Annotated in this window: 42 protein-coding genes and 3 pseudogenes; 16 read left to right on the top strand and 29 right to left on the bottom strand. The window is 73.4% G+C overall.

Annotated features, from left to right (window positions below; translation table 11 throughout):
• Nucleotides 1–117: 117 nt before the first annotated feature.
• Nucleotides 118–681 (bottom strand): annotated as a pseudogene (locus tag QWU11_RS45250) (aldo/keto reductase); the annotation flags it as partial.
• A 106-nt stretch (nt 682–787) separates the two neighbouring features.
• Here QWU11_RS45250 and QWU11_RS45245 point away from each other — a divergent pair.
• Nucleotides 788–1,249: a hypothetical protein gene (locus QWU11_RS45245; RefSeq protein WP_290120793.1), complete on the top strand. Its 462-nt coding sequence runs from the start codon at nt 788–790 to the stop codon at nt 1,247–1,249.
• A gap of 26 nt (nt 1,250–1,275) precedes the next feature.
• Here QWU11_RS45245 and QWU11_RS45240 read toward each other — a convergent pair whose 3' ends face one another.
• Both QWU11_RS45240 and QWU11_RS45235 read right to left on the bottom strand, forming a co-directional pair.
• Complete coding sequence (locus QWU11_RS45240; protein ID WP_290120792.1) at nt 1,276–1,416, bottom strand: hypothetical protein; 141 nt, start codon at nt 1,414–1,416, stop codon at nt 1,276–1,278.
• A gap of 376 nt (nt 1,417–1,792) precedes the next feature.
• Nucleotides 1,793–2,200, bottom strand: coding sequence for a DUF3761 domain-containing protein (locus QWU11_RS45235; protein ID WP_290120791.1), 408 nt, complete (start codon nt 2,198–2,200; stop codon nt 1,793–1,795).
• A 234-nt stretch (nt 2,201–2,434) separates the two neighbouring features.
• Here QWU11_RS45235 and QWU11_RS45230 point away from each other — a divergent pair, with 234 nt between their 5' ends.
• Complete coding sequence (locus QWU11_RS45230; RefSeq protein ID WP_290120790.1) at nt 2,435–3,103, top strand: alpha/beta family hydrolase; 669 nt, start codon at nt 2,435–2,437, stop codon at nt 3,101–3,103.
• On the opposite strand, the gene QWU11_RS45225 is transcribed toward QWU11_RS45230, so the two are convergent.
• Nucleotides 3,100–3,984 carry an aminoglycoside phosphotransferase family protein gene (locus QWU11_RS45225; RefSeq protein ID WP_290120789.1) on the bottom strand — a complete coding sequence of 295 codons (885 nt, stop codon included), beginning with the start codon at nt 3,982–3,984 and terminating at the stop codon, nt 3,100–3,102. The two genes, QWU11_RS45230 and QWU11_RS45225, sit on opposite strands and share 4 nt — an antisense overlap.
• A gap of 184 nt (nt 3,985–4,168) precedes the next feature.
• Here QWU11_RS45225 and QWU11_RS45220 point away from each other — a divergent pair, with 184 nt between their 5' ends.
• From QWU11_RS45220 to QWU11_RS45210, 3 genes are read left to right on the top strand one after another with little or no spacing between them, the layout of a single operon-like run.
• Nucleotides 4,169–6,829: a methyltransferase domain-containing protein gene (locus QWU11_RS45220; RefSeq protein ID WP_290120788.1), complete on the top strand. Its 2,661-nt coding sequence runs from the start codon at nt 4,169–4,171 to the stop codon at nt 6,827–6,829.
• Entirely contained in the window at nt 6,829–8,394 is a 1,566-nt protein-coding gene (locus QWU11_RS45215) for a glycosyltransferase family 39 protein (protein WP_290120787.1), read from the top strand. The genes QWU11_RS45220 and QWU11_RS45215 overlap by 1 nt, the downstream gene beginning before the upstream one ends.
• Before the next feature lie 58 nt (nt 8,395–8,452).
• The gene (locus QWU11_RS45210) at nt 8,453–8,908 is read left to right on the top strand and encodes a DUF1203 domain-containing protein (protein ID WP_290120786.1); all 456 of its coding nucleotides are present in this window, start codon (nt 8,453–8,455) and stop codon (nt 8,906–8,908) included.
• Here QWU11_RS45210 and QWU11_RS45205 read toward each other — a convergent pair.
• Nucleotides 8,898–9,932, bottom strand: a complete 1,035-nt coding sequence (locus tag QWU11_RS45205) for a hypothetical protein (protein ID WP_290120785.1) — start codon at nt 9,930–9,932, stop codon at nt 8,898–8,900. The two genes, QWU11_RS45210 and QWU11_RS45205, sit on opposite strands and share 11 nt — an antisense overlap.
• A gap of 141 nt (nt 9,933–10,073) precedes the next feature.
• On the opposite strand from QWU11_RS45205, the gene QWU11_RS45200 reads away from it, so the two are divergent.
• A complete protein-coding gene (locus QWU11_RS45200) occupies nt 10,074–12,119 on the top strand; it encodes a phosphocholine-specific phospholipase C (protein WP_290120784.1) in 2,046 nt (681 codons plus the stop codon).
• 11 nt (nt 12,120–12,130) lie between these two features.
• Here the strand turns inward: QWU11_RS45200 and QWU11_RS45195 are convergent, their stop codons facing one another.
• Entirely contained in the window at nt 12,131–13,375 is a 1,245-nt protein-coding gene (locus QWU11_RS45195) for a SpoIIE family protein phosphatase (RefSeq protein ID WP_290120783.1), read from the bottom strand.
• Nucleotides 13,376–13,434: 59 nt separating this feature from the next.
• Nucleotides 13,435–14,259, bottom strand: coding sequence for an SAM-dependent methyltransferase (locus tag QWU11_RS45190; RefSeq protein ID WP_290120782.1), 825 nt, complete (start codon nt 14,257–14,259; stop codon nt 13,435–13,437).
• A gap of 239 nt (nt 14,260–14,498) precedes the next feature.
• Here QWU11_RS45190 and QWU11_RS45185 point away from each other — a divergent pair, with 239 nt between their 5' ends.
• Entirely contained in the window at nt 14,499–15,308 is an 810-nt protein-coding gene (locus QWU11_RS45185; protein ID WP_290120781.1) for an alpha/beta hydrolase, read from the top strand.
• A gap of 178 nt (nt 15,309–15,486) precedes the next feature.
• Nucleotides 15,487–16,266, top strand: coding sequence for a putative protein N(5)-glutamine methyltransferase (locus tag QWU11_RS45180; RefSeq protein WP_290120780.1), 780 nt, complete (start codon nt 15,487–15,489; stop codon nt 16,264–16,266).
• Here the strand turns inward: QWU11_RS45180 and QWU11_RS45175 are convergent.
• Nucleotides 16,247–17,599: an FAD-binding oxidoreductase gene (locus QWU11_RS45175; RefSeq protein WP_290120779.1), complete on the bottom strand. Its 1,353-nt coding sequence runs from the start codon at nt 17,597–17,599 to the stop codon at nt 16,247–16,249. The genes QWU11_RS45180 and QWU11_RS45175 overlap by 20 nt on opposite strands.
• Nucleotides 17,600–17,646: 47 nt before the next feature.
• Between QWU11_RS45175 and QWU11_RS45170 the strand changes: the two genes are divergently transcribed.
• A complete protein-coding gene (locus QWU11_RS45170) occupies nt 17,647–19,062 on the top strand; it encodes a PLP-dependent aminotransferase family protein (protein WP_290120778.1) in 1,416 nt (471 codons plus the stop codon).
• A 5-nt stretch (nt 19,063–19,067) separates the two neighbouring features.
• Here the strand turns inward: QWU11_RS45170 and QWU11_RS45165 are convergent, their stop codons facing one another.
• The gene (locus QWU11_RS45165; RefSeq protein WP_290120777.1) at nt 19,068–19,445 is read right to left on the bottom strand and encodes a VOC family protein; all 378 of its coding nucleotides are present in this window, start codon (nt 19,443–19,445) and stop codon (nt 19,068–19,070) included.
• Nucleotides 19,446–19,526: 81 nt separating this feature from the next.
• Nucleotides 19,527–20,966 carry an MFS transporter gene (locus QWU11_RS45160; protein WP_290120776.1) on the bottom strand — a complete coding sequence of 480 codons (1,440 nt, stop codon included), beginning with the start codon at nt 20,964–20,966 and terminating at the stop codon, nt 19,527–19,529.
• Nucleotides 20,967–21,111: 145 nt separating this feature from the next.
• Between QWU11_RS45160 and QWU11_RS45155 the strand changes: the two genes are divergently transcribed.
• The 5 genes from QWU11_RS45155 (at nt 21,112) to QWU11_RS45135 (ending at nt 24,789) form a co-directional block, all read left to right on the top strand.
• Nucleotides 21,112–21,549: a MarR family winged helix-turn-helix transcriptional regulator gene (locus QWU11_RS45155; RefSeq protein ID WP_290120775.1), complete on the top strand. Its 438-nt coding sequence runs from the start codon at nt 21,112–21,114 to the stop codon at nt 21,547–21,549.
• Between the two features lie 44 nt (nt 21,550–21,593).
• Entirely contained in the window at nt 21,594–22,172 is a 579-nt protein-coding gene (locus tag QWU11_RS45150; protein ID WP_290120774.1) for a helix-turn-helix domain-containing protein, read from the top strand.
• Entirely contained in the window at nt 22,172–23,395 is a 1,224-nt protein-coding gene (locus tag QWU11_RS45145) for an MFS transporter (protein ID WP_290120773.1), read from the top strand. Before QWU11_RS45150 ends, QWU11_RS45145 begins: the two co-directional genes overlap by 1 nt.
• Nucleotides 23,388–24,338: a non-homologous end-joining DNA ligase gene (ligD, locus tag QWU11_RS45140; protein ID WP_290120772.1), complete on the top strand. Its 951-nt coding sequence runs from the start codon at nt 23,388–23,390 to the stop codon at nt 24,336–24,338. The genes QWU11_RS45145 and ligD overlap by 8 nt, the downstream gene beginning before the upstream one ends.
• A gap of 142 nt (nt 24,339–24,480) precedes the next feature.
• Nucleotides 24,481–24,789, top strand: a complete 309-nt coding sequence (locus QWU11_RS45135; RefSeq protein WP_290120771.1) for an STAS domain-containing protein — start codon at nt 24,481–24,483, stop codon at nt 24,787–24,789.
• Here QWU11_RS45135 and QWU11_RS45130 read toward each other — a convergent pair.
• The 19 genes and pseudogenes from QWU11_RS45130 to QWU11_RS45040 form a co-directional block, all read right to left on the bottom strand.
• Complete coding sequence (locus tag QWU11_RS45130) at nt 24,685–25,449, bottom strand: GntR family transcriptional regulator (protein WP_290120770.1); 765 nt, start codon at nt 25,447–25,449, stop codon at nt 24,685–24,687. The two genes, QWU11_RS45135 and QWU11_RS45130, sit on opposite strands and share 105 nt — an antisense overlap.
• Nucleotides 25,446–27,635, bottom strand: coding sequence for a penicillin acylase family protein (locus QWU11_RS45125; RefSeq protein WP_290120769.1), 2,190 nt, complete (start codon nt 27,633–27,635; stop codon nt 25,446–25,448). The genes QWU11_RS45130 and QWU11_RS45125 overlap by 4 nt, the downstream gene beginning before the upstream one ends.
• Nucleotides 27,632–28,600: an oligopeptide/dipeptide ABC transporter ATP-binding protein gene (locus tag QWU11_RS45120; protein ID WP_290120768.1), complete on the bottom strand. Its 969-nt coding sequence runs from the start codon at nt 28,598–28,600 to the stop codon at nt 27,632–27,634. The genes QWU11_RS45125 and QWU11_RS45120 overlap by 4 nt, the downstream gene beginning before the upstream one ends.
• Nucleotides 28,597–29,553, bottom strand: a complete 957-nt coding sequence (locus QWU11_RS45115; RefSeq protein ID WP_290120767.1) for an ABC transporter ATP-binding protein — start codon at nt 29,551–29,553, stop codon at nt 28,597–28,599. The genes QWU11_RS45120 and QWU11_RS45115 overlap by 4 nt, the downstream gene beginning before the upstream one ends.
• The gene (locus QWU11_RS45110) at nt 29,546–30,391 is read right to left on the bottom strand and encodes a polysaccharide deacetylase family protein (RefSeq protein WP_290120766.1); all 846 of its coding nucleotides are present in this window, start codon (nt 30,389–30,391) and stop codon (nt 29,546–29,548) included. Before QWU11_RS45110 ends, QWU11_RS45115 begins: the two co-directional genes overlap by 8 nt.
• Complete coding sequence (locus QWU11_RS45105; RefSeq protein WP_290120765.1) at nt 30,388–31,167, bottom strand: SDR family oxidoreductase; 780 nt, start codon at nt 31,165–31,167, stop codon at nt 30,388–30,390. The genes QWU11_RS45110 and QWU11_RS45105 overlap by 4 nt, the downstream gene beginning before the upstream one ends.
• Nucleotides 31,164–32,009, bottom strand: coding sequence for an ABC transporter permease (locus QWU11_RS45100; protein ID WP_290120764.1), 846 nt, complete (start codon nt 32,007–32,009; stop codon nt 31,164–31,166). The genes QWU11_RS45105 and QWU11_RS45100 overlap by 4 nt, the downstream gene beginning before the upstream one ends.
• Nucleotides 32,006–32,980, bottom strand: a complete 975-nt coding sequence (locus QWU11_RS45095) for an ABC transporter permease (protein WP_290120763.1) — start codon at nt 32,978–32,980, stop codon at nt 32,006–32,008. Before QWU11_RS45095 ends, QWU11_RS45100 begins: the two co-directional genes overlap by 4 nt.
• The gene (locus QWU11_RS45090; protein WP_290120762.1) at nt 32,977–34,500 is read right to left on the bottom strand and encodes an ABC transporter substrate-binding protein; all 1,524 of its coding nucleotides are present in this window, start codon (nt 34,498–34,500) and stop codon (nt 32,977–32,979) included. The genes QWU11_RS45095 and QWU11_RS45090 overlap by 4 nt, the downstream gene beginning before the upstream one ends.
• 5 nt (nt 34,501–34,505) lie before the next feature.
• Nucleotides 34,506–35,738 (bottom strand): threonine synthase, encoded by a 1,233-nt coding sequence (locus tag QWU11_RS45085; protein WP_290120761.1) that lies wholly within the window; start codon nt 35,736–35,738, stop codon nt 34,506–34,508.
• Between the two features lie 716 nt (nt 35,739–36,454).
• Nucleotides 36,455–36,844: pseudogene (locus tag QWU11_RS45080) on the bottom strand (hypothetical protein); the annotation flags it as partial.
• A 73-nt stretch (nt 36,845–36,917) separates the two neighbouring features.
• Nucleotides 36,918–37,448: pseudogene (locus QWU11_RS47585) on the bottom strand (pyridoxal-phosphate dependent enzyme); the annotation flags it as partial.
• A gap of 15 nt (nt 37,449–37,463) precedes the next feature.
• The gene (locus QWU11_RS45070) at nt 37,464–38,747 is read right to left on the bottom strand and encodes an acetyl-CoA hydrolase/transferase C-terminal domain-containing protein (RefSeq protein ID WP_290120759.1); all 1,284 of its coding nucleotides are present in this window, start codon (nt 38,745–38,747) and stop codon (nt 37,464–37,466) included.
• A complete protein-coding gene (locus QWU11_RS45065) occupies nt 38,744–39,598 on the bottom strand; it encodes a hypothetical protein (RefSeq protein WP_290120758.1) in 855 nt (284 codons plus the stop codon). Before QWU11_RS45065 ends, QWU11_RS45070 begins: the two co-directional genes overlap by 4 nt.
• A gap of 19 nt (nt 39,599–39,617) precedes the next feature.
• Nucleotides 39,618–40,718, bottom strand: a complete 1,101-nt coding sequence (locus tag QWU11_RS45060; protein ID WP_290120757.1) for a glycosyltransferase family 4 protein — start codon at nt 40,716–40,718, stop codon at nt 39,618–39,620.
• Nucleotides 40,715–41,059 carry a hypothetical protein gene (locus tag QWU11_RS45055; RefSeq protein ID WP_290120756.1) on the bottom strand — a complete coding sequence of 115 codons (345 nt, stop codon included), beginning with the start codon at nt 41,057–41,059 and terminating at the stop codon, nt 40,715–40,717. The genes QWU11_RS45060 and QWU11_RS45055 overlap by 4 nt, the downstream gene beginning before the upstream one ends.
• Nucleotides 41,056–41,592 carry a hypothetical protein gene (locus QWU11_RS45050; RefSeq protein WP_290120755.1) on the bottom strand — a complete coding sequence of 179 codons (537 nt, stop codon included), beginning with the start codon at nt 41,590–41,592 and terminating at the stop codon, nt 41,056–41,058. The genes QWU11_RS45055 and QWU11_RS45050 overlap by 4 nt, the downstream gene beginning before the upstream one ends.
• 205 nt (nt 41,593–41,797) lie before the next feature.
• Entirely contained in the window at nt 41,798–43,000 is a 1,203-nt protein-coding gene (locus QWU11_RS45045) for a glycosyltransferase (protein ID WP_290120754.1), read from the bottom strand.
• Complete coding sequence (locus QWU11_RS45040) at nt 42,997–43,974, bottom strand: NAD-dependent epimerase/dehydratase family protein (RefSeq protein WP_290120753.1); 978 nt, start codon at nt 43,972–43,974, stop codon at nt 42,997–42,999. The genes QWU11_RS45045 and QWU11_RS45040 overlap by 4 nt, the downstream gene beginning before the upstream one ends.
• A 126-nt stretch (nt 43,975–44,100) precedes the next feature.
• Here QWU11_RS45040 and QWU11_RS45035 point away from each other — a divergent pair, with 126 nt between their 5' ends.
• Together QWU11_RS45035 and QWU11_RS45030 are read left to right on the top strand one after the other, a co-directional pair.
• Nucleotides 44,101–45,996, top strand: coding sequence for a hypothetical protein (locus tag QWU11_RS45035; RefSeq protein ID WP_290120752.1), 1,896 nt, complete (start codon nt 44,101–44,103; stop codon nt 45,994–45,996).
• Nucleotides 45,997–46,092: 96 nt separating this feature from the next.
• Nucleotides 46,093–47,556, top strand: coding sequence for an MFS transporter (locus QWU11_RS45030; RefSeq protein ID WP_290120751.1), 1,464 nt, complete (start codon nt 46,093–46,095; stop codon nt 47,554–47,556).
• Nucleotides 47,557–47,754 lie beyond the last annotated feature (198 nt).

The following is a 47,754-nucleotide window of genomic DNA, read 5'->3' as shown; positions in this document are numbered from 1 at the left end:
CATCCATGATTACCCAGTCAAGATCGGAACCCAAACCATAAAAACGATCTTCGGGGCGAGTGTCACTCTCAGTGATCTATGCGACTCTCAGTTGGAGTTGCATGAAGTGAAGTACTTGTTGTAGTGGCTCTGCATCGAGACGAACGGCGTCCAGCCCTCTCTCCGGGCGGTGAACTGCGCCTTGGCGAACTGCCAGGCGTACATGCTGGAGGCGCCCAGGTAGCGCGCCTTGCCGGCCCGTACGACGTCGTGGAGGGCGGCCATGGTCTCCTCGACCGGCGTCTCGCCGTCCCAGCGGTGGACCTGGTAGAGGTCGACGTAGTCGGTGCCCAGGCGGCGCAGGGAGGCGTCGATGGCGGCCAGGATGTGCTTGCGCGACAGGCCGCGGTCGTTGGGCCCCTCGCCGGTCGGGTAGTAGACCTTGGTCGCCAGCACGTAGTCCTCGCGGCTGCCGAAGATCCGGGACAGCAGCCGTCCGGTGACCCGCTCCCCCGCTCCGCGGGAGTAGATGTCGGCGGTGTCGAAGAAGTTCACCCCGGCCTCCGCCGCGCGGCGGACGATCGGCTCGGCCGCCGCCTCGTCCAGCTGCCACGCCCGGTGCGCGGGGTCGCCGAAGCTCATCATGCCCAGGCAGATCCGCGACACCTGCAACCCCGATGACCCGAGCCGCGTGTAGTCCATGACGTCCTCCCGCCGCGAAGTCTGGTCCCCGGCGGGGCCGGCGGATAAGGGCGGATCGACGGCCCTCGCCCTCGCCCGCCTTCGGATCGATGGTTTCCTGTTCCGCGTGAGTTATGAGCTGAACGCGGTGATCGGTGACGCCGGCCTGCTGCGGGTACGCGCCGGGGAGCCGGCCAGGCTGGGCGCGCTGGAGGGCGGGCTGGCGGTCATGCCGATGACGAGCGCGCTGTTCGACGCGCTCACCGACGGGTCGGCGGCCGGCCTCGGGTTCTGGCGCCTGCCGGGCGGCTTCGACCGGGTGCTGGCGGGGTGGTCCGCCGACGGCCCTCTCGCGTATGTGGAGGCCGAGTACTTCGGCGGGACCGGCACCCAGCGGCCGGCGGTGTGGGCCGGAGGGGAGCTGGCGTTCGGCCCGCTCGGCGTGGCGGAGGGCGAGCCGTTCCCGCCGGCCGGGAGCCCGATCTCCCAGGCACTGCGCCGCCTGGGAGTCGAACGGGGCGACGCGGTGGACGAGTTCGCCGCGGCGGGCCTGTACCGGCACCGCCACGGCGCGGCCTGGATCAGCTGACCGCTTGCCCGCGGCGCCGGGGGAGGTCAGGCGGCCGGCACTCCGCCGCTGCCGGCGGCCACCGCCCAGACGCCCGGCTCGATCTCGTCCGACCGCGTGCGCGTCGCGGTGCTCAGTTCCTCCGGCCGGCGCGCGCTCGGCGACCAGCGGACCACCGTGAGATCCACGCCCCCCACGGTCGCGTCGCCAGGTCCGCCTCGTCACGAGCCGGCCGAGCCTCCGTCAGAGGTCACCTTCACGATGGCCCACGCTCCGCACCACCGGGGGCGCCCGGTGCCCGTTCCTGGATGATCGCCTCTATCGGGACCCGCGGCGCCCCGGAACCGGGCGCTCGGCGACCTCGATCCTGGACGGCGACTGCGGCGATCGGCGGAGCTCCCGCTCCCAGCGCGAACGCCGGCCACGCGTCATCGAGCGAGGAGTGCATCACCCCCGCCGGCCACCGCGTGCCGGGCGGGCGGACCATGTGGAACAGCGCATCGTGGCCCGCCCGCACCGTGAGAACCGTTACGACCCCTGCCGTCGCCTCCCCGTGGACGACCGTCAGTGGAAGAAGACCAGCACGCCGCCGTGGTGGGAGCACGCGCCCTGGTGGTGGGCCGCGTAGGAGTACGTGCCGTCGCGGCACTCCGCCGTCGCGCCCGCCGGATGCGCCGGGGCCTTCGGCGCGCGGTGGACGGGCCGGTGCGGCACCGTACGGCGTGGCGCCGCCCGGCGAACCGGCTTCTTCTTCGGTGCCGCGTGCCGTGCCGGAGCACTCGGCCGTACCGCCGGCGCCGTCTCGGTCGGCGTGTCGGACGGCAGGACGGTCGGCGTGTCCGGCGGCGCCGCCGACCCGCTGTCGAGGACGCTCGGCGTCGCCACGCCGCCGGCGTTCTCCTCCGGGACCGGTCCGCACGCCGTCAGCAGAACGCACGCGGCCAGAACCGTCGCTAACGTCTTTCCCCGCATCACCCTCACCCCGTTCGATCGACTGACTGATCGACGTACGGACGACGGCGCGGGTTGGCGAAAGCCCAGGTTAATGGCCGGTGACGGACAAAAGAGAAACGTCCGACTCCGCTACCACGAAGAATACGTCCGGGTATCCACGTGGCCACGTTTCGTGATCAGCCCTCCGGGGAGGGGCCGCGGCCTCAGGCGGGCGTAGCGTCACCAGTAGAGGCCTGGTTCGGAGGTGGGGTCATGAAGGTCGTCGAAGAGAGCCTGCACATCCCGGTCGCGGACGTCGTCCTGGAGGTCGACGTTGTCATCCCCGACCGGCCCCGCGGGGTGGTCCTGTTCGCGCACGGCAGCGGAAGCGGCCGTCACAGCCCGCGGGGCCGGCGCGTCGCGGCCGAGCTGAGCGACGCCGGGCTGGCCACGGTCCTGGCCGACCTGCTCACCCCGGCCGAGGAGCACCGGGACGAGATGCGGTTCGCCGTCGGGCTCCTGGCCGCGCGGGTCACGGCGCTGACCGACTGGCTGGCGATGTACTCCCGTACGCGGGGGCTCGGCATCGGCTACTTCGGCGCCAGTACGGGCGCGGCGGCCTCGCTCGTCGCCGCCGCCGAGCGCCCCGGCACCGCGCAGGCGGTCGTGTCGCGGGGCGGCCGGCCGGATCTCGCCGGGGAGCACCTCCAGCGGGTCTACCAGCCCACGCTGCTGATCGTCGGCGGGGACGACGCGGGCGTCGTCGACCTCAACTGCGAGGCGCTGCGGCGGCTCCCTGCCGAGGCGCGGCTGGAGATCGTGCCGGGCGCGACGCACCTGTTCGAGGAGCCCGGCGCGATGGAGCGGGTGGCCGACCAGGCCAGAGACTGGTTCCTGCTCCACCTGCGCCCGGTCGCCCACCCCGCCGGCCAGTACACCTAGAGTTCGGACAGCGCGATGGCGGTCCAGTGCTCGAAGCGGCCGTACCGGTCGGCGATCGTCTGGGTGTGCGGGGGCGGCAGGTCCAAGATGGCGTCGGCCGCGTCCGTCAGGTCCCAGTACGGATGGCGCATGTCCCGGCCGACCACCTCGCGGTAGACGGACTGGAAGCGGCCCGCCACGTCCACGCCGTACTCGATCGCCAGGTTGAGGCGCATCCGGGCCAGGTCGACGCCGTAGGGCCCGCGGCTGCCGGTGCTCCAGTCGACGATGCCGGTCAGCCGGTCGCCGGTCCAGATCGTCTGGCCCGGGTGGAAGTCGCGGTGGATGAAGCCGGACGGGGTCTCCGGCGCCGGGCCCGACAGCGCCTCGAAGACGCGCTCCCACAGCTCCGAGCTGCCCGACCACGAGGGCGGGCGGCGCTCCCCGTTCACCGTCTTGTCGTAATACGGCGCGTACGGTGGCAGCGCGGTGTCCAGCGGCACCTCGTGGATGCGCGCGAGCGCCTGCGCCAGCGCGATCAGGTAGCCGTCCATGTCCCACGGGCGTCCGGCGGGGCGGCCCGGCAGGCGGGTGATCAGGAGGGCCGGCACGTCGCAGATCCGGCCGTGCGGGTCGGCGGCGAGCAGCCGCGGCGCGGGGACCTCGGTGTCGTCGAGGAGCTCGAGCACGGCGGCCTCGTTGGCCGGAACGTACCAAGGGTCCGTGCGCAGCCGTCCGGTGTCGTGGAAGCGGCGTACGACGAGCCTGCGCGGCGGGTCGCCCGCGTCGATGGCGTGCAGCGTCGTCGAGCCGACCCCCATCGAACGGATCGAGGAGATACGGCCGGCGACCACGTCGCGTACCCAGCCGAGCACCGTCTCGGGCGGATGCGGAGATGCCATCTACCGGGCGGAGGCGAGATCGGCGGAACGCACCGACGTGGTGGTCACGATCGGCGCACCCGAACCGCGCACGTTCATGCGAACACCTTCTTCTCCGTCGATACTCCGGCGTCTCCTGCTGGACACCGTCCGTTCGCCGAGCACGGCTAGCGTCGCTGCGCCGCATCCGACGACAAGAGGCTCAATGGCTAATTCCGATCGCATCTCCGAGGTCTACAAGGGCGAGATCTGGGCTGAAAGTACTCAGCAGGTCGCTCGTGATCGTATCCACTGGCTGGTAGGGCAGGCCACTGGAGACGTTCTCGACATCGGATGCTCCCAGGGCATCGCCTCGATTCTGTGCGCGCGGCGCGGCCTGAACGTCGTCGGCATCGACATTCAGGCCGATCGTGTCGAGTACGCGCTCGGCGAGCGCGACGCCGAGCCGGAGGACGTGCGGCGACGGCTCGACTTCCGGCTCGCCGACGGAAACGCGCTGGACTTCCCCGACGCGTCGTTCGACACCGTCATCATGGGGGAGATCGTCGAGCACTCCCCCGACGCCTCGCCGCTGCTGGCCGAAGCCGCCCGCGTGTTGCGGCCCCAGGGCGTGCTGGTGCTGACGACGCCGTTCGGGCTGAGCCGTCACCACGACCACTACGCGACGTTCTACGTGGACTCGCTCGTACGCCTGCTCGCGCCGTACTTCACGGTGGAGAGCCTGGACGTCGTCGACCGCTACCTGCGGGCGTGCTCGCGGCCGGGCCCGATGGCCGACCCGGACCGGCTGGTCGTCGAGTCGCAGCCGCTCATGGAGCGCGCGCTGGTCGCCATCCAGAACTCCATGCAGGACGAGAAGGAGAAGATGCGGCGCTACGACGTCGCGATCGCGCGGTACGAGCAGGTCAACGCGCGGATGAAGAACCTCGAGGCCCGTCTCGCGCACCAGTCCTACCGCACCGACTACGTCACCTGGCAGCTCAAGTCGGCCAAGAGCCGCAAGTGGTGGCGGCTCGGCGAGGCGCTGTGGAGCGCCAAGCGCCCGGCTCAGGCGCTGAAGCTGCCCAAGAACGTCGCCACCGCGCTCAAGCCCGCGCCGCGCCTGGAGGAGCCCAAGCCGGAGACGACGGCGGGTTCGCCCGACCTGTCCGGCCACTACACCGCCATCCCCATTCCCGAGGTGGCCATCCCCGACGGGCCGGTGGCGCGCGACACCAAGGTCGCGGTGATCCTCGACGTCTTCTCCACCGACGCCTTCCGGTACGAATGGGAGCAGATCACGTTCGGGCCGGAGGACTGGCGCGAGGTGCTCGAACGTGAACGGCCGGCGATGCTGTTCGCCGAGTCGGCCTGGCACGGCAACAAGGGCCGCTGGGCGACCATGATGAGCGCGGCCGGCGCGCCCAAGCAGCCGGTGCGCGACCTGGTCGCCTGGTGCAAGGAGCAGGGCATCCCGACGGTCTTCTGGAACAAGGAGGACCCGCCGAACTTCGACCGTTTCATCGAGACGGCCAAGCTGTTCGACCACGTGTTCACCGTGGACGCCGACTGCATCCCGCGCTACGTCGAGGCCGTGGGCCACGACCGGGTCGCGCTGCTGCCGTTCGGCGCGCAGCCGCGCATCCACAACCCGGTCGCGGTGCCGGGCGGGCGCAAGCACGAGGTGGCGTTCGCCGGGACGTACCACGCCAAGAAGTACCCCGAGCGCGCCGCGCAGATGCAGACGATCCTCGGCCCGGCGCGCGAGTTCGACCTGCACATCTACAGCCGCATCTCCGACGACCCGGACTTCGCGTTCCCGGCGGAGTACACCGACTTCATCGTCGGGTCGCTGCCGTACGAGCGGATGCTCGCGGCGTACAAGGCGTACAAGATCTTCCTGAACGTCAACTCGGTGACCGAGTCGCCGACGATGTGCGCCCGCCGCGTCTTCGAGCTGTCCGCCTGTGGCACGCCGGTCGTCTCGGGGCACTCGCGGGCGCTGGAGCGGGTCTTCGGCGATCTCGTACGCCTGTCGTCGGCGCCCGAGCAGACCACCGAGGCGCTCGTGGAGCTGATGAAGGACGCCGACCTGCGCGACCGTGTCGGGCACCTGGCCATGCGGGAGGTCTTCTCCAAGCACCTGTACGGCCACCGGGCCGACAGCGTGCTGTCGGCCGCCGGCGTGTCCGCCCCCCGGCGCGAGCGCTCGATCTCGGTGATCCTGCCGACCAATCGGCCCGACCAGGTCGACCACGCGATCGCCCAGGTCGCCGCGCAGGACCACCGTCCCCTGCAGCTCGTGCTCGTGCTGCACGGCATCCCCGCGGACGGTGTGGAGGCACGGGCGCGCGCGGCCGGGATCGAGGACGTCGTCGTCCTGTCCGCCGACTCCTCCCTCACCCTCGGCGCCATCCTCAACCTCGGCATCGACGCCGCCGACGGCGCGTACCTCGCCAAGATGGACGACGACAACCTCTACGGGACTCACTACCTGAGCGACCTGGCGTACGCCTTCGACTACACGACGGCGGGCCTGGTCGGGAAGGGCGCGCACTACTGCGAGATGCGCACGCACGGCGTCACGCTGCTGCGCTTCCCGCACCTGGAGCACACCGAGGCCGAGCTCATCCAGGGCGGCACGATCCTGGCCGACGGCGACGTGCTGCGGAAGCTGCGCTTCGCCGACCTGCCGCGCGCGATCGACAGCGACCTGCTGCGGCGGGCGCAGGGCGAGGGCGTCGGCATCCACTCCGGCGACCGCTTCAACTTCGTGTCCGTGCGCGGCGACCGTGAGGCGCACACCTGGAAGGTGAGCGACGCGGAGCTGATGCGGCACGGGCGCGTGGCGTTCCACGGACCGGCCGGGGAGCACGTGCTGTTCTGATGCTGGACACCGTCTCCGAGCCGGCCACCTCACCGAGGCAGGCCCCCGCGTGGCGGCCCGCGGTCATCCTGGGCGCCGTCCTGACGCTGCTGTACGGCGTGCTGCTGCTGCGTGACCTGTCGGTACCGCAGCCGGTCGACCACAGCCGCTACATGGACGCCGCGCGGTCGTTCCCGTCGCCGCCGAAGGACCCGATCTTCGACCACCAGTACCTCCGCATCGGCCTGACCGGGCCGACGGCGGTGGCGATGAAGGTCTTCGGGTACTCCGAGGTCACCTACCACGCGTTCCCGGTGGCGGCGGCGCTGCTGCTGTTCGCCTCGGTGTACGCGATCGGCGTCCTGTGGTTCGGCCGTCTCGTCGGCGCACTGTCGGCGGGGGTGCTCGGCTGCGCCGGGATCGTGGTCGTGGCCGGCACCGAGCTGCTGCCCGACCTGCCGGCCACCGCGCTGTTCACCGCCGCCGTCGCGCTGACGATCGCGGTACGGGAGGACCTGCTGCCCTGGCGGCGCCTCTGGCTCGTCGTCATCGGCGTGCTCATGGGCTGGAGCTACCTGACGCGCGAGTTCATCGTGTTCGTCTGGCCGCTGGTCCCGGTGCTGCTGTGGCGGCGGGCCGGCCGCTGGGAGTGGCTCTGGGGGTTCGTGCCGGTGGCGCTCACCGGGATCGGCGAGACCGCGCTCAACGCCCACCTGTACGGCGATCCGCTGAAGCGGCTGCACGCCGGGTCCGGCCTCGGTGACCTGCCCTCGCGCCCGGAGGTCGCGGCGACCTTCCACGACCTGCCGCTCTGGGTGTACCTCTGGCGGCTTCCGCAGCAGCTCGCCCGCCTCGCCGAGGGGCCGGGCCTGCTCCTGCTGCTCGCGCTGACGCTCGCCACCGGGGCGTTCGTGGTTTTCCGCCGGGCGCGCGGCACGGCGACGCTCCCCGAACGCCGCGCGGGCGTGTTCGCGCTGTGGGTCATGCTGCTGTGGGTGCCGCTCACGCTGGCGGGCGGCGTGCTCGACCCCGGCCGTCCGAAGCTGCGGCTCCAGCTGTTGCGCTACTGGTACCCGCTGTTCCCGGCGCTCGTGCTCGGCGGCGTCGCCGCGCTGTGGCTGGCGGCTCGCGCCCTGCGCCTGCCGGACCGGCGGCGCGCCGTCGCGGCCACGGCGGTCGTCTCCTGCGTCGCGGTCGCCACCGCGTCGCTCGCCGTCGCCGGCCGGCCCGGCATGCCGGGCTGGGCCGGCTCGGACCGCGTGCGGTCGGACGCGCTGCCGGAGTTCCGCTCGTGGCTGGCGCGGTCGGACGCGCGGACGGTGTGGGTGGACACGAAGCTGTTCCGCATCCTGCCCATCTACTTCGTCACCTCGACCGGCCACCGGATCTGGCACGGCCACATGCGCCCGATGCTGTCCTCGGGCCAGCCACCGGCGGGCGACTACGTGGTGGCCTACAGCGTCGGCAGCGACGCCTGCCCGCGCTGCGGCGACACGGCGCGCGCCGTCCTTCCCTCGGTACCGCCGGCCTGGCGGCCCGTGATGACCAGCCACGACCACCTCCTGCGCGTCTGGCGCGTCGCCTGAGAAACGTCATGTCGGATTCCCGCCAGCGTGACGTGTCCCGGACCGGAAGCCTGGATCCATGACCTCCACGTTCCGGATCCACGCCCTGCCCGCCGCACTGCTCGCCGACGTACGGGCCGGCGCGTACGACAGGCCCGTCGAGCACAGGGTCGCCGACGGCGGCGAGCCCCTGCGCTGCTGCCTGCGGAACGCCCGGCCCGGCGAGGAGGCGCTGCTGTTCGGGTACGAGCCGCCGCTGCCCGACAGCCCCTACCGCGAGACCGGCGCCGTGTACGCGCACGCCGGTCCGTGCGCGGGGCCGGACGCGGACGACGTCTACCCCGCGGACTGGCGTGGACGCCCGCAGGTGCTGCGCGCCTACGACCGGCGCGGCTGGATCCACGACGCGACGCGGTCGCACGACGGCTCCGACCCCGAAGGGGTCGTCGCCGCGATGCTGGCCGACCCCGAGGTCACCGTGATCCACAGCCGCAACGTCGAGTGGGGCTGTTACATGTTCGCCGTCACCCGCTGATCTCCGCGTACGGCGGGCGGCACCGGATCGCCGTCACGTCGCCGCGCAGCGCGCAGGACCCGGCGGCGTACGGGACGAGCAGCGTGTCGCCGGCGCTCACCTCGACCGGGTCGCCGTGCTCCGCCTCCAGCGTGCCGGCCCCGGTGAGCACCACGACGACCGCGAACGCCGGGTCCAGGACGCTGACCGGATCCGGCCGCAGGCGCTCGGCGGCGAAGAAGGCGTCGGCGAGCTCGGGGAACAGCCGGTCCACGCCGGGCCGTACGCCCCGGCCCGCGCGCCGTGCCCGGCGCAGGTCCTCGATCCGCGCGGTGTCCCAGGAGGTGCGGTCGACGCAGGTGAGCGCCTGGTCGAAGCCGAGGCCGAGGTGGCCGTCGGCTTCGCCGTCGACGGCGAAGCCCTCCCACTCCAGCAGCACGGAGTAGTCGGTCGGCTCCTGGACCTCCACGAGGAGGATGTCCGAGCCGATCGCGTGCGGGACGCCCGCCGGGCACAGGACGGCGTCTCCGGCGCGTACGGGGACGCGGTTCGTCGCGGCCAGCATGTCCGCCACCCGCTGCCCGTCCACCCACGCGGCGAGCTCGCCCGCGCCGACGTCCCGGTCGAACCCGAGGTGGACGGCGGCGTCCGGCGCGGCCTCGACGACGATCCACGCCTCGGTCTTGCCGTACGGCGCGGCCAGGTGCGTACGGGCGAAGTCGCGGTTCGGGTGGACGTGCAGAGGCAGGCGCTCGCCGGCGTCGAGGAGCTTGACCAGGATCGCCGGGTCCGCGCCGTGCCGGGCGACGTGCTCGGGGCCGAGCCAGCGCTCGGGGTCCTCGGCGATGGCCGCCGCGAGCAGCGCGCCGCCGGGCAGCGTGGTCAGCCCGCCGGGCGCGGCGCCGCTCCGCGCCGTCACCGACCCGATCCAGTCCTCCGGGTGGTACGGGTCGCCGGAGGGGGCGGTGCCGCGGAACCGGTCGATCCGGCCGGCACCGCGGTAGAACGAGCGCGGCATGTTGGCCGCGAGCATGAGGGGGCGCACGCGTCCCATCCTCCTCCCGCTCGTTAAGCGATCAAGGTTGGCCCAGGCTTTCCCGCGCGTTTCCTCCCGCGCCTCGAGTCGTTGTCGGCCAGCTGAGACCACTGTCGTGGCCCACCGAGCGACCCCCTGAGGCAGGCTGTCATGACCGGCATCAACCGGCGCAGATTCATGCAACTCGCGGGCGGTACCGCCGCCGCGTCCGCCCTCTCCACCAGCATCGCCCGCGCCGCCGAGATCCCGGCGAACCGGCGTACCGGCACCCTGCGCGACGTCGAGCACGTCGTCGTCCTGATGCAGGAGAACCGTTCCTTCGACCACTACTTCGGCACGCTGCGGGGCGTACGCGGCTTCGGCGACCCGCACCCGGTGACGCTGCCCAGCGGCAGGCCGGTCTGGTACCAGTCCGACGGGACCAGGGACGTGCTGCCCTTCCGGCCGGAGGTGGACGACCTCGGCCTGGTGTTCCTGCAGGACCTGGACCACAGCTGGAACGGCGGGCACCTCGCGCTGAACCAGGGCCGGTACGACAAGTGGATCCCGGCCAAGACCGCCACGACGATGGCCTACTTCACCCGCAAGGACATCCCGTTCCACTACGCGCTCGCCGACGCGTTCACCGTCTGCGACGCCTACCACTGCTCACTCCTTGGGCCGACCGACCCGAACCGCTACTACATGTGGAGCGGCTACACCGGAAACGACGGCAGGGGCGGCGGGCCGGTCCTCGGCAACGACGAGCTCGGCTACTCCTGGACCACCTACCCCGAGCGCCTGCAGAAGGCCGGGGTCTCCTGGAAGATCTACCAGGACGCCGGCGAGGGCCTGGACTCCACCGGCTCCTGGGGCTGGACCAACGACGCCTACATCGGCAACTACGGGGACAACTCGCTGCTGTACTTCGACCAGTACCGGAACGCGAAGCCGGGCGACCCGCTCTACGACCGGGCCCGTACGGGCACCGACGCCAAGGGCGGGCAGGACTACTTCGCGATCCTCAAGGCCGACGTGGCCGCGGGGAGACTGCCCCAGGTCTCCTGGATCGTGGCGCCCGAGGCGTTCTCCGAGCACCCGAACTGGCCGGCCAACTACGGCGCCTGGTACATCTCCCAGATCCTCGACACGCTGACCGCCGACCCGGACCTGTGGAGCAAGACGGCGCTGTTCATCTGCTACGACGAGAACGACGGCTTCTTCGACCACGTCGTCCCGCCGTACGCTCCGTCCGCGCCGGGCCGCTCGACCGTGGAGGTGACCGGCGAGATCTTCAGCCCGCCGGCCGGTGACGGGAACGCCGCCGGGCCGTACGGGCTGGGCCAGCGGGTGCCGATGTTCGTCGTCTCGCCGTGGAGCAAGGGCGGCTGGGTCGACTCCCGGGTACTGGACCACACCTCGATCATCCGGTTCCTGGAGCGGCGTTTCGGCGTGCACGAGCCGAACATCTCGCCGTGGCGGCGCGAGGTGTGCGGCGACCTGACGACGGCGTTCGACTTCGGGCGCACCGCCACGGCGATGCCGTCCCTGCCCGGCACCGGCGGCTACACACCGCCGGACCACGACCGGCACGACGACTACGTGCCCAAGCCTCCGGCCAGGCCGGCGCTCCCCCGGCAGGAGCCCGGCGTACGGCCCGCCCGGCCGCTGCCGTACGACCTGGCCGCGGACGTCCGGCTGACCGCGAGCGGCCTGCGGCTCGACCTGGCCAACCACGGTCAGGCCGGGGCGGCGTTCCACGTCACGTCGTCGAGCCGCCCGGACGGCCCGTGGACGTACACGGTCTCGGCGGGCCGGCGGCTGTCGGACACGCTGACCGCGCCGGGGGCCTACGCGTTCACGCTGCACGGCCCGAACGGCTTCCTGCGGCGTTTCGCGGGCGCGGGCGGGCGGACGGGCCCCGAGGTGACGGCACGCCACGACGGCTCGGCGGAGAAGGTCCGGCTCGTGCTGTCGAACGGGAGCGCGAAGGCGGTGCGGCTGACGGTCGAGGACGCATGCGACCACGGGCGGCCGGCGTCGTACCGCCTCCGCCCGGGCGCGAGCGTGACGCACAGCGTGCCGACGCGCCGCAGCCACGGCTGGTACGACGTGTCGGTCTCCTCCGACCAGGACGACGGTTTCTCGCGCCGCCTGGCCGGCCATGTGGAAACGGGCCGCCCGAGCACGAGCGACCCGGCCCTCGGCGCCCGCTGAGGCGTCTTCGGTCAGAGCCTGAGGACGACGAGGGCGATGTCGTCCTCACCGCCGCCGGAGACGCCGAGTTCGGCCAGGACCACGTCGGCGAGTGCTTCCGGGGGCAGCGTGCCGTGCCCGGACAGGGCGCCGGTGAGGCGGTTCAGGCCCTCGTCGATGTCCTCGCCCCGGCGTTCGACGAGGCCGTCCGTGTACAGCGCGAGGGTGGCCCCGGGCTCGTACTCCACGCGAGCCTGGGGGTGCCCGTCGGGGCACGATCGGACTCCCAGGGGCGGGTCGGTGGCGCCGTCCAGCAGGACGCACCGGCCGCCCGGGTGCACGAGCACCGGCGGCGGGTGGCCCGCGCAGCTGTAGAGGATGGTGCGACCCGGGCGGTCGATCACGGTCTGGACGACCGTGGTGGCCAGGGCGCCCTCGACCGAGCACGCGTAGCGGCCGAGCACCTCCAGCGCGCCCGCCGGGCCGTCGGCGGCGCGGATCGCGGCGCTCAGGGCGCTGCGCAGCTGGCCCATCACCCCGGCGGCGCGCAGGCCGTGGCCGACCACGTCGCCCACCGCCGCGGCGAGCCGGTCTCCGCCCAGGTCCACCAGCTCGAACCAATCGCCGCAGATGTTCAGCGAGCCCGCCGGCAGGTAGCGGACGGCCACGTCGGCGTACGGCGTCGCGGAGTCCGGCTGGAGCATGGTCCGCTGGAGGGTCAGGGCGACCTCGCGCTCGCGGGCGTGGGCCAGCCGCAGCCGCTCGTTGAGCACCTGGAGCTCCTTGGCGCGGGCGTACAGCTCGGCCTCCATCTCCTGCCGCCGCTCGTACGGGTGGTCGCCGCCCGGCCGGTGCCGCCGCTCGCCCCGGATGAAACCGGTCACGTCCTCGACCCGGTGGATGACCAGCGCCGGCCGCTCGTCCGTTCCGGGGATCGGCGTGTTGATCGGGCTCCAGTAACGCTCCTCGAAGACGCCCGGCCGGTCCGGCACCGGGATGTCGTACTTCTGCGGCGCCATGACGTCCTGCTCGCCGGTGGCGAGCGCGCGTGCCACGGAGGCGCGCAGGTTGCGCATGCCGTCGGCGGCGGGGTCGGCCGGGTTCGCCGGGAAGGCCTCGATGAGGGGCCGGCCGATCAGCTCGGCCCGTTCGCGGCCGGTGACCCGGAGGTACGCGCGGTTGACGTCGGTGATGACGAGGTCCGCGGTGAGGATCAGGCAGGGGCTCGGCGTGACCGCGAACAGCGCGGCATAGTCGATGTCCGGCGGATCAGCCATGGACGGCCCCATGGCCTCATCCTAGAGGCCATCAGCCGTTGACCTGCACAGACGCACTCTCAGGGCTTACGGCCGACCGCGGCGACGGCGAGGCGGAGCACCGGGTGCTCCTCGGCGGAGTCCTCGGAACCGTCGGGGCGCCAGTCCGGGACGCGTACGAGCCCGGGTTCGATCAGGTCGAGGCCGGCGAGGAAGGAGCCGACCTGCTCGGGAGTGCGGAAGAAACCCCGGCCCATGCCCTGGCGCATCGCGGCCTCGGCGGCCTTCTCACCGGGTGTGCCGGCCTCGACGAGGTGGTGCAGGAAGACGTGGCTGCCGGACGGGAGGGCGGCGACCAGCCGGGCGATGATGCCGGCGGGGTCCTCCTCGTCGCTGACGTAGTGGACGATGCCACAGAGGAGTAACCCGATCGGCCGGTCGAAGTCGATCTCGGCGCGGAGCACCGGGTCGCCGAGAAGGCGGCCGGGGTCGAGCAGGTCGCTGTCGAGGACGGACACCCCGACGCTGCCGGCCAGCAGGGCGCGGGCGTGAGCGAGCACGATCGGGTCGTTGTCCACGTAGACCACGCGCGTCTCGGGCGCGATCTCCCGGGCTACCTCGTGCACGTTGCCCGCGGTCGGCAGCCCGGACCCGATGTCGACGAGCTGGCGGATCCCGGCCTCGCCGACGAGGTGGCGGATGGCCCGGCGTAACACCTGACGCTGCGCGCGTACGCCGAGGTGGACCTCGGGGAGGGCACTCTTGATCTTGTCGCCGACCGCCCGGTCGGCGGTGAAGTTGTCCTTGCCGCCCAGGAGGTAGTCATAGACCCGGGCGATGCTCGGCCGGCTGAGGTCGACACCGCTGAGCCCTCGTTCCGCGGCGGGTTCCCGATCGTCCTCCACCGCGCACCCTCTCTCCGGCCTTCCCAAGATCAAGTGACGTCAGCCTAGTCGCTCAGATCCCCGTGTGCCCGCTTTTGTGCCGGTCAGGGCCGTGCGCGCAGAGGCTCTGACAACACCGCCCCCGTACCGCGCCGAATCGGTACGGTATCGAGTTGAATCAACCGGCTTCGCCAGATGCTCCATCGCCCTGGCGGAAGACGGATCGGCGGAGCGAGAGGCGGAGAGTGGACCAACTGAGCGTGAACATCGCTGGGCAGCGGATCGCTTACCTGGACAGCCCCGGCGGCGGAGGCGACCGCACGGTCATCTTCATCCACGGCAACTCGTCTTCGGCCAGAACCTGGCTCCCCCTGCTGACAGGTGCTTTCGGCCGGCGGTTCCGCTGCCTCGCGTTCGACCTGCCCGGCCATGGGCGGTCCGAGCCGGCCAGGGACCGGTCCGACTACTCGCTGCCGGGATACGCGGCCGTGCTCGCCGGCTTCGCCCGGACACTCGGCGCCACCGACGCGGTCGTCGTCGGGTGGAGCCTGGGCGGTCAGATCACGCTGGAGGCCGCGCCGGCGTTGCAGGACGCGGCCGGCTTCGTCATCTTCGGCGCACCGCCGGTCGCCTCGGCCGCGCAGTTTCCGGAGGCGTTCCTGCCGAACCCGGCGATGAGCGCCGTCGGCAGCCCGAGCCTCAGCGACGCCGAGGCGCTGTCGTTCGCCGAGAGCTTCACCGCGCCCGGCTCGACGCTCGCGACCGGCGACTTCGTGTCCGACATCCTGGCCACCGACGGCGCGGCGCGCGCGGGGCTGGGCTCCAGCGTCGGCGAAGGCCGGTTCGCGGACGAGGTCGCGATCGTCGCAGAGCTCCGCCGGCCGCTGGCCATCCTGCACGGCGCCGGCGAGCAGCTGGTCAACCTCGACTATCTGCGCGGGCTCACCATCCCCGCGCTGTGGCGCGGAGAGGTACAACTGATCCCCGGCGCCGGCCACGCGCCGCACCAGGAGACACCGGAACGCTTCGCCGCGCTGCTGACGGACTTCATCGGCGACCTCGGCGGCTGACCGGGTTCGACGTGGCCGCGGCGTGGCGCTGCGGGGGCTCCGCTAGAGTTGCCGGCGTCAGAGACGTGGAGGAGGTGAGACCCATTACCGGCAGATCAGACCGGGTGCTCTCATCTCGCGGCGTGCGGGCCGTCTGAGGTAGGCCGCCGAGAGCGCCCATCAACCGGAAGGCGCCTCCATGTCCGTTTCTCTGTCCGAATCCGCCGTCGTCACCCGGCTTCGCGCCGCGGGATGCGTCTTCGCCGAAGACGAGGCGCGGCTCCTGTTCTCCGCCGCGCGTACACCGGCCGACCTCGCCGCGATGGTGGACCGCCGGGCCGCCGGGCTGCCGCTCGAGCACGTCCTGGGCTGGGCGGAGTTCTGCGGCCTGCGGATCGCGGTGGAGCCCGGGGTCTTCGTGCCCCGCCGCCGTACGGAGTTCCTCGTGCGGCAGGCCGTCGCCCTCGCCGGGCGGGGGCCCGCCGTCGTCCTCGACCTCTGCTGCGGCTCGGGCGCGCTCGGCGTCGCGCTGGCCGCCGCGCTCGAACCGGCCGAACTGCACGCCGCCGACATCGACCCGGCCGCGGTGCGCTGCGCGCGCCGCAACCTCGCCGGCATCGGGACGGTGTACGAGGGCGACCTGTACGACCCGCTGCCCGCCGCGCTGTGGAGCCGTGTCGACGTGCTGGCGGCCAATGTGCCGTACGTGCCGACCGATGAGGTCGCGCTGCTGCCCGCGGAGGCCCGCGTGCACGAGGCCCGGGTGGCGCTGGACGGCGGCGGCGACGGGCTCGACGTCCTGCGGCGGGTGGCGGCCGGCGCCGGGCGATGGCTGGCGCCGGGCGGCCACCTGCTGGTCGAGACCAGCGAACGCCAGGCGCCGCACGCCGTCGCGGCCTTCGCCGACGGCGGCCTGGTCCCCCGCGTCGTCGTCTCGGAGGAGCTGTACGCCACCGTCGTCATCGGGGCGCCCGCGTGAGGGCCGCCGGGCGGATGTTGTGGTTCAGGTGGAACACGTTGCCTGCGTCGTAGCGGGTCTTCAGCCCGGTCAGCCGGGCGAGCTTGGCGGGCGGGTACGCGCGGCGGACCCCTTCGGGGCCGTCGTCGTTCAGTGCGTTGACGTAGACGCCGGCGGCGAAGGGGCCGAGCGCCCGCGCGCACCGCCGGACGGCGGCGGCCCGCACGTCGTCCTCGGCCGGGTCGGTCCAGCTCGTCCCGGTACCGAACTCGAAGAGCGCGTCCCGGTGGCCGAAGGCGGCGTCGTCGTCCGGCACGTCGCGAATCGCCCCGCCGTACGCCTGCAGCCCCGCGTTCGGCGGGTCGTCCCCGCTCCCCCGGGACAGGAACGCCTCGATCGCCTCGTCGGGAAGACCGCGCAGGTAGTGGCCCTTGGAGTATCTCCGCAGCGCGTGCCGGCCCACCGTGTCCTCCCGCCGCTGGAGTTCGAGGTAACTCGGCTCGTACACGCGCTCACCGGCCGGGCGGCCGAGGCCGCGCATCGCCTGGAGCAGCGGGCGGGCGCGGCCGGGGTCGCCGACCCAGACGAACCCGAGAACGGCCCGGCCGTCGCCGCCGATCGAGGCGGTGAAGGTGGCCGGGCGGGGCGCCTCGGTGTTCAGGTCGCGCCAGTGGCGCAGCGCGGGCAGCGCGCGGCCGAGCGGGAAGGCGTACTCCGCCACGAGCGTGCGCGTCCCCGCCGGGTGCAGCCGGAAGACGAACTCGGTGACGACGCCGAAGTTGCCGCCACCGCCGCGCAGGCCCCAGAACAGGTCGGGGTTCTCGGTCCGGCTCGCCCGTACGACGTCGCCGTCGGCGGTCACCATCGTGAACCGCTCGACGTTGTCGCAGGCCAGGCCGTACTGGCGGGCGAGCCAGCCCATGCCGCCGCCGAGGGTGAGGCCGCCGACCCCGGTGTGGGAGACGTTCCCGGCCGTGGTGGCCAGGCCGTACCGCTGCGCCGCGCGGTCCAGCGCGCCGAGCAGCGCCCCGCCCTGGACCCGCGCCCGGCGCCGTACGGGGTCGACCCGTACGCCGCCCATCGGGGTCAGGTCGATCATCAGCCCGCCCTCGGGGACGGCGAGCCCGGGCGCGCTGTGCCCGCCGCAGCGCACGCCGATCTCCAGGTCCATCGCGCGCGCGGCGCGCACCGCCGTGATCACGTCTCCGGTGCTCGCGCAGCGGACGATCATCCGCGGCCGCCGGTCCACCATGGCGTTCCACACGGTGCGCGCCTCGTCGTATCCCGCGTCGCCCGGCAGGAGCAGCGACCCGTCGAGCCGGTCCAGTGCGCGGTACTCCGTCGTTGTCGTCATGTCTTTGACACTGACAGGAATCGGTACAGGGATTAAGGTCCGATATCGTGGCCGGAAAACGAACCAATTCTCAGCTCACCGGCGAGCTCCTCGTCGAGCTCCGCCGGGACGACGCCGTTCCGCTGCACCGCCAGATCGAGGCCTCGATCCGGGCGGGCATCCGCTCCGGGCGCCTTCCCCTGGGCAGCGCGCTGCCGCCCACCCGGACCATCGCCGCCGACCTCGGCGTCTCGCGCGGCGTGGTCGTCGAGGCGTACCAGCAGCTCGCCGCGGAGGGCTACGTGACCAGCCGGGCCGGCGGCTACACGCAGGTCGCGATCGGCCCCGAGCCCGCGCCGGCGCCCGTACGCCCGGCGCCGTCGCCACGGCCGCGGATCGACTTCGGCTACGGCCGTGCGGACGTGTCCAGCTTCCCGCGCGCGGCCTGGCTGCGCTCGATCCGCCGGGTGCTCACCGAGGCGCCGAACGAGCGGTTCGGCTACCTCGACGGCCGGGGCGCGCCGGAGCTGCACGAGGCGATCGCCGACTACCTCAACCGCGTGCGCGGCGCCGCGGCCGACCCTCGCGACATCGTGATCTGCAACGGGTACGGCCAGGGCATCACGCTCATCGTCCAGGTGCTGGCCGCGTCGGGGGCGCGGCGGATCGCGGTCGAGGACCCCTCCTCCGGCGACGACGCACGGGTGGCCGCCCGCGCCGCCGGGCTCGACGTGGTCGGCGTCCCGGTCGACCAGGACGGCGTGCGCGTCGGCGCGCTGGACCGGCTCGACGCGGACGTCCTGGTCCTGACCCCGTCGCACCAGTGGCCGACCGGCGGTGTGCTGTCGGCCGAGTCGCGCGCGGCCGTGCTCCGGTGGGCGGCACGGCGGGACGCGCTGGTGGTCGAGGACGACTACGACGCGGAGTACCGCTACGACCGCGCGCCCGTCGGCGCCATCCAGGGCCTGGCGCCCGACCGGGTCGTCTACGCCGGCACGGCCAGCAAGACGCTGGCGCCCGGTCTGCGGATCGGCTGGCTCGTGGTCCCCCGCCACCTCGTCGGCGACGTCGCCGCGGCCAAGGTCGCCGCCGACCGCGGCTCGCCCGTGATCGACCAGCTCGCGTTCGCCGACTTCCTCACGCGCGGGGAGTTCGACCGGCACCTGCGCCGGATGCGGCCGGTCTACCGGCGGCGCCGCGACGCGCTGCTGTCCGCCCTGCGGGAGCGGCTGCCCGAGCTCGAACCGGCCGGTGTCGCGGCGGGCCTGCACCTCGTCGCCTGGCTGCCGCCCGGCCTGGACGAGGCCGCCGTGGTGACGGCGGCCGCGCGGCGCGGGCTCGGCGTCTACGGCGTCGGGCCGTACCGTATCGCCGCCGAGGGCGCCGGCGGCCTGATCTTCGGCTACGCCACGCTCGGCGAGCGCACCATCGCCGAGGGGATCGGCCTCCTGGCCGACGTCGTCGGTGAGATGCGCTCACGCTGAGGCGGCTAGCCGCCGTACGGGCGGGTGATGATCTCCAGATTGTGGTCGTCCGGGTCGGCCCAGTAGACGCCGCGGCCACCGTCGTTGCCGTTGATCCGGCCCGGCTCGGCGCGGAACGGGTCGGCCCAGTACTCCAGCCCGAGCGCCTTGATCCGGCCGAAGATCTGGTCGAACTCCTCCTCGGTGACCAGGAACGCGAGGTGCTGCTGCCGGACCGGCCCGGTGCCGTCGAGGAAGTCCAGGGACACCCCGTTCGCGACCTGGACGACCGCGAAGGGCCCGTACGCCGTCGGGGCCGGCAGGCCGAGGATCTCCGCGAGGAGCTCCGCCGACCCCCGCTTGTCCGTAATGTGCACGATCGTGTGGTTCAGCTGTACCGGCATCTCACTTCTCCCCCGGAAGGCCCAGCGGGCCGACGATGGCGTCCTTGACGGTCATGATCGATGGCCTCTCTCTGCGCGGCGTCAGTGTGTCGAGCGCGGTGTGCGTACGACGAGAAGGACGGCGACGGCGACGCAGGCCAGCAGGATCGACGCCGAGCCCGCGGCGGTGCCGAAGCCGCGGACGAGCGCCTCGCCCGGCGGCGTGTGCCGGGCCAGCCGGTGGTGGGTGGCGGTGACCGCGATCGTGTTGAGCACCGCGACGCCGACGGACCCGCCGACCTGCATGGCGGTGTTGGCCACCGCGGCCGCCACGCCCGCGTCGCGCGGGTCGACGCCGCCGGTCACGACGTTGATCGCGGGGGTGAAGACGCCGGCCATCCCCGCGCCGACCAGGATCTCGGCGGGCAGGACCAGACCGAGGTAGCCGCTGCCCACATCCAGCGTGGACAGCAGCGCCAGCCCGGCGGCGGCCAGCAGCAGGCCGGGCGTCATCAGGGTCCGCGGGCGCACGTGGGGCAGGATCCGGCCGGCGACGAGGTACCCGCTGCCGGAGACGGCCGCGGTCATCGGCAGGAACGCCAGGCCGGCCTTGAGCGGCGTGTAGCCCAGGACGGCCTGGAAGTAGTAGGTGAGCAGGAGGAACATCCCGAACGACCCGACCACGGCGGCGCCGACCGCGACGTACGCGCCGATCCGGTCCGGCCGCGTGAGCAGGTACGGCGGCAGCAGCGGCTCGGCGCGCCGGGCCTGGATGAGGAGGAACGCCGCGATGGCGACGGCGGCGACCGCGAGAGGCGCGATGACCTCGGCCGAGCCCCAGCCGTGCGGCGCCGCCTGCGCGCAGCCGAGGACCACGGCGGCGATCCCGCCGGTGATCAGGGCGGCGTCGGCGACCTGCGGCCGGGCGCCCGATCCGGCCGGCGGGTCGGGCAGCACCGCGCGTCCCGCGACGAACGCGGCGGCCGCGACGGCGATGTTGACGTAGAGGCACCACCGCCACTGCAGGTACTCGGTGAGGACACCGCCGAGGATCAGCCCGATCGCGGCCCCGCTGCTGGCCACCGCGCCGTACACGGCGAACGCCGTGCCGCGCTCCTTGACGTCGCGGAAGGTCACCGCGATGAGGGACAGGGCCGTCGGGGCGAGCAGCGCGGCGAACGCGCCCTGCAGCGCCCGGCCCGCCATCAGCACCGGCAGCCCCGGCGCGGCGCCGGCCAGAGCCGAGGCGGCGGCGAACCCGGCCAGCCCGGCCAGGAACGACCGCCGCCTCCCGAACCGGTCGGCGATCCGGCCGCCGAGCAGCAGCAGGCCGGCGAACGTGAGCGTGTACGCGGTGATCACCCACTGCCGGTCGGCGTCGCCGAACCCCAGCGACCGCTGCGCCGACGGCAGCGCGATGTTCACGATGGTGGCGTCCAGCGCCGTCATGAGCTGGGCGACGGCGATGACGATCAGCGCGGTCCAGCGCCGGTCGCCCGCAGTCCGGCCGGGACTGCGCCGGTCTGTGCTGCTCGCTGCCATCGGATCCTCCTCGGCCGATGACGCCCCCGTACGGGACGTCGCCTGGTCACTGCCGCGAACGTCGTCGCGAACCCTCTCAAACGTTAGATATCTATCGGTTAGATGTCAAACGCTTTGATGTCGACCTAGGCGGTAGGCTTCTCGGGTGACCAAGCCCGCCGGCCGGCCGATCGGCCTGACCCTCGCCCGTACCGCGAAGATCGTCGGGCGCGCCTTCGACGACGCCCTGGCCGCGGCCGGCGGCTCGACCCCGATCTGGCTCATCCTGATCTCGCTGAAGACGCACCCCACCTGCAACCAGCGCGAACTCGCCGAGGCGGTCGGCATCCAGGGCGCGACGCTGACCCATCACCTCAACGCGATGGAGGCCGACGGCCTGATCACCCGCCGGCGCGACCCCGCCAACCGCCGGGTGCACCAGGTGCGTCTCACCGAGCAGGGCGAGGCCCTCTTCTTCCGCCTGGCCGCCGCCGCACGCGCCCACGACCAGCGCCTGCGGGCCGGTCTGGAGCAGGAGGACGTCGCCGCGCTGGAACGCCTGCTCGGCCGCCTGCACGACAACGTGGTGATCACCGACGTATAGAAAGGCCCTTTCGAAAGGGCCTTTCGAGGGCTATCGTCGCGTCCATGAGCGGATCCGAGCGGAAGCTGCGCGACGTTGCCGAGCTTCGTGTGCTGGCGCATCCCGTACGCATGCGGCTACGGCAGGCCCTGTACGAACGCGGGACCGCGACCGCGACCGAGCTCGCCGAGATGATCGGCGAGAGCCCCGCGAACTGCTCGTGGCACCTGCGGCAGCTCGCCAAGTACGGCTTCGTCGAGGAGACCGGCGGCGGGAGCGGCCGCAACCGTCCGTGGCGGCCCGTGGCGCACACGTTGAGCTGGGGCGACAGTGACGAGCCCGGCGACGTGGCCGCCGCGAGCGACGAGCTGAGCGCGATGGTCTACGAGCAGGAGTTCGCCGCGCTGCGCGACTGGCAGGCCTGGCGGCGCACCGACCCGCCCGAGTGGCAGGACGCCGCGAACTTCGCGCAGAGCGTCACGTGGCTCACCGCCGAGGAGCTGGCCGAGCTCAACGACGCGCTCACGGCGATCGCCGTACGCGCCCAGGAACGCCTGCGCGACCCCTCGAAGCGTCCTCCGGGCGCGCGCCGGGTGCGGATCTTCGCCTCGGCCGTACCCGCCGCGCCGCTCCCATCCTCCTGATGCGCGGCGTCCTGCGCCTGCCGGACTTCCGCCTGCTCTTCGCCGGCCTGTCCGCGAGCATGGTCGGCGACGCGCTGATGCTGCTGGTGTACGCCATCTGGGTCAAGAGCCTGACCGGCTCCAGCGGCGCGGCCGGGCTGGTCACGCTCTTCATGGCGGTGCCGTTCGCCGCGGCGCCGCTCGGCGGCCGGCTGGTCGACCGGTTCCGCCGCCGGCCCTTCCTCGTGGCGGCCAACCTCGCGTCGGCGCTGATGCTCCTGCCGCTCCTGGCGGTCCGTACGGCGGGCGAGGTCTGGATCATCTACCTGGTCGCCGCGCTGTACGGCCTCTCGTCGGTGACGATCTCCGCCGCACTGAACGGCCTGCTGAAGGAACTGCTCGCCGACGACCTGCTGGCCACGGCCAACGGCGCGCTCCAGACCGTACGGGAGGGGCTCCGGCTCGGCGGCCCGCTCGCCGGCGCGGCGCTGTTCGCGGCGGCCGGCGGCGCGGCCGTCGCGGTGGTGGACGCGGCCACGTTCGTCGTCGCGGCGGTCGCCATCGGCCGGATGCGGCTGCGTGAGGAGCCGCCGGAGCCCGCCGGCGTGCACTGGCGGCGCGACCTGACCACGGGCCTGGCCCATCTGCGGCGGGAGCCGGCGCTGCGCCGTATCACGACCGCCTGCGCCGTGGCGTTCCTCGTCATCGGGTTCAACGAGTCGGTGTTCTTCGCCGTGCTCGACCACGGCCTGCACCGGCCGCCGGCGTTCATCGGCGTGCTCGCCTCGGCACAGGGCGCCGGCTCGGTCGCGGGCGGGCTGGCGGCGGCTCAGATCATCGGCAGGGCCGGCGAGATCGCCGCGACCGCGGCCGGGCTGGCCGCCTTCGGGCTGGGCGACGGCCTGTGCGTCGTGCCCCGGCTGCCGGTCGTCCTGGCCGGCAAGACCGTCGCCGGTGCCGGACTGGCCCTGCTGGTCATCGGGCTCACCACGTCCTTGCAGCGGCGTACGCCGGGGCCGCTGGTCGGCCGGGTCTCCCTGGCCGCCGAGACGCTGACGGCCGGGCCGCAGACGCTGTCGATCGCGGCCGGGGCCGTGCTGGTCTCGGCGGTGGACTACCGGCTGCTGCTGACGGCCGTCGCGACCGGCATGGCCGGCGCGGCGTCGTACCTGTGGAAGGGGCGCACGCTGACCACGCCCACCCGACGGGGTAGGTCACTCGTCGGGGGGACATCCGATGAGTGAGCTGGTCAGGCCCATGATGGCCGTGCTGCGGCACGGGCTGCCCGCCGACGACGACGCGTACGGCTGGGAGCTGAAGTGGGACGGCGTACGGGCCGTCGCGTACGTGCGGGACGGCGGCGTCACGCTGATGTCCCGTAACGACAAGGACATGTCGCGCTCCTACCCCGAGCTCGCCGCGCTCGGCGGCATGCTCGGCGAGCCGGTGATCCTGGACGGCGAGATCGTCGCGCTGCGGGACGGCCGGCCGGACTTCGGGCTGCTGCAGTCGCGGATGCACGTCCAGCGGCCGTCCGACCGGCTGGTCACGGCGGCGCCGGTGCTCTACTACGTCTTCGACCTGCTCCGCCGGGGCGAGGAGTCGCTGCTGGGCGAGCCATACCCGAAACGGCGCGCGGCGCTGGAGGAGCTGGGTCTCTCCTCCGACCCGGTGCACACGCCGCCGTGGTGGCGGGGCGGCGGGCCGGCGGTCCTCGCGGCCAGCATCGACCAGGGCCTCGAGGGGGTCGTCGGCAAGCCGCTGACCTCGCGCTACCTGCCCGGCCGCCGAGGACCGTGGATCAAGGTCAAAAACGTCCGCCACCAGGAGGTGATCGTGGCCGGCTGGACACCGGGCGAGGGCCGCCGCGCCGACATGATCGGCTCCCTGGTCCTGGGCGTGTACGACGACCATGGGCTGCGTTATGTCGGGAACGTCGGCACGGGCTTCACGGACGCGATCCTGCGCGACCTGGCGGCCACCCTCGCCCCGCTGAGGCGAGACGGCAATCCGTTCGACACGACGGTGCCCGCGCCCGTGGCCCGTACGGCGCACTGGGTCGAGCCGGACCTGGTCGGTGAGGTCGCCTTCGCCGAGTGGACCGGCGACGGCCACCTGCGCCACCCCAGCTGGCGCGGTCTGCGTCCCGACAAGGAACCCGAACAGGTCCATGCCGCCGAGGACTGAACGCCGGTTTTCTCTCCTGGTGATGGCTTCTTCCTCATGTGCCTGTTTCCCCGGCGGCGCCGGCCCGGTTGGCTGAAGCCTGCACACCTGCCTGGCAGACCACGGCCGATTCGGGGGCGCCATGGATCCGTCCGGCTTACGGATGACCGATCGGTCATCGAACGGTTACCGGATCGTCGTGGTGGCCGGCGAGCTCGACATCTCGACGGCGCCGGCCCTGCGCGTCCGCCTCGTGGACTCCGCGGGCTCCGTCCCCGGTGACCTGGTGGTCGACCTGAGCGCCGTGACGTTCATCGACATCTGCGGCCTGTCCGCTCTGGTGTGGGCCGACCAGCGCGTCAGGCGGCTACGGCTGGCCGCCCCGAGCATGCGCGTGGCCCGGCTGCTGGCCGTCACCCACCTGGACCTGCGCTTCGCGCTCTACCTCACCACCGAGGCCGCCACCCGCTGACGGTCGGCCTCCCTGCTCGGGCAGGACCTTCTCCAGGGCGCGGATGACCTGGGCCACGTGGCGGCGGGTCGCGTGTTCGGCGGCCGACGTGTCGCCGGACAGCAGCGCGTCCATGATCTCGCCGTGCTCCTCCAGGCCCGCCTGCGGGCGGCCGGGTACGGCCGTGGTCAGGTTGTGGCCCAGGCGCAGCTGGGCGCTCAGCAGGTCGGCGATCGCGGTGAGGCGGCGGTTGGCCGAGCCGTGCCAGATGAGCGCGTGGAACTCCCGGTCCAGGTCCCCGTACGTCTCCACGTCGCCGGCCGCCAGCGCCGCCCGCTGGCCCTCCAGCAGCTCGCCCAGCCGGGCCAGCAGCTCAGGGTGCCGGGTCCGCGCGACGTCGCGGGCGGCGAGCGCGTCGATCGCGGAGCGCAGCTCGTAGATGTCGCGCATGTCTGCGGCCGTTAACGCGGCGACGAAGTACCCCGCGTGCTTGCGCGCGACGAGGAAGCCCTCGCGTTCGAGGATGGCGAGCGCGGCCTTGACCGGGGTCGGCGAGATGCCGAGCCGCTCGGCGAAGGGCCGTACGGTCACCCGTTCGCCGGGCAGCAGCCGCCGCTCCAGAACGGCCTCGCGGACCGCCGAGTACGCGGAGCGTACGAGGCTGTTCAGCTCCTCGGTCACGGGCTCCCCCACGCCGGCCGCATCGGGACCAGCCGGTGCCGCCGCCAGGCGTCGAGCTGGTCGGAGCCGTGCGGGTCGCCGGGCCGCCCGGAGGCGCCGCCCGGGATCACCCAGCCCGACGCGTTCAGGTCGGACAGGTCCAGCACCTGCCGGTACACCGACAGGTTCGTGATGGCGAAGGGCGTGCCCTCGCGCCAGCCGTAGGCCCCGTTCTGGATCGTCTCGTTGTCCCCGCCGATGCCGGCCGGCGGCGGGTCGAACACCGGACCGGCCACCGGGTGCAGCGGGTGGCGCGCGGCCGTACGGTGCACCTCGCCCCACGGGCGGGACCCGGCCTCGTGCCAGGCCGCCTCCAGCGCCGAGGCCAGCAGGTCGTCGCCGAGCGCGGCGGCCGGCCACGCGCCGTCGTCGCGGGGCCAGGTGAGTGCCGCGAACCAGCGCCGCAGCAGCACCGGCACGCCGGGCAGCCCGCAGTCCAGCAGCCACGATCGTGTCTCGGGGCCGACCGAGGCGTCGAGCACACGCCGCGCCACCGCCCGGCGGAAGCAGGCATGCACGTGGCCGACCGTACTCTCGGCCGTCAGGTCACCGCCACCCGCGGCGAGCGCCGTACGGGCCCGCTCGGCTGCACCGGTGTACGGGCCACGGCCCGCGAGCAGCGAACCCCACCGGCGGGCCGCCACCGACACCGTGTCGCCCTGCCAGGCGACCATGTCCGCGAACCCGGCCGCGCCGGCGGAGGCCGCGAGCTCGTGGATCCGCTCCGCCCGGTAGCAGTCGTTCATCGAATACGAGACGAACGGATACTCGGCCGCGGTCACCGTGTTGTTCGCGGTCACGATGACACCCTCGGCCGGGTCCTCCACGCGTGGCATCGCCGTGAACGGCACCCGCCCGCGCCAGGCGTGGCGGCGCTCCCAGCCGGGCACCGGCACCTGGGCCGCCGCCAGGCTCTCGCGCGCGGGCAACTCGCCGCGCAGCACGTAGCCGATGTGCCCCTCGACGTCGGCGGCGACCAGGTTGTTCAGCGGGTCGACCCAGCCGTCCTGGCCGTCGAGCAGGGCCCGGACGTCGCGGGCGGCCAGCATGCGGCGGAGCACGCCGAACTGCGCGCACGGGCGGTCCGTCGCGGTCCAGCGCAGCGCGAGGGCCTCCCCGCCGGCCGGGTCGCCGTGCACGACCGGGCCGTTCGGCGTGGCCCAGCAGAGCTCGACGTGCTCCGGCCCGTCTCGTACGGCGATACGCTCGGCGCGCGGGGCGACCGGCGACCAGCCGCCGGCCGTCCGCACCTCCGTGCCTCCGCCGCGGAAGTGCTCGACGTAGAGATCCTGCGCGTCGCCGGCCGCGTTGGTGATCGCCCAGCCCACCCGCCCGTTGTGCCCGAAATGCGGGAAGCCGGGCACGCCGGGGAACGTGGCCCCCGAGACGGCGAACTCCGGGCAGCGCAGGTGCGCCTGCCAGTAGGTGTTGGGCGCGTCGAGCGCGCGGTGGGAGTCGTTGACCAGCAGCGGCCGCCCCGTCGCCGTACGGCCCGGGCCGAGCACCCACGCGTTGGAGCCGCCCTCGGCCTCGGCCAGGAAGCCGAGGTGCCCGGCGGCCTCCGCGACGTCCGCGCGCGCCTGTGCGAGCAGCGCCGTGTCCGGGACCCGGCCCAGCGGCGGCACCGTCACCCGCATCCCCGGCAGCGGGCGCGGGTCGAGCGCGTCCGCCGCGTCGTCGCCGAACCGTGCCCGCAGCACCGCGCGGGCGATCTTGTACTGCCAGACCCCCATCAGGACATGCCGGATCTTGAACGCGAGCACCGAGTCCAGCGGCGTCCACTCCTGCCAGCCGATTTCGGCCGCCTCGTGCTCCGGCGGCGGCCCGGCCGAGCGGACCTGGGCGTTCACCCCGTCCGCGTAGCTCTCGAAGGTCCCGGCCGTGTCCGGGTCCATCGCGGCCAGGTCGCGCTCGGCGGCGTCGGCCAGCCGGAGCCGCCGGGCCAGCCGGTCGGCCGGCAGCGCCACGGCCCCGGCCACCTCGGCCCACCGGCCCCCCGCGCGCCGCCGGTCGTACTCCAGCTGCCACAGCCGGTCCTCGGCCGCCGCCCAGCCGAGCCCGAACCAGGCGAGCGTCTCGGTGTCCGCGTCGACGGACGGGACGCCGTACTCGTCCCGCGTGATCGACAGTCCCGGCGGCAGCCTCACGCGGCGCCCGCCCCTGCCGCCTCGGCGTAGTGACAGGCGGCCTTCCGGTCCGTGCCGGGCAGCGTCCGCAGCACCGGGTCCTCCGCGCGGCACCGGTCGGTGGCCAGCGGGCAGCGCGGGGCGAACGCGCAGCCCGTACGCCCGCCCAGGACGCTCGGCGGTTCACCGGCCGCGGTGACCGCCGCGGGCCGCTCGCGAACGCGCGGGCGCGGGGCGGCGGCGAGCAGCAGCCGCGTGTACGGGTGACGCGGGTCGGCGAAGAGCTCGCCGGCCGCGCCCTCCTCGACGATCCGGCCGAGGTACATGACCGCGACCCGCCGGGCCAGGTGGCGGACCAGGGCCAGGTCGTGGCTGATGAACAGGTACGTGATCCCGCGCTCGTCCTGCAGCCGCCGCAGCAGGTTGACCACCTGCGCCTGCACCGACACGTCCAGCGCGGACACCGGCTCGTCGCAGACCACGAAGGCCGGGTCCAGCGCGATGGCCCGCGCGATCGCCACCCGCTGGCGCTGCCCGCCGGACAGCTCGTGCGGGTACCGGCCCGCCAGGTCCGGGGTGAGCGTCACCGTCTCCAGCAGCTCGCGCACGCGGGCGGCCCGGTCGCCGTCGGCGTGGTGCACCCGCAGCGGCTCGGCGACGATCCGCTCGACGGTCATCCGGCCGTTGAGCGAGTCGTACGGGTCCTGGAAGACCGGCTGCATCGTGCGGCGCAGCGCCCGCAGCTCGCGCCGGCCCAGCTCGTGCACCTTCCGGCCCGCCACGCTGACGGTGCCCTCGTCGGGGCGTTCGAGCGCGAGCAGCAGGCGTCCGGTGGTGGACTTGCCGCAGCCGGACTCCCCCACGAGGGCGAGCGTCGTGCCCCGCTCGATGCGCAGCCCGACGCCGTCCACGGCGGGCAGCAGGCCCCGCCCGCGTACGGGATAGCGCTTGACCAGCCCTTCGGCCACGACGAGGTCTTCGGTCATGAGGCTCCCTCCGTGACGGGATGGTGGCAGGCGACGGAACCGGCGCCGGCGGGGGTCAGCTCCGGCATGGTCCGGCACGCGTCCGTCGCGCGGTCGCACCGCGGCCGGAACGGGCAGCCCTCGACATGCTCGCCGACCGCGGGCACCTGGCCGGGGATGGTCGGCAGCTCGCCGGCGGCCGGGCGGTCGGGGTCGGGCACCGACCGCAGCAGCGCGGCCGTGTACGGATGCCGTGGCGCGTCGAGCACGGCGGCGACGGGACCGGTCTCGACGACCTTGCCCGCGTACATCACCGCCACGCGGTCGGCGATCTCGGCCACGACGCCCATGTCGTGCGTGATGAACAGCAGCACCGTGTCGCGGGAGCGCTCGCGCAGCAGCGCGAGCACCTGCGCCTGCACCGTCACGTCGAGCGCGGTCGTCGGCTCGTCGGCGATCAGCAGGTCCGGCCGCCCGGCCAGCGCCATCGAGATCATCACCCGCTGCCGCATGCCGCCGGACAGCTGGTGCGGCATCTGCCCGGCACGTGCCTCCGCGTCGGGGATGCCCACCGACTCCATCAGCTCGACCGCCCGGCGGAGGCGCGCGGAGCGGCGCGTCCGCGTGTGGATCGCGAGCACCTCGGCGATCTGCGCGCCGACCCGCGTGGTCGGGTTGAGCGAGCTCATCGGGTCCTGGAAGATCATCGCGGCGCGGGAGCCGCGGACGCGCCGCAGCGCGCGCTCGTCCAGGCCGATCAGCTCGGTGCCGTCCAGCGTCGCCGTGCCGGTGGCGTTCGCGCCGCCGGGCAGCAGGCCGAGCAGCGCGAGCGCGGTGAGGCTCTTGCCGCAGCCGGACTCCCCCACGAGCGCGACCGTCTCGCCGCGGTCGGCGGTCAGGTCGACGCCGCGTACGGCCTCGCGCCCCTCGCCGAAGTCGACCCACAGGTCGCTGATGCGCAGGAACTCAGTCATGGGCCGGCCTGCCCAGCGCGTCGAGGGAGACCGTGCGGCCGCCGGCCTGGGCCCGGTGGTGCTCGGCCAGCTCCCGTACGGTCGGGGTGCACAGCTCGGGGTCGGCCACGACCGGCGCGAGGAGCTCCTCGAGGACCGCGACGCGGGCGGGGCGGCCGGACAGCCAGGGGTGGACGGTGAGCATGCAGAGCGTGCCGTGCGCCTTGGCGGCGGCGATCTCCCGCGTCCAGGCGTCGAGGATCGGGCCGGTCGGCGTCGGCGGGCGCGGGTCGCCGCCGACGTAGCGGTAGTACGGCGCGTCGTCGGTGGACCAGTCGACCGGGATCTCCACGACGCCGTCGACCTCGTAGGGCCGGTCGTCGCCCATCAGCGAGCTGTCGTAGCCGATGCCGAGCGACCGCAGGACCGGGAAGACGCCCGCGGTCATGTCCCAGCTCGGCGAGCGGTAGCCGACCGGGCGTGCGCCGCTGACGCCGGCGAGCGTACGGGCCGCCCGGTCGAGGGTGTCGTGCAGTTCGTCGCCGGTCAGGCCGGTCGGCGGCTCGTGGCACCAGCCGTGCAGCGCCAGCTCGTGCCCGCGCTCGTGGGCCGCGGCGACCTGCGCGGGGTACTCCTCGGCGATCCAGCCCGGGACGAACACCGTGGTCCGCAGGCCGAGTCCGTCCGTCATGGCCAGGAGGTTCTCGATGCCGCGCCGTGGGCCGTACCTGCGCTGTTCGAGCTCGCCGACGGCCGGCCCGCGCGTCTCCCTGCTGCGCCAGAGGTACGGCGACTCACCGTCGAAGTCGATCGTGAGGCACACGGCGGCTCGCGTGCCGCCCGGCCAGGGGTAGGTCATCTCGCGCTCCCGTCGGTCGAGGCGAAGTCGCCGGCGGTGCGGCCACCGTCGACGTCGAGCGTGGTGCCGGTGACGAAGGAGGCCGCGCCGGAGCACAGCCACAGGATGGCGGCGGGCGCGTCGCCCGGGCCGGAGGTACGGCCGAGCGGGATCGCCGCGCGCATCTTGGCGACGTGCCCGGCGTCCAGCTCGCTGACCTCGCTGCCCGGAGCGAAACCCGGCCCGACGGTGTTGACGCGGATGCCCGCCTCGCCCGCCTCCAGGGCGAGCGACCGGGTGAGCGTCTCCAGGGCGGCCTTGCTCGCCGCGTAGACGCCGCCGGTGCGTGTCGTGCGCCTGGCCGCGCCGGAGCCGATGTTGACCACGCAGCCGCGCACGCCCGTACGGGTCATCGTGGCGATCACGTGCTGGGCGAGCTGGTACGGCGCGATCACGTTCACGTCGAGAATCCGCTCGACGGTGGCGCGGTCCGTGGCCGCCAGCGGCGTACGGGGGTAGATCCCGGCGTTGTTGACCAGGATGTCGGCGGTCGGCCAGCGCTCGTCCAGGGCGGCGAGCAGGCCCGCCACGCCGTCCCCGGTGCTCAGGTCCGCGACGGCGGCGTGCGCGCCGAGGCTCGCCGCGACCTCGGCGAGGGGTTCGGCGCGGCCGTCGGACAGCAGCAGCTCGGCGCCTTGGGCGTGGAACGCCTCGGCGGTCCAGCGCCCGATCAGCCCGGCCGCACCGGTGATGAGCACCCGCCGGCCCGCGAACTCCCCTCCGTAGTCGACGCTCATGCCGTCACCTCCACGGTCCGTACCCGGCGGCGGCGTGTCACGGCGGCGCGCTTGGCCGGGTCGAGGCGGTCGCGCGCACCGTCGCCGAGCAGGTTCACTGCCAGGACCAGCACGAACAGGGCCAGGCCGGGGAAGGTGGCCAGCCACCAGGCGGTGGCGATGTACTGCTGGCCGTCGGACAGGATCGAGCCCCAGGACGCGGTCGGCGGCTGAATTCCCAGCCCCAGGAAGGACAGCGACGCCTCGTAGACCACCATCAACCCGAACTCCAGCGTGCCCACCACGATCGCCACCGGCAGCACCTCGGGAAGGACGTGGCGCACCACGATCCACCGCCCCGGCGCGCCCGTCGCCGTCGCGGCGCGGACGAAACCGCGGCCGCGGGTCTGCAGCGTCGTGGAGTAGGCCACCCGCGCGTACCTCGGCCAGCGCACCAGCGCCAGGCAGAGCACGACGTTGACCAGGCTGGGCCCGAGCACCGCGACGGCCAGGATGGCCAGCAGGAAGAACGGCACCGACAGCACGCTGTCGACGACCCGCATGATGACCGCGCCGAGCCAGCCGCCACGCCAGCCCGCGATCATCCCGAGGGCCACGCCGGCGACGCCGGCCGCCACGACCGCCGCCGCGGCGACGAGCAGCGACACCCGGGTGCCGTACATCGTGCGGGACAGCACGTCGCGGCCGAGCGCGTCGGTGCCCATGAGGTGGTGCGCCTGGGGCGGCAGCAGCCGCTGGGCGAGGGAGACGGCGTTCGGATCATGCGGCGCGAGCAGCGGCGCGAGGAGCGCCACCGCGAGGTAGAGGCCGACCACCACGAGGGGAACGGTGAGGCGTTTCATGCGGGGTCTCCTCCGCTGGACACGCGCGGGTCGATGACGCCGTACAGCAGGTCGGTCGCGAGGTTGACCACGACGTACACGGCCGAGGCGAGCAGGACGATCGCCTGTACGACGGGGAAGTCGCGCGCGGCCACCGACTGCACGGTGAGCTGGCCGAGCCCCGGCCAGGCGAAGATCACCTCGGTGACCACCGCGCCGCCGAGGAGGTTGGCCAGCTCCAGCGCGGCGACGGTGAGCACCGGGATCGCGGTGTTGCGCGCGAGGTGCCGGGTGACGAGCCGCCAGGTCCCGGCGCCCTTGGCCCGCGCGGTGCGCACGTAGTCCTGGCCGAGCTGCTCCAGCATCGCGCCCCGGGTCACCCGGGCGATCGCGGCGGCCGACAGCGAGGCGAGCGTGACGCTGGGCAGCAGCAGCGACAGCGGGCCGTCGTACCCGGTGGAGGGCAGCCAGCGCAGGCCGACCGAGAACAGCAGGACGAGCAGCAGGCCGGTCCAGAACGCCGGCATCGCCTGCCCGGCGAGCACGATCGGCATCAGCACGCGTTCCTGCCACCGGCCGCGCCGGAGCGCGGTGATCGCGCCGACCGTGACGCCGAAGAGCAGCGACAGGACCAGCGCGGCGACCGCGAGGTTCGCGGTGTACGGGAGGCGTTCGGCGAGCAGGTCGGTGGCCGGGCGGTTCTGGACGTAGGAGTAGCCCAGGTCGCCACGGACGGCGTGCCCGAGGAAGGTCGTGTACTGGTGCCAGAGGGAGTCGTCCAGGCCGAGCCGGGCGCGTACCCGCGCGATGTCGGCGGCGGTCGCGCCCTCGGGCACGAGCAGCCGCGCCGGGTCGCCGGACAGGCGCAGCGCGAAGAACACGATCGTGACCACGCCGAACAGCGCGAGCAGCGCCTGCCCGATCCGTCCGGCGAGGTAACGCGGCGTCGCGGGGAGGGCGGCGAGGCGCCTCCGTGGGAGCACGGCGGTCATCGGCGCACCTTCATCGTGTCGAGGTAGAAGCTCTCCTGCGCGTCCGGGGTCCAGCGGACCCGGGAGTTCGCGCCGTAGATGGCGTAGTCCTGGAACAGGCCGAGCCCGGGCAGGTCGCGGGCCAGCGTCTGGAACGCCTGGTCATAGAGAGTGGTCCGCCGCTTCGGGTCGATCACCCGCCGGGCCTGCTCGACGAGCCGGTCGAAGCCGGCGTCGCTGTAAGAGCTCCAGATCCCGCCGGTGTGGAAGAGCGGGTAGATCACCCCGTCGGCGTCCAGGCACGAGCAGGACCAGCGGCCGAACCGCAGCGAGCCCCAGTTGTGCCCGGGGTCCTGCACCTTCTTGAGGTACGTCGGCTGGTCGGTGCTGCGGATGTCCACCTTGAGGCCGACGGCGGCCAGGTCGGCCTGGATCGCCTGGACGATCTGCGGGTTGAAGGACGGGGAGGTGTCCATCACGACCGTCCTGCCCCGGGCGCCCGCCTCGGCGATCAGCCGCCGGGCGGTGGCGGGGTCGTACCGGTCGTCCGGCAGCGCCTTGTCGTAGCCGAAGGCCAGCGGGGTGAGCAGGGAGTTGACCGGCCTGGCGTAGCCGCGCTGGAGGTTCTTGATCAGCGCACCGTAGTCGATCGCGGCGGCGATGGCGCGGCGTACGCGGGGGTCGGTGGCCGGTCCGCCCTTGATCGTGTTGAAGGCGAGGTAGGCGACCCGCTCGGTGGGCGTGGACAGGACGGCGAGCCGGGGGTCGCGTTCGATCTGGTCGGCGGCGTCCGGGGTGAGCGTGGTGGCCAGGTCGGCCTTGCGGGACTGCAGGTCGACCACGCGGCCGGCCACGTTCGGCACCGCGCGGAACACCGCGGCCCGTATGCTCGTCCGCGGACCCCACCACAGCGGGTTGGCCTTCAGCGCCACCTGCGAGCCGGCGGTGGCCTCGCCGAACACGTACGGGCCCGAGCCGATCGGGTGGGCGGCGAACTTCTCGTCGCCGACCTTGCGCACGTAGCGCTCCGGCACCACGGACAGCGTGGTCAGGTAGGTCAGCAGCGTCGGCGCCGGCTGCGCGGTGTGCACGACGAGGTCGGCGCCGTCCGTGGTGGCCTTGCTGATCATCGAGAAGTTGGCGAACTGCTGGCTGGCGAACTTCTTGTCCAGGATCCGGTTGATGCTGAAGGCCGCGTCGCTCGCGGTGAGCGGGCTGCCGTCGCTGAACCTCACGCCGGGGCGGATGGCGAACCGCCAGGTCGTGGCGTCCGTCTGCCTCCACGAGGTGGCGATCCACGGCTTGAGCGCCTGCGTACGCGGGTCCCGGCGCAGGAGCTGGTCGAAGATGTTGCGGTACACCGCGTAGGTGTCGGCGTCGTACTGCTTGCCCGGGTCGAGCGTGGAGGGGTAGTTCGCGGTGTCGATGACGAGCGTGCCGGCGTCGCGGTCGGCGGTGGCCGGGCGGATGCCGCACGCCGCGCCGCTCAGGCAGGCGGCCGCGGTCAGGGCGGAGAAGACGGTACGGCGGATCAGATCCAATTCTCTCACCCCCGTCCCGGAATCTGACCGTCCTTGGCGAGCAGCGGCGCGTCGACGCGTACGGTCTCGGGGTACTTCACGCCCGTGCCGGTGTTGAGGACGACGACCTCGTCGCCCGCCGTGATGTGCCCGGACTCGCGCAGCGGCCCGAGCGCGGCGAAGCAGGCGGCGCCCTCGGGGCAGATGAAGGCGCCCTCCAGCGCGGCGAGCTCGGCCTGGGCCTTCAGGAGGTCCTCGTCGGTGACGGCGATGGCGGTGCCGCCGGTCGCGTACACCGCGTCCAGGACCAGGAAGTCGCCGAGCGCCTTGGGCACGGTGATCCCGAACGCGACCGTACGCGCGCCGGGGAACGGCGTGCTCTCCCGCGCCCCGTTCTCGAACGCCTCCACGATCGGCGCGCAGCCGGTCGCCTGCACCGCGACGAGGCGGGGCAGCTCGCCGTCGACCCAGCCGAGCTCGAGCATCTCCCGCAGGGCCTTGTGAATGCCGATGATGCCGACGCCGCCGCCGGTCGGGTAGAGGATGACGTCGGGCATGCGCCAGCCGAGCTGCTCGGCGATCTCATAACCCATGGTCTTCTTGCCCTCGAGCCGGTACGGCTCCTTGAGGGTGGAGACCTCCTGGTAGCCGGCGCGTTCCCTGGTCGCGGCGTTCACGAGCTTGCCGGCGTCGCCGATGAGCCCGTCGACCCGGTAGAGCTCGGCGCCCGCGACCTGGCACTCGGCCATGGTGATCCGTGGAGCGTCCTCGGGCATCGCGATGAGCGACTCCATCCCGGCGCGCGCGGCGTAGAGCGCCCAGGCGGCCCCGGCGTTGCCGTTGGTCGGCATGGCGACGCCCTTGACCCCTAGCTCGGCGGCGCGCGAGACGCCGACCGCGGCGCCGCGGGCCTTGAAGGTGCCGGTGGGGACGAGGCCCTCGTCCTTCATGAGGAGCCGCTCGATGCCGGCGCGGCGGCCGTAGGCGGGCATCGGGAGGAGGGGCGTCATGCCTTCGCCGAGGGTGACGACGTGGTCCTCGCCCCGGACGGGGAGGACCTCGTGGTAACGCCAGAGGGTGGGCGCGCGAGCGGCGATGTCCTCACGGGTGACGGTCTCGCGTACGCGGTCGAGGTCGTAGCGGGCGAGCAGGGGCGCGCCTTCGGCGGAGACCCCTTGGAGGACGTCGGCGTCGTACCGCTCGCCGGTGCGAGAGCACTCCAGATGACTGAGAAACGAGTAGGCGGACGAGGGTGCCACAACTTCTCCTCGCGACGGTTGCCACATCGAAGCCGCAATTTTGGATCCAAAATCCCGGCCCGTCAACGCCCCGTCCACGATCTGGACACCACGGACAGAACGACCGTCGGGCCCAGGAAACGGTCACGGCGGCCTGGAAACCGGTGCGTGCGGTGAGCACGGCGACCTCATGTACGCGGCTGGATCGCGGGCCAGGAACCTCTCCACCTGAGAAGCGGTTCCCACAAGCCGCAGCCGATCCAGCAGCTTGCCGACGCCGATGGCGTTGTCCAGAGGACACCCCGCCACGGCGGCGCTCGGCCTCGGCGGCGCGGGCGCGAGCCCGGAGCAGGTGCTCGTCGAGGTCGGCGGTCTCCACCGCGAGCCGGTCGCGTTCGGCGCGGTCGTCGTGCCAGGCGCCGCGGAGGCGCCGGAGGCCGGCGGTGCGTTCGTGGATCTGCCGGACGCACTCGGCGAGTTGTCCTTCGAGCTCGCGTACGGCCGGGTGTGCGGCCGCTCTCCCGACGTCGGCCTGGACGTTCAGGAGCCGTGTCCAGGAACCACCGGTCGCGGGGCACGCGCCGGCCGTTCAGATAGCGGGAGACCGTGCCCTTGTCGATGTGCGGGTACAGGTGTACGAACCGGTTGATCGACAGGCCCGTGGCGGCGAACAGCGTCGGCAGCTCACTCGCCCAGGCGTGCACCTCCGGACACAGGTCTGGGCTCACGGGTGACGGCTACCAGCTCACCAGTTCGTGTTCGCCCGAGAAGACCGACGGGACGCCGCCGGTGTGCCAGAAGACCAGCGGGCCGCCGCCGGCGAGTTCGGCGCCGCGTTCGACCACCGCGTGCAGGGCCTTCGCGGTGTAGACCGGGTCGGTCAGCACGCCCTCGGTGCGGAGCAGGGACTTCAGGGCCGCCTCTCCGCCTTCCGTGGAGACGCCGTACGCCGCGCCGCGGAAGCCCTCCACGAACAGCGGCGGTGCGGCCACCGACCCTCCGAGCAGCTCCGCCACCTCGCCGGCGAGTCCCGCGACCCTCGGCGGGGTGTCCGAGACCACCACGCCGGCCACGGCGGGGCCGCCGCCGTCCGGGAACAGCAGCTGCTGGGCCGCGTGCAGGCCCGCCTGGGTTCCCCCCGGACGCCGACGCGTGCACGATGGCCCCCGGGGACACCCCCGCCGACGACAGCTGTTCGAGCAGTTCCACGTACGCCGCGACGAAACCGAGGGCGCCCGTCGCGGTCGAGCCGCCCACCGGCATCACGTACGGACGGTGGCCCCGCTTCACCAGCGTGGCGCGCAGTTCCTCGGCCGCCGCCTCCAGCTCCTCCCAGGCGTCCACCCCCGTGAAGTGCAGCTCCGCGCCCAGCAGCGAGTCCAGCAGGACGTTGCCGGTCGGCGCGGGCGGGCGGGCGCCGCCGAGCACCAGATGGCACGCCAGGCCGCTCATCGCGGCACCGGCCGCCACCGTACGAGCGTGGTTCGACTGGGCCGCACCCACCGTCACCAGGCAGTCCGCACCGAAATCCCGGGCCTCGCCCAGCAGGAACTCCAGTTTCCGGATCTTGTTGCCGCCCAGCGCGACCCCGGTCAGGTCGTCGCGCTTGAGCCACACGTCGGCGCCGATCGAGGCGGAGAACCGGCGGGCCGGATGAAGGGGCGTCGGCAGGGTGGCCAGCCGTACGCGCGGGCGGGCGGCCAGGCGTGCGGCAACGTCGAGGTTCGCCATGCCGCCCAGTCTGCCTCAGCGCAGCAGGCCGGCCTCGCGCGCGTCGTGCCGCAGGCGGTCGCGGTGGTCCGGGTGGGCGATCGCGATCAGCGCCTCGGCCCGGCGGGCCAGGCTCTGCCCCCGCAGTTCGGCGACGCCGTACTCGGTCACCACGTGGTCGACGGTGTTCTTGAGCGTGGTGACCGGGCTGCCCGGGGTCAGCTGGAGCGTGATCCGGCTGACCCCGTCGTGGGTGGTCGCGTGGGTCACCAGGAACGCCATGCCGCCGGGTGAGTACATCGCGCCGCGGGCGAAGTCGGTCTGGCCTCCGGAGCCGGACCAGTAGCGGCCCGCGATGGTCTCGCTCGCCGCCTGCCCCATGAGGTCGACCTCGCTGGTCGCGTTGATGGAGACCATCCGCGGCTCGCGGGCGATGACGCGGGGGTTGTTGACCCACTCGACGGGCAGCAGCGACACCGCGCTGTTGTCATCGAGCCAGTCGAAGAACCGGCGGGTGCCCACGCAGAACGTCGCGACGTGCTCGTTCGGCCGCTGGTGCTTGCGCGCGCCGGTGAGCGCGCCGCGTACGACCAGGTCCATGAGGCCGTCCGACATCGCCTCGGTGTGCACGCCGAGGTCGCGGTGGTCGCGCAGCGCGCCGAGCAGGGCGTTCGGGATCCGGCCCACGCCGACCTGCAGGCAGGCTCCGTCCGGTACGCGTTCGGCGACGAACGCGGCTATCCGCTCGTCCCGTTCGTCCGGTGGGCGCGCGACCGTCTCGTCCAGCGGGTAGTCGGCCTCGCACCACCCGGTGACCTGGCTGACGTGCAGCCGGTTCTGCCCCGAGGTGCGCGGCATCTGGGCGTTGGCCTCCAGGAAGAACGGCACGTTTCCGATGAACGAGGCCACGTAGTCGGCGTTGGTGCCGAGGCTGAAGTAGCCGTGCCGGTCGGGCGGACTGGCCGACGCGAGCACCAGGTCGAGGCCGGTCGTCTCGCGCAGCAGCCGCGGGACCTCGCTGAAGTGCGCGGGCACGAGGTCGCAGGTCCCGTTCCAGTACGCGCGGCGCGAGCCGGGGCCGAGGAAGTAGCCGACGTGTTCGAGCCGGCCGGGGAACTCACCCCGGATGTAGGCCCGCTCCCGTACGGGGTCCATCTGGTGCACCCGTACGCCGCTGAGCCGGCCGGCGCCGGCCTCCAGGGCGTCCATCACGGTGTGCGGCTCGCCGTGGTGCACCGGGACGATCAGGTCCGCCCCGGCGGGGACGAGATCCAGCACGTCGGCCGCCCGCCCCGGCCGGTCGGGGTCGATCCCGGTCACGGCACCTCCTCCATCTCATCGTTCCCCGTCGAGGCGGGGTCGCGTACGCGGGCGGCGCGGGTGAACTGATCGTCGAAGCGACGCGGGAACGGCATCATGCGGTGCCGGTCCGGCCACCGGGCGAGCTGGCGGACGACATTGCAGCCGGCCGCGGTGATGATCCGCTCGGCGGAGGCGAACAGCGGCCAGGCGGGGTAGACGTCGCGGTGTTCGACACCCGGCGGCAGCCCCTCCGGACGGGACGGCGCCACCAGCGTGAGCCGGGGCCGTACGCCCTCCAGCGCGGCCGTCTCCCGCGCGTACTCCACCAGTTCGGCGATCTCCGCCTCGGGGCCGGAGTGCACGATCAGCCAGCCGTCCACGGCCAGGCTCTCAGAGGGCGGTTCGGCCAGCTCCAGCGGGCCGGCCGTGCCCGAGACCGCCCGGAGGTACGCCGAGTGCCCGGCGGTCACGGGTTCCACCAGCCAGGTCTCGGAGAAGACGGGCGGTTCGGGCGGCAGCAGCGGCCGGTAGGCGTCCCAGCGCAGCAGGCGGGCCAGGTGCACGATCCGCGTGCCGGCCGGGATGACGCGCGCGGTCAGCTCGCCGGACAGACCGGCCGGGAAGGCGTCCACGACCAGCTCGGCGGGGTTCAGCTCGGCGAGGGCCGCGGCGAGCCATCGGGTCAGGCCGTCGCGGCCGAGCCCGCCCGGCGCCGACCGGACCGGGTGGCCGCCGGTGACGCGCGGGTCGGCGGCGAACGGGGAACCGGTCAGGATCGTCGCCGGCCGGCCCGGCGCCACGGTGTGCAGGTACGCGCGGATGCGGGTCAGGTGGCCCAGGCCGCCGCCGTTGGCGTAGCAGACGATCATCGGCGGGCGGGCCGCCGTCTCATCCGGTCTCCTGGAGTACGGCGAGGTAGCCGGCGGTCTCGGCGGCGGGGGTGAAATCGCGGCGCACACGCTCGCCGGCGGCGGCGCCGAGCTTGGCGAGCTGCTCGTCCGTCGCCCGCGCCGCGCGGTCGACCGCCTCCCGGCAGCCGTGCGGGTCGCCGGCGCGGAAGGTGAAGCCGATCTCGTCGTCGGCCAGGTCGGCGAGGCCGCCCGCGTCCGAGGCGAGCAGGGGCACGCCCAGGGCCGCGGCCTCCAGCGCGACGTTCGGCAGGCCGTCGTAGAACGACGGAAGGGCCACGAGGTCGCAGGACGCGTAGATGCGCGGCAGGTCATAGCGTTCGAGGAACGGCATCCGCGAGCACGCCACCCCATCGAGCCGTTCGCCGACGCCGTCCTCCAGCTCGCCGACCAGCAGCAGGTGGAACGCGTCGCGCCGGCCCGAGGCGAACAGCCCGTCCAGCAGGAACCCGACGCCCTTCTTGTTCTTCAGCTGCCCGACGAGGCCGATCACGCGCCGCCCCGGCTCGACGGCCGAGGCCCGCCACGCTCGCCCGCTCGCCCGCTCGGACGGCAGGATCTCCCAGTTCGCCACGTCGATGCTGTTCGTCACCCAGCGGACCTCGGCCTCCGGCACGAGCGCGGACACGAGAGGGCCGTGGGACCGGGCGACGACGCACACGCGCGCGGAGGCGCGCAGGGCCGACAGCAGCGCCTCGCGCCGCCGCAGCGAGAACACCCCGGTGTCGAAGTCGTTGCCGCGCAGGCACGTGACCAGCGGCGCGCCGAGCCAGGCGGCCAGCACGGGCGCGCCGAGCAGCGCGTACGTGCCGCCGAACGCGACGACGTGGGTGTAGGTCTCCCCGGCGAGCACGGTCCAGAGGCGGCGCAGCGCGTGCTCGGCGTTGTCGCCGAGCGGCGCGGTCAGCAGCCGGCCGCCGTACTCCCCCTCCGTACGCCACGGGCGGTCCCGCCGCGTCAGGTGCGCGACGTCGACGGTCACACCCGCCGCGCGCAGGCCGCGGACGATGCGGTCACACGACTCGGCCATGCCACCCCGGCTGGGCGGGTAGTGCTCGGTGAACCACAGGACCCGCGTCAACTGTCGGTCCAGCCGCCGTCGCCCGAGTCACCCACGTCGCCGCCGATGTCGAAGCCGTCGCCCGGGTCGAACCCGCCACGGTCGTAGGTGTCGTATGAGTAGTACTGGTCGGAGTCGTGGTAGTAGTCCGAGCTGCGCCGCCAGTAGGAGCGCCGGAAGGCGCGCGCCCAGCCGGGCCGGTACGGATCTCCGTAGCCCTGGGCGCCTGAGCACTCCGGGCACAGGCCCTGCGGGTCGACGTGCTCGGCGCACAGCGCCCGGCCGCACCGGCAGACCGTCACCGACTGCCGGCCGCAGCGGCCGAGGACGAAGAATCCCGTGGTCGCTCCGCAGGGGTTCACGCGGTTCTCCTCGGGGTCGCCGGCCGGGTCCAGCGGAACAACTCGGTGAGCACGAACAGGATCGTCTGGAGCTGGTCCTGCTCCTCGGGCACCTGGCCGAGTTTGGCGGTCGCGTTGAGCGTGATCCGCTTACCGTCCTTGATGCGCACGCGGATCCAGCCGGGCGGCGGGGTGGCCGGCCGCTGCGGGACCATGCCGCCGGGCAGCGTACGGCGGGCGTCGATGCGCTGTACGGCCTTCTTCCTGGTCTTCCACTTGTGCTTGTTCCGGGCGTTGACCTTGTGGATCTTCCGGTGGCGGGTCCGGTCGGTGACCCGGATCTCCAGCACGCTGCCGTCCCTCAGCTCCGCGCGTACCTGGAGCCAGGGGTCGAAGGTGAACCACTCGGTGACCTTCCGGATGTAGCGGGTCTTGATGGGGAGGTCCCGCTTGGGCCCCTCCTTGCCGGGGGCGTCCGCCCCGCGGAAGTCGGCGCTGATGCCGATCGGGGCGTTCCGCTTGGTGTCCTCCGACAGCACATGAATGAGTGGCACGAGGACGGTGTTCGCCCGCGAGGGAAGCCGCCATTTAGGCCGCCGCACCGTTGTCTCGTGCTGAGAAAGGCTCGCCAGAACGGCGCCCCACTCACTCTTCGGGGACGACATCGAGACCGTTCGTTCCATCGTGAGCTGCTGGTGCGCAGGGTGGAACCGGCCGATCGCCGCACGGGTCTTCCGCCAGAACATACGGCGGACACTATCAATGGGATATCCGAAAATCGGAGTCTATAGAGCGATAAATTGTGGCCATTTTCGCCCGAGTCGTGGCCCAGGAGAACTCCTCCGCCACGCGCCGGCGCCCGCGCTCCCCCATCTCCCGCGCGGAATCCGGGTACTCCAGCAACACGCGGATCGCGCGGGCGAGCTCGGCCGGGCGGTCCGCGGCGACGAGCCGGCCGTGCACGCCGTCGGCCATCAGCTCCCGTACGGCGGGCAGCCCGGAGGCGACGACCGGCGTGCCCGCGGCCATCGACTCCAGGATCTTCAGCGGCGCGCAGCCCTGGTCGACGTTGCGCGCGCAGCCGGTCAGCGGCGCCACCGAGACCTCCGCGCCGGCCAGCCACGCGGCGACCTCGGCGTGCGGGAGCGTGAAGTTCCACATGAGCCGGTCGGCCACGCCGAGGCGCTCGGCGAGACGGCGCAACGGCCGGGCACGGCGTTCCGGCACCGACGAGCAGATGACGAGTGCGAGGTCCAGGTCGGCCAGCCGCGCGAACGCGCGGAGCAGCACGTCAAGGCCCTGCCAGGGCTGCAGCGCCCCGACGTAGGCGATGTAGCGCCCGGGCGCGCCGGCCGGGCGGGGCGGGGGTTCCGGTGCCACGTCGGCGCCGTTCGGCACGATCTCGATCTTGGCGGCCGGCACGCCCCGGCGGCCGAGGGCCTCGGCGATCACGCCGGAGGGCACGACCACGGCGTCCGCCCGTTCGAGGCAGAGGTCCTCCAGCTCGGCGATCTTGGCGAGCGTGGCCGGGGCCGCGAGCGGCCAGGTGTGCGCCATCTCGATGGAGGGAAGGCCGTTGACCTCGTACACGACGGCGTAGTCGCCGCCCTCGGCGGTCACTACGGGCAGCGCGCTCCACGGGTCGCGGACGTGGCAGATCCGCAGGGTCGCGAGGTGCGGGGCCAGGTGCGCGGCGACCCAGGCGGAGTAGGCCTCGGCGCGGTCGATGAGGTTCGGGATCTCCTCGGCGAACCGCGCGATCTCGACGCCGGAGGCGGCCTCCCACTGGTAGCGCGGCAGGTCACCGCCGCCGAGCACGCCGAGCAGCCCACCGCCCGCGCAGGCGAACAGCTCGGCCGCCATGTGGCCGATGTGCACCGCCGAGCCCTTGGTGGAGGGGAAGCGGTCGAAGGCGAAGTACGCCGCCCGCACCGGCCGCCGCCGCGCGTCGTCCTCGCTCATGCCGGCTGCTCCGCTCGTGGCAGCGGCCCGGCCGGCTGCCGGGTCCGGTGCCAGGCGACCTGGCTCGCGAGACCCTCTGCCAGGCCGATCCGGGCCGACCAGCCGAGCAGGCGGGCGGCCTCGCCGCTGTCCGCCCAGGTGCGCGCCGCGTCGCCGGGCACCGCGTCGTGGTGGCGCACCCGCGGCCGTACGCCGATCAGCCCGGCCAGCACGCCGATCGCGTCGCCGATCGGGACGTGCTCGGGGTGGCCGACGTTGAGCACCGTGCCGGGCGGCAGGTCGGTGGCCGCGGCGGCGAGGGTGGCGGCCACGATGTCCTCGACGTGCGTGAAGGCGCGTGACTGGCGGCCGTCGCCGAGCACCGGCAGCGGAAGCCCGCGCAGCCCGGCCTCGATGAAGCGGTGGAAGGCCATGTCGGGCCGCTGACGGGGGCCGTACACGGAGAAGAAGCGCAGCACGACGGCGGGCAGCCCGCGCCCGGCCGCCTCGGCCGTCACCCGCTCCATCTCGGCCTTGCTGACCGCGTACGGGCTGGCGGGCCGGAGCGGGTCGCGCTCGGTGTGCGGCCGCCCGCCGGCCGAGCCGTACACGGAGGAACTGGACGCGACGACGACCCGCGGCCGTCCCCCGGGCGCGTCCTCGCAGGCGGCCAGGAGCCGCCGCGTCGCGGTCACGTTGTCGCGCCGGGCCTCGGCCCGGCCCGCGCCCCAGGAGCTGCGGACGCCGGGGCGGCCGGCGAGGTGCAGGACCACGTCGGCATCGGCGACCATGGCGAGGTCGGCGGTGACCAGGTCGGCCTCCGCCCGCTCGATACCGGGACGCGCGGCGAGCGCGGCCCAGTTGTCCCGTGCCGCGCCGGGAGAGGCGGAGCGCTCCAGCGCGTCCACCGCGAGGACCTCGTGTCCGGCGTTCGCCGCCGCCTCGGCCACATGGCCGCCGACGAAACCGGCCGCCCCCGTCACCACCACCCGCACGGAGCGCACCTTAGCCGATCATCTGATATCCACCGCCCCATAAGTCCGGTCAGCGGGGATTGCGGGCGCTACGGTCGGGTTGGACGATCATCGGATCGGCCTCGAAACGGCACCCGCGGAGCGGACATGACCCCTCATCCCCCGGTGTACCCCGGAGCCGTGCGCCCCCGGCGCGGGCCGGGCCTGCTCCTTATCGTCCCGGCCGCCCTGACCGCGCTGGTCACCCTGGTGGTACCCACGGGCCAGACGCTGCTGCGAAGCGTCCAGGTCGGCGGCGGCGTGCTGCGCCGGCAGAATCGCTTCGTCGGGGCGGACAACTTCACCCACCTGCTCGGCGAGGGCGCCTTCTGGAAGGCCCTGCTCTTCTCCCTGTCGTTCGCCATCGTCCCGCTGCTGGTCATGCTCCTGGTCGGACCGGCGCTCGCCGCCGCTCTCGACCGGGCGGGCACCCCGGCGCGCCGCGTCGGACGCGTGCTCCTGTCGCTGCCCATCGTCGTGTTCTCCCCCGTCGCGGTCGCCGCCGGCTGGTTCTCGGCCCAGGCCGACGGCGGGCTCGCGACGGCGTTCGGGTCGCTCCGCGACGCCGGGACCGCCTCCCCCACGCTCCCGCTCATCATCGCGGCGGGGATGTTCGGGTTCCTGTGCGGGCTGTCGACCCTCGTCTTCCTGCCCGTCATGCGCGGCCGTGGCCGTGGCCGCCCGATCTCCCCGGCCATGATCACGGTCGGCGCGATCACCGTCCTGGCCGGCTTCGCGGTGGCGGTCCAGGCGCTCTCCTTCGACCTGGTGCTGGTCGCCGGCAGGCAGCCCACGCTCGCGATGCTGGAGTACCGGTCGGCGTACTTCTACTTCGACTCCGGCAGCGGGGCGGCGGTGGCCACGGTCATCGGCCTGATCCTCGCCGTGCTCGGCGTGGCGGCCACGGTCATCGCCGTACGGACGGGACTGCGCGTCGACCTGGAGACCGCCGGGACCCGATCGCCGTCCGAGCGCCCGCCGGACTCCGGGGCGCGGCTGCTGGTCGCGGTGTTCGCCGTCGCCGTCGTGCTCGGTATCACGGTCGTGCTCTCGTGGCCGTGGCTGTCGGCGGTCTTCTCCGGACGGTCCGGTTCCCCGCTCCGGCCGTCCGCGGGCCGGCTCTACGCCAACACCTGGATACCTCCGCTGCTGGGCGCGATCGTCTCCGTCGGCACGGCCTACCTGGCCGCGCTCGGCATCGGCGGGCTGCGCCCGCTCGGCCGGAGCAGCGAGTGGCTGCTGCTGTTCTTCGCGCCCTGGCTCTTCGTCGGCGTCGGCCCGCTGAGCGTCGTCGACTGGGACAACGCCCGGCGTCTCAAGCTGGTGAACCATTTCATCGGGCTCGTCCCGCCGATCCTGCTCAGCGTGCCGTCCCTGCTGGTCCTCACGCTCTTCTGCCGTACGCGGGCGGCGCGGTGGCGGGCCGAGCAGGCACGGGGCGCGCCGGCGTTCGTCCGGTCGGTCGCGGTGCCCGCCCTTCCCCTGGCCGCCCTCATGGGCGGGGTGACCGTGCTGTTCGGCGCGCACGGGATCCTGTGGCCGCTGCTGGTGGGCGGCGGCCCCGGTTCCAGGACCGCGCCGGTCCTGCTCTTCGAGCAGCTGGGCCAGTACTTCGGCAACGTGGCGACCGGCATCGCGACCCCGCTCGTCCTGGTCGTCGTGTTGTTCCTCGCCCTGGCCGCGCTGCAGGTCCTCTACCTCGACCGGCTGGTGATCACGACCGGTCCCCTGGGGGAGCCCGGCGACGCGCCGGGCGAGGCGCTCGTGCCCGCGGGCCGGCCGCAGTGGCCGGGGCCGACCGGGTTCGGACCGCCGGGACATCCGGCCCCGTACGGCTACGGGCCGCCGCCCGGGCCCGGCCCGTACGGCCCGCCGCCGCCGGGCCACGGGCCGCCCGCCGCCGGCGCGCCCCCTCTCGCCGGGCCGTCGCCGACCGTCGAGGAACCGGCCCGCGACCGCGCGCCGGACGAGCCGGATGACGCGGAGCCGGACCGCCCCGGCTGAGAGCCGCCTGCCGCCGGCTGAACGTTTGTTCCCAGATGGGCGGGTATTTCTCGTCAGCAGATCGTCGCCGTTCCGATCGATGACGAGGGAGACGCGATGAGTACGGATGCGATGGGCACGATCGAGACGGATGTCCCGGCGCGCCTGGACCGCCTTCCCTGGGCGCGCTGGCACTGGATGATCCTGATCGGTCTCGGCACCGTCTGGATCCTCGACGGCCTCGAGGTGAACGTCGTCGGCGTCATCGGCCCCCGGCTGACCGACAAGGCCGGCGGGCTCGGCCTCACCGACTCCCAGGTCGGCCTGGGCGCGGCCCTGTACGTCGCGGGCGCGTGCCTGGGAGCCCTGGTCTTCGGCCATCTGACCGACCGGTACGGGCGCAAGAGGCTCTTCGTGATCACCCTCGCGGTCTACCTGCTCGCGACCGTGGCGACCGCGTTCTCCTTCTCCCCGATCTGGTTCTTCGCCTGCCGGATCGTCACCGGCGCCGGGATCGGCGGCGAGTACGCGGCGGTCAACTCCGCCATCGACGAGCTGATCCCCGCCCGGTTGCGCGGCACCGTCGACGTCGTCGTGAACGGGTCGTTCTGGCTGGGCACGACGTTCGCCGCGCTGCTGTCGGTGCCGGTGCTGAACGCCTCACTGCTGCCCAAGGACGTGGGCTGGCGGCTGCTGTTCGGCCTCGGCGCGGTGCTCGGCGTCGGCATCCTGTTCGTACGCCGGATGGTCCCCGAGAGCCCGCGGTGGCTGTTCATCCACGGCCGCGACGGCGAGGCGAACGACGTGGTCGCCGGGATCGAGCGTGACGTCGCCGAGGAGACCGGGCAGGCGCTCGAACCGGTCGAGGACAAGATCACGATCCGCCGGCGGCACACCGTCGGCTTCGGGGAGATCGCCCGTACGGCCGTCCGCCGCTACCCCAAGCGCACGGTCCTCGGCCTGTCGCTCTTCGTCGGCCAGGCGTTCCTGTACAACGCGGTGTTCTTCACGTACGCGCTGGTCCTGTCGAAGTTCTACAAGGTGCCCGACGACCACGCCGGCTGGTACCTCGTCCCGATCGGGCTCGGCAACTTCTTCGGCGCGTTCCTGCTCAGCCGCCTGTTCGACCGGCTGGGCCGCAAGGTGATGATCTCCGGGACGTACATCGTGTCGGGGGTGCTGCTGATCGGCACCGCGCTGCTGTTCCGCGGCGGCCACCTGTCGGCGGGGACCCTCACCGCCTGCTGGGTCGTGGTCTTCTTCTTCGCCTCGGCGGGCGCGAGCTCGGCGTACCTGACCGTCTCGGAGATCTTCCCGATGGAGACCCGCGCGATGGCCATCGCGGCCTTCTACGCCGTGGGCACCGCGCTGGGCGGGATCATCGGCCCGGCGCTGTTCGGCAGGCTCGTGGACACCGGCCACACGTCGGCGGTCGGCGATGGCTACCTGCTCGGGGCGGGACTGATGATCGCCGCCGGCGTCGTGGAGATCTTCCTCGGCGTGGAGGCGGCCCAGCGTTCGCTGGAGGACATCGCCGCCCCGCTGTCGGCCGAGAAGGAACCGGTCGGAGCGGGACGATGAGCAACGGCAGCCACCGGTTCCCCGGTGGCCGCCGCCGTACGTTCCGGAGATGAGAACGGGCCCGTCACCGCGGCGAATTCTCGGGGTCCTCGCAACACCTGATGGCCTATGTGGCTGTCAGTAGATCACGCAGGCGCTCGGCTGGGGTTTGCCAGCCGAGCGTTTTGCGTGGTCGGGCGTTGAGTTGTTGGGCGACGT

The organism is Actinomadura sp. DC4 (assembly GCF_030406325.1).
Classification (GTDB): Bacteria; Actinomycetota; Actinomycetes; order Streptosporangiales; family Streptosporangiaceae; genus Actinoallomurus.
This window is presented reverse-complemented; position numbering and strand designations above follow the sequence as displayed.

Coding starts and splice junctions, on each gene's coding strand:
- QWU11_RS45235 (WP_290120791.1), bottom strand. CDS start 2,200: ATGCGGGGAAAGACGTTAGCGACGGTTCTGGCCGCGTGCGTTCTGCTG.
- QWU11_RS45230 (WP_290120790.1), top strand. CDS start 2,435: ATGAAGGTCGTCGAAGAGAGCCTGCACATCCCGGTCGCGGACGTCGTC.
- QWU11_RS45225 (WP_290120789.1), bottom strand. CDS start 3,984: ATGGCATCTCCGCATCCGCCCGAGACGGTGCTCGGCTGGGTACGCGAC.
- QWU11_RS45220 (WP_290120788.1), top strand. CDS start 4,169: ATGGCTAATTCCGATCGCATCTCCGAGGTCTACAAGGGCGAGATCTGG.
- QWU11_RS45215 (WP_290120787.1), top strand. CDS start 6,829: ATGCTGGACACCGTCTCCGAGCCGGCCACCTCACCGAGGCAGGCCCCC.
- QWU11_RS45210 (WP_290120786.1), top strand. CDS start 8,453: ATGACCTCCACGTTCCGGATCCACGCCCTGCCCGCCGCACTGCTCGCC.
- QWU11_RS45200 (WP_290120784.1), top strand. CDS start 10,074: ATGACCGGCATCAACCGGCGCAGATTCATGCAACTCGCGGGCGGTACC.
- QWU11_RS45195 (WP_290120783.1), bottom strand. CDS start 13,375: ATGGCTGATCCGCCGGACATCGACTATGCCGCGCTGTTCGCGGTCACG.
- QWU11_RS45180 (WP_290120780.1), top strand. CDS start 15,487: ATGTCCGTTTCTCTGTCCGAATCCGCCGTCGTCACCCGGCTTCGCGCC.
- QWU11_RS45175 (WP_290120779.1), bottom strand. CDS start 17,599: ATGACGACAACGACGGAGTACCGCGCACTGGACCGGCTCGACGGGTCG.
- QWU11_RS45165 (WP_290120777.1), bottom strand. CDS start 19,445: ATGCCGGTACAGCTGAACCACACGATCGTGCACATTACGGACAAGCGG.
- QWU11_RS45160 (WP_290120776.1), bottom strand. CDS start 20,966: ATGGCAGCGAGCAGCACAGACCGGCGCAGTCCCGGCCGGACTGCGGGC.
- QWU11_RS45150 (WP_290120774.1), top strand. CDS start 21,594: ATGAGCGGATCCGAGCGGAAGCTGCGCGACGTTGCCGAGCTTCGTGTG.
- QWU11_RS45145 (WP_290120773.1), top strand. CDS start 22,172: ATGCGCGGCGTCCTGCGCCTGCCGGACTTCCGCCTGCTCTTCGCCGGC.
- ligD (WP_290120772.1), top strand. CDS start 23,388: ATGAGTGAGCTGGTCAGGCCCATGATGGCCGTGCTGCGGCACGGGCTG.
- QWU11_RS45135 (WP_290120771.1), top strand. CDS start 24,481: ATGACCGATCGGTCATCGAACGGTTACCGGATCGTCGTGGTGGCCGGC.
- QWU11_RS45120 (WP_290120768.1), bottom strand. CDS start 28,600: ATGACCGAAGACCTCGTCGTGGCCGAAGGGCTGGTCAAGCGCTATCCC.
- QWU11_RS45115 (WP_290120767.1), bottom strand. CDS start 29,553: ATGACTGAGTTCCTGCGCATCAGCGACCTGTGGGTCGACTTCGGCGAG.
- QWU11_RS45110 (WP_290120766.1), bottom strand. CDS start 30,391: ATGACCTACCCCTGGCCGGGCGGCACGCGAGCCGCCGTGTGCCTCACG.
- QWU11_RS45105 (WP_290120765.1), bottom strand. CDS start 31,167: ATGAGCGTCGACTACGGAGGGGAGTTCGCGGGCCGGCGGGTGCTCATC.
- QWU11_RS45100 (WP_290120764.1), bottom strand. CDS start 32,009: ATGAAACGCCTCACCGTTCCCCTCGTGGTGGTCGGCCTCTACCTCGCG.
- QWU11_RS45095 (WP_290120763.1), bottom strand. CDS start 32,980: ATGACCGCCGTGCTCCCACGGAGGCGCCTCGCCGCCCTCCCCGCGACG.
- QWU11_RS45065 (WP_290120758.1), bottom strand. CDS start 39,598: ATGATCGTCTGCTACGCCAACGGCGGCGGCCTGGGCCACCTGACCCGC.
- QWU11_RS45045 (WP_290120754.1), bottom strand. CDS start 43,000: ATGAGCGAGGACGACGCGCGGCGGCGGCCGGTGCGGGCGGCGTACTTC.
- QWU11_RS45035 (WP_290120752.1), top strand. CDS start 44,101: ATGACCCCTCATCCCCCGGTGTACCCCGGAGCCGTGCGCCCCCGGCGC.
- QWU11_RS45030 (WP_290120751.1), top strand. CDS start 46,093: ATGAGTACGGATGCGATGGGCACGATCGAGACGGATGTCCCGGCGCGC.